This window comes from Cellulomonas sp. PhB143 (assembly GCF_003752595.1).
Classification (GTDB): domain Bacteria; phylum Actinomycetota; class Actinomycetes; order Actinomycetales; family Cellulomonadaceae; genus Paraoerskovia.
Map to the genome: position 1 here is coordinate 54,930 of NZ_RKIJ01000017.1, position 57,290 is coordinate 112,219.

At 74.0% G+C, this 57,290-nt stretch carries 50 protein-coding genes and 1 riboswitch (2 of these 51 cut by a window edge); of the genes, 31 read left to right on the forward strand and 19 right to left on the reverse strand.

Going from position 1 to position 57,290, the window contains the following annotated elements; all coding sequences use genetic code 11:
- On the forward strand, positions 1–108 hold the end of the coding sequence (locus tag EDF32_RS14140; protein WP_123309202.1) for a helix-turn-helix domain-containing protein. It extends 534 nt beyond the left edge of the window; the window shows 108 of its 642 coding nt (coding positions 535–642); the start codon falls outside the window, past its left edge; the stop codon is at positions 106–108.
- 25 nt (positions 109–133) lie between these two features.
- Here EDF32_RS14140 and EDF32_RS14145 read toward each other — a convergent pair whose 3' ends face one another.
- Entirely contained in the window at positions 134–817 is a 684-nt protein-coding gene (locus EDF32_RS14145) for a TetR/AcrR family transcriptional regulator (protein WP_199734950.1), read from the reverse strand.
- 85 nt (positions 818–902) lie between these two features.
- Between EDF32_RS14145 and EDF32_RS14150 the strand changes: the two genes are divergently transcribed.
- Entirely contained in the window at positions 903–2,051 is a 1,149-nt protein-coding gene (locus EDF32_RS14150; protein WP_123309204.1) for an NAD(P)/FAD-dependent oxidoreductase, read from the forward strand.
- A 55-nt stretch (positions 2,052–2,106) separates the two neighbouring features.
- On the opposite strand, the gene EDF32_RS14155 is transcribed toward EDF32_RS14150, so the two are convergent.
- Together EDF32_RS14155 and EDF32_RS14160 are read right to left on the reverse strand one after the other, a co-directional pair.
- Positions 2,107–3,036, reverse strand: coding sequence for a bile acid:sodium symporter family protein (locus EDF32_RS14155; RefSeq protein ID WP_123309260.1), 930 nt, complete (start codon positions 3,034–3,036; stop codon positions 2,107–2,109).
- A 126-nt stretch (positions 3,037–3,162) separates the two neighbouring features.
- The gene (locus EDF32_RS14160) at positions 3,163–3,753 is read right to left on the reverse strand and encodes a TetR/AcrR family transcriptional regulator (RefSeq protein WP_158614110.1); all 591 of its coding nucleotides are present in this window, start codon (positions 3,751–3,753) and stop codon (positions 3,163–3,165) included.
- 133 nt (positions 3,754–3,886) lie between these two features.
- Between EDF32_RS14160 and EDF32_RS14165 the strand changes: the two genes are divergently transcribed.
- The 3 genes from EDF32_RS14165 (at position 3,887) to EDF32_RS14175 (ending at position 6,583) form a co-directional block, all read left to right on the forward strand.
- Positions 3,887–5,242 (forward strand): YhgE/Pip domain-containing protein, encoded by a 1,356-nt coding sequence (locus EDF32_RS14165; RefSeq protein ID WP_158614111.1) that lies wholly within the window; start codon positions 3,887–3,889, stop codon positions 5,240–5,242.
- A 218-nt stretch (positions 5,243–5,460) separates the two neighbouring features.
- A complete protein-coding gene (locus EDF32_RS14170; protein ID WP_123309207.1) occupies positions 5,461–6,021 on the forward strand; it encodes an isochorismatase family protein in 561 nt (186 codons plus the stop codon).
- A 4-nt stretch (positions 6,022–6,025) separates the two neighbouring features.
- Positions 6,026–6,583, forward strand: a complete 558-nt coding sequence (locus EDF32_RS14175) for a dihydrofolate reductase family protein (RefSeq protein ID WP_123309208.1) — start codon at positions 6,026–6,028, stop codon at positions 6,581–6,583.
- Positions 6,584–6,608: 25 nt separating this feature from the next.
- Here EDF32_RS14175 and EDF32_RS14180 read toward each other — a convergent pair whose 3' ends face one another.
- Complete coding sequence (locus tag EDF32_RS14180; protein WP_123309209.1) at positions 6,609–8,333, reverse strand: ABC-F family ATP-binding cassette domain-containing protein; 1,725 nt, start codon at positions 8,331–8,333, stop codon at positions 6,609–6,611.
- A gap of 191 nt (positions 8,334–8,524) precedes the next feature.
- Here EDF32_RS14180 and EDF32_RS14185 point away from each other — a divergent pair, with 191 nt between their 5' ends.
- The 3 genes from EDF32_RS14185 (at position 8,525) to EDF32_RS14195 (ending at position 10,273) form a co-directional block, all read left to right on the forward strand.
- The gene (locus tag EDF32_RS14185) at positions 8,525–9,094 is read left to right on the forward strand and encodes a 1-acyl-sn-glycerol-3-phosphate acyltransferase (RefSeq protein WP_123309210.1); all 570 of its coding nucleotides are present in this window, start codon (positions 8,525–8,527) and stop codon (positions 9,092–9,094) included.
- Between the two features lie 13 nt (positions 9,095–9,107).
- Positions 9,108–9,641: a PaaI family thioesterase gene (locus EDF32_RS14190; protein WP_123309211.1), complete on the forward strand. Its 534-nt coding sequence runs from the start codon at positions 9,108–9,110 to the stop codon at positions 9,639–9,641.
- Positions 9,642–9,706: 65 nt separating this feature from the next.
- Entirely contained in the window at positions 9,707–10,273 is a 567-nt protein-coding gene (locus EDF32_RS14195) for a GNAT family N-acetyltransferase (protein ID WP_123309212.1), read from the forward strand.
- 21 nt (positions 10,274–10,294) lie between these two features.
- Here the strand turns inward: EDF32_RS14195 and EDF32_RS14200 are convergent, their stop codons facing one another.
- Both EDF32_RS14200 and EDF32_RS14205 read right to left on the reverse strand, forming a co-directional pair.
- Positions 10,295–10,882, reverse strand: coding sequence for a GNAT family N-acetyltransferase (locus EDF32_RS14200; RefSeq protein WP_233565939.1), 588 nt, complete (start codon positions 10,880–10,882; stop codon positions 10,295–10,297).
- A gap of 46 nt (positions 10,883–10,928) precedes the next feature.
- A complete protein-coding gene (locus EDF32_RS14205; protein WP_123309214.1) occupies positions 10,929–12,446 on the reverse strand; it encodes a SulP family inorganic anion transporter in 1,518 nt (505 codons plus the stop codon).
- Positions 12,447–12,678: 232 nt separating this feature from the next.
- Here EDF32_RS14205 and EDF32_RS14755 point away from each other — a divergent pair, with 232 nt between their 5' ends.
- Complete coding sequence (locus EDF32_RS14755; protein ID WP_199734952.1) at positions 12,679–13,167, forward strand: hypothetical protein; 489 nt, start codon at positions 12,679–12,681, stop codon at positions 13,165–13,167.
- Between the two features lie 10 nt (positions 13,168–13,177).
- Here EDF32_RS14755 and EDF32_RS14220 read toward each other — a convergent pair whose 3' ends face one another.
- Together EDF32_RS14220 and EDF32_RS14225 are read right to left on the reverse strand one after the other, a co-directional pair.
- The gene (locus EDF32_RS14220) at positions 13,178–13,852 is read right to left on the reverse strand and encodes a histidine phosphatase family protein (RefSeq protein WP_123309217.1); all 675 of its coding nucleotides are present in this window, start codon (positions 13,850–13,852) and stop codon (positions 13,178–13,180) included.
- 70 nt (positions 13,853–13,922) lie between these two features.
- Positions 13,923–14,279 carry an RNA-binding S4 domain-containing protein gene (locus tag EDF32_RS14225; protein ID WP_123309218.1) on the reverse strand — a complete coding sequence of 119 codons (357 nt, stop codon included), beginning with the start codon at positions 14,277–14,279 and terminating at the stop codon, positions 13,923–13,925.
- Between the two features lie 126 nt (positions 14,280–14,405).
- Here EDF32_RS14225 and pgi point away from each other — a divergent pair, with 126 nt between their 5' ends.
- Both pgi and EDF32_RS14235 read left to right on the forward strand, forming a co-directional pair.
- Complete coding sequence (pgi, locus tag EDF32_RS14230) at positions 14,406–16,094, forward strand: glucose-6-phosphate isomerase (protein ID WP_123309219.1); 1,689 nt, start codon at positions 14,406–14,408, stop codon at positions 16,092–16,094.
- Positions 16,095–16,176: 82 nt separating this feature from the next.
- Positions 16,177–17,328 carry a GNAT family N-acetyltransferase gene (locus tag EDF32_RS14235; RefSeq protein WP_123309220.1) on the forward strand — a complete coding sequence of 384 codons (1,152 nt, stop codon included), beginning with the start codon at positions 16,177–16,179 and terminating at the stop codon, positions 17,326–17,328.
- Here EDF32_RS14235 and EDF32_RS14240 read toward each other — a convergent pair.
- Genes EDF32_RS14240 through EDF32_RS14250 form a run of 3 tightly spaced genes read right to left on the reverse strand, consistent with a single transcriptional unit; the run spans position 17,318 to position 21,101 of the window.
- Positions 17,318–18,364, reverse strand: a complete 1,047-nt coding sequence (locus EDF32_RS14240) for an ABC transporter ATP-binding protein (RefSeq protein WP_123309221.1) — start codon at positions 18,362–18,364, stop codon at positions 17,318–17,320. The two genes, EDF32_RS14235 and EDF32_RS14240, sit on opposite strands and share 11 nt — an antisense overlap.
- A complete protein-coding gene (locus EDF32_RS14245) occupies positions 18,364–20,037 on the reverse strand; it encodes an iron ABC transporter permease (RefSeq protein ID WP_123309222.1) in 1,674 nt (557 codons plus the stop codon). Before EDF32_RS14245 ends, EDF32_RS14240 begins: the two co-directional genes overlap by 1 nt.
- Positions 20,034–21,101, reverse strand: coding sequence for a thiamine ABC transporter substrate binding subunit (locus tag EDF32_RS14250; RefSeq protein ID WP_123309223.1), 1,068 nt, complete (start codon positions 21,099–21,101; stop codon positions 20,034–20,036). Before EDF32_RS14250 ends, EDF32_RS14245 begins: the two co-directional genes overlap by 4 nt.
- 63 nt (positions 21,102–21,164) lie before the next feature.
- Positions 21,165–21,276: riboswitch (TPP riboswitch) on the reverse strand.
- 107 nt (positions 21,277–21,383) lie between these two features.
- Between EDF32_RS14250 and EDF32_RS14255 the strand changes: the two genes are divergently transcribed.
- The 11 genes from EDF32_RS14255 (at position 21,384) to EDF32_RS14305 (ending at position 34,371) form a co-directional block, all read left to right on the forward strand.
- A complete protein-coding gene (locus tag EDF32_RS14255; protein WP_123309224.1) occupies positions 21,384–21,686 on the forward strand; it encodes a DUF4235 domain-containing protein in 303 nt (100 codons plus the stop codon).
- 184 nt (positions 21,687–21,870) lie between these two features.
- Positions 21,871–23,040, forward strand: a complete 1,170-nt coding sequence (locus EDF32_RS14260) for a nitrate/nitrite transporter (RefSeq protein WP_233565940.1) — start codon at positions 21,871–21,873, stop codon at positions 23,038–23,040.
- A gap of 41 nt (positions 23,041–23,081) precedes the next feature.
- Positions 23,082–24,377, forward strand: a complete 1,296-nt coding sequence (gene glp / locus EDF32_RS14265) for a gephyrin-like molybdotransferase Glp (protein ID WP_123309226.1) — start codon at positions 23,082–23,084, stop codon at positions 24,375–24,377.
- Positions 24,378–24,395: 18 nt separating this feature from the next.
- On the forward strand, positions 24,396–24,899 hold the full coding sequence (gene moaC, locus EDF32_RS14270) for a cyclic pyranopterin monophosphate synthase MoaC (RefSeq protein ID WP_255414269.1): 504 nt from the start codon (positions 24,396–24,398) through the stop codon (positions 24,897–24,899).
- Between the two features lie 91 nt (positions 24,900–24,990).
- Positions 24,991–25,320 carry a DUF6457 domain-containing protein gene (locus EDF32_RS14275; RefSeq protein WP_123309228.1) on the forward strand — a complete coding sequence of 110 codons (330 nt, stop codon included), beginning with the start codon at positions 24,991–24,993 and terminating at the stop codon, positions 25,318–25,320.
- A 2-nt stretch (positions 25,321–25,322) separates the two neighbouring features.
- Positions 25,323–25,559 carry a MoaD/ThiS family protein gene (locus tag EDF32_RS14280; RefSeq protein ID WP_123309229.1) on the forward strand — a complete coding sequence of 79 codons (237 nt, stop codon included), beginning with the start codon at positions 25,323–25,325 and terminating at the stop codon, positions 25,557–25,559.
- 121 nt (positions 25,560–25,680) lie between these two features.
- On the forward strand, positions 25,681–29,481 hold the full coding sequence (locus EDF32_RS14285) for a nitrate reductase subunit alpha (RefSeq protein WP_123309230.1): 3,801 nt from the start codon (positions 25,681–25,683) through the stop codon (positions 29,479–29,481).
- Entirely contained in the window at positions 29,481–31,181 is a 1,701-nt protein-coding gene (gene narH, locus EDF32_RS14290) for a nitrate reductase subunit beta (protein ID WP_123309231.1), read from the forward strand. Before EDF32_RS14285 ends, narH begins: the two co-directional genes overlap by 1 nt.
- Positions 31,178–31,966, forward strand: coding sequence for a nitrate reductase molybdenum cofactor assembly chaperone (gene narJ, locus EDF32_RS14295; protein ID WP_233565941.1), 789 nt, complete (start codon positions 31,178–31,180; stop codon positions 31,964–31,966). Before narH ends, narJ begins: the two co-directional genes overlap by 4 nt.
- Positions 31,963–32,712, forward strand: coding sequence for a respiratory nitrate reductase subunit gamma (narI, locus tag EDF32_RS14300; protein WP_123309232.1), 750 nt, complete (start codon positions 31,963–31,965; stop codon positions 32,710–32,712). The genes narJ and narI overlap by 4 nt, the downstream gene beginning before the upstream one ends.
- Before the next feature lie 72 nt (positions 32,713–32,784).
- A complete protein-coding gene (locus EDF32_RS14305) occupies positions 32,785–34,371 on the forward strand; it encodes an HNH endonuclease signature motif containing protein (RefSeq protein WP_123309233.1) in 1,587 nt (528 codons plus the stop codon).
- Positions 34,372–34,569: 198 nt separating this feature from the next.
- Here the strand turns inward: EDF32_RS14305 and EDF32_RS14310 are convergent, their stop codons facing one another.
- Together EDF32_RS14310 and EDF32_RS14315 are read right to left on the reverse strand one after the other, a co-directional pair.
- Positions 34,570–36,717, reverse strand: coding sequence for a GDSL-type esterase/lipase family protein (locus EDF32_RS14310; RefSeq protein WP_158614112.1), 2,148 nt, complete (start codon positions 36,715–36,717; stop codon positions 34,570–34,572).
- 169 nt (positions 36,718–36,886) lie between these two features.
- Entirely contained in the window at positions 36,887–37,417 is a 531-nt protein-coding gene (locus tag EDF32_RS14315; protein ID WP_123309235.1) for a MogA/MoaB family molybdenum cofactor biosynthesis protein, read from the reverse strand.
- Between the two features lie 116 nt (positions 37,418–37,533).
- Here EDF32_RS14315 and EDF32_RS14320 point away from each other — a divergent pair, with 116 nt between their 5' ends.
- The 5 genes from EDF32_RS14320 (at position 37,534) to EDF32_RS15105 (ending at position 45,613) form a co-directional block, all read left to right on the forward strand.
- Complete coding sequence (locus tag EDF32_RS14320) at positions 37,534–38,439, forward strand: trans-aconitate 2-methyltransferase (RefSeq protein ID WP_123309236.1); 906 nt, start codon at positions 37,534–37,536, stop codon at positions 38,437–38,439.
- A gap of 131 nt (positions 38,440–38,570) precedes the next feature.
- Positions 38,571–42,170: a LamG-like jellyroll fold domain-containing protein gene (locus tag EDF32_RS14325; protein WP_199734953.1), complete on the forward strand. Its 3,600-nt coding sequence runs from the start codon at positions 38,571–38,573 to the stop codon at positions 42,168–42,170.
- 107 nt (positions 42,171–42,277) lie between these two features.
- Positions 42,278–42,706: a molybdopterin-binding protein gene (locus tag EDF32_RS14330; RefSeq protein ID WP_123309237.1), complete on the forward strand. Its 429-nt coding sequence runs from the start codon at positions 42,278–42,280 to the stop codon at positions 42,704–42,706.
- On the forward strand, positions 42,703–43,554 hold the full coding sequence (gene modA / locus EDF32_RS14335) for a molybdate ABC transporter substrate-binding protein (RefSeq protein WP_123309238.1): 852 nt from the start codon (positions 42,703–42,705) through the stop codon (positions 43,552–43,554). Before EDF32_RS14330 ends, modA begins: the two co-directional genes overlap by 4 nt.
- A gap of 13 nt (positions 43,555–43,567) precedes the next feature.
- Positions 43,568–45,613, forward strand: a complete 2,046-nt coding sequence (locus EDF32_RS15105) for an ABC transporter permease (RefSeq protein ID WP_123309239.1) — start codon at positions 43,568–43,570, stop codon at positions 45,611–45,613.
- Positions 45,614–45,622: 9 nt separating this feature from the next.
- On the opposite strand, the gene EDF32_RS14345 is transcribed toward EDF32_RS15105, so the two are convergent.
- From EDF32_RS14345 to EDF32_RS14370, 6 genes are all read right to left on the reverse strand, one after another.
- Positions 45,623–46,855 (reverse strand): AGE family epimerase/isomerase, encoded by a 1,233-nt coding sequence (locus tag EDF32_RS14345; RefSeq protein ID WP_123309240.1) that lies wholly within the window; start codon positions 46,853–46,855, stop codon positions 45,623–45,625.
- 196 nt (positions 46,856–47,051) lie between these two features.
- A complete protein-coding gene (locus EDF32_RS14350) occupies positions 47,052–48,056 on the reverse strand; it encodes a LacI family DNA-binding transcriptional regulator (protein ID WP_123309241.1) in 1,005 nt (334 codons plus the stop codon).
- A 146-nt stretch (positions 48,057–48,202) separates the two neighbouring features.
- The gene (locus EDF32_RS14355; RefSeq protein WP_123309242.1) at positions 48,203–49,384 is read right to left on the reverse strand and encodes a sugar ABC transporter permease; all 1,182 of its coding nucleotides are present in this window, start codon (positions 49,382–49,384) and stop codon (positions 48,203–48,205) included.
- Positions 49,381–50,163, reverse strand: a complete 783-nt coding sequence (locus tag EDF32_RS14360) for an ATP-binding cassette domain-containing protein (protein ID WP_123309243.1) — start codon at positions 50,161–50,163, stop codon at positions 49,381–49,383. The genes EDF32_RS14355 and EDF32_RS14360 overlap by 4 nt, the downstream gene beginning before the upstream one ends.
- Positions 50,160–51,266, reverse strand: coding sequence for a substrate-binding domain-containing protein (locus EDF32_RS14365; protein WP_199734954.1), 1,107 nt, complete (start codon positions 51,264–51,266; stop codon positions 50,160–50,162). The genes EDF32_RS14360 and EDF32_RS14365 overlap by 4 nt, the downstream gene beginning before the upstream one ends.
- Complete coding sequence (locus EDF32_RS14370) at positions 51,263–52,444, reverse strand: ROK family transcriptional regulator (RefSeq protein ID WP_123309264.1); 1,182 nt, start codon at positions 52,442–52,444, stop codon at positions 51,263–51,265. Before EDF32_RS14370 ends, EDF32_RS14365 begins: the two co-directional genes overlap by 4 nt.
- 264 nt (positions 52,445–52,708) lie before the next feature.
- Between EDF32_RS14370 and EDF32_RS14375 the strand changes: the two genes are divergently transcribed.
- The 4 genes from EDF32_RS14375 to EDF32_RS14390 all read left to right on the forward strand — a co-directional run.
- Positions 52,709–54,007: an ABC transporter substrate-binding protein gene (locus tag EDF32_RS14375; protein ID WP_123309244.1), complete on the forward strand. Its 1,299-nt coding sequence runs from the start codon at positions 52,709–52,711 to the stop codon at positions 54,005–54,007.
- Between the two features lie 131 nt (positions 54,008–54,138).
- Entirely contained in the window at positions 54,139–55,038 is a 900-nt protein-coding gene (locus EDF32_RS14380) for a carbohydrate ABC transporter permease (protein ID WP_123309245.1), read from the forward strand.
- On the forward strand, positions 55,038–55,937 hold the full coding sequence (locus tag EDF32_RS14385; RefSeq protein ID WP_123309246.1) for a carbohydrate ABC transporter permease: 900 nt from the start codon (positions 55,038–55,040) through the stop codon (positions 55,935–55,937). Before EDF32_RS14380 ends, EDF32_RS14385 begins: the two co-directional genes overlap by 1 nt.
- A gap of 221 nt (positions 55,938–56,158) precedes the next feature.
- Positions 56,159–57,290, forward strand: partial view of an MFS transporter gene (locus EDF32_RS14390; protein ID WP_233565942.1) — the 5' portion only. Its footprint extends 425 nt past the window's final position; only the first 1,132 of its 1,557 coding nucleotides appear in the window; it begins with the start codon at positions 56,159–56,161; its stop codon lies beyond the right edge, outside the window.

Consider the following 57,290-nt stretch of genomic DNA (forward strand, 5'->3'; position numbering starts at 1 on the left):
GGCGAGCTCGCCCCGGAGCAAGCGATCGCGACCGGCGTCGTGGAGCTGCTGCACGGACGCGGCGAGCTCCTCGACCGGTTCGCGAGCACGTTCCACCTGGCCGCCTGACCTGGACCGGCCGCACGACGCCGACTCAGGCCGCCGGGTCGGCCGCGCCCGCGACGCCCGCGAGGAAGAGGTCGATGCCGGCGAGGAACTGCGCGCGGTCATCGTGCCTGGGCAGCCGCGCGGCCATGCGGTGGACGAAGGGATGCTCCTCCGGGTCGAGCGACGCCCAGCGCTCGGCGACGTCGCGCAGGAAGTCCGACCGGTCGGCGTCGGGCGGGAGGAGGCGGGCCCCCGCCGCGTACTGCCCGGCGAGCCCCAGCAGGTGGCTCAGGAGGGCCGACGCCGCGTCGAACTGCCCGCTCGCGGGGACGCCGAGCTCCTCGAGCGGGGCACCGAGACGCTCGAAGATGTCCACCACGGCCGGCTGCCACGGCTCGGCGATGAGCTGGGTGCCCACCCAGGGATGCGCGTCGATCGCGTCGAACACCCCGAGTGCGGCGTTGCGGACCGCATCGCTCGGGCGGGTGCTGCGCCCTGCCGGCGCCATGGCGCGCGCGACGACGTCGTCGCAGGCAGCGGCGAGCAGCTCCCCCTTGTTGGCGACGTGCCAGTAGATCGCGCCGCTCCCCGTCGCGAGGCGCGCGGCGAGCGCGCGGAACGTCAGCGCGCTCTCGCCGTCGGCGTCGAGGATCTCGATCGCGGCGGCGACGATCCGCTCCTTCGACAGCGCGTCCGCGCGTCGGCCGGTCCGGGAGGTCCTGGTCGTCATGCGCACCATCTTGACATGTCTGGAACAAAGTTCCAGAATGGATTGTGGAACAAGGTTCCAGAGACGTACGGAGAGGAAGCACAGCATGACGACACCGGTGACGATCGTCGGCGCAGGACTCGGGGGCCTCACCCTCGCGCGGGTCCTGCACGTCCACGGGATCCCCGCGGAGGTCTACGAGGGCGAGCCCTCCGCGAGCTCGCGCACGCAGGGCGGCCAGCTCGACATGCACGAGCACAACGGACAGGTCGCCCTCGCCGCGGCCGGCCTCACCGAGGCGTTCCGCGCGATCATCCACGAGGGCGCGGAGGCGTCGCGCATGCTCGACCCGCACGGCGCCGTCCTGTTCGAGGAGCCCGACGACGGCGCCGGCAACCGCCCGGAGGCGCTGCGCGGCGACCTGCGACGGATGCTCCTCGAGTCGCTGTCGGAGGGCACGGTCCGCTGGGGCAAGAAGCTGCGTCACGTGACCGCCCTGGGCGACGGCCGGCACGAGCTGACCTTCGCGGACGGCTCGACCGTGACCAGCGAGGTCCTCGTGGGCGCCGACGGCGCATGGTCGAAGGTCCGTCCGCTGCTCTCGGACGCGACGCCCGAGTACTCCGGCACCACGTTCGTCGAGACCTACCTGCACGACGTGGACGCGCGCCACCCCGCGACCGCCGCCGCCGTGGGCGCCGGCGCGATGTTCGCACTCACACCGGGCCAGGGCATCACCGTGCACCGCGAGGCCGGTGACGTCCTGCACACCTACGTCCAGCTGAGCCGGTCCGCGGAGTGGGTCGAGGCCATCGACTTCGCCGACGGCCCCGCCGCGGCCGCCCGCGTCGCGGCCGAGTTCGAGGGCTGGGCGCCGGAGCTCCTCGCGCTGATCACCGACGGCGAGACCCCTCCGGTCCCGCGGATGATCTACTCGCTGCCCGACGGCCACCGCTGGGACCGCACCGCCGGCGTGACGCTCGTCGGCGACGCGGCGCACCTCATGCCGCCGGCCGGCGAGGGTGCCAACCTCGCGATGCTGGACGGCGCGGAGCTCGGGCAGGCGCTCGCCGCGCACGCCGGCGACGTCGAGGCGGCTCTCACCGCCTACGAGGAGGTCATGCTCCCGCGCAGCGCGGCGGAGTACGCCGACGCCCGCGAGCTGCTGGACCTCACCCTCGGCGAGCGCACGCCCGACGGCCTCATCGAGTTCTTCCAGAGCGCCGGGGCCGCCGACGGCGCGGCGCAGGCCTGACGAGCACGGCCCCCGTCCCGCCGACGGTGCCGCTCCCTCCGCCGAGCCCGAGGCGTCAGGCGGAGGGCGCCCCGACCCGGGAGACGCCCGCCGCATCGCCCCGGCCGAGCGGGGTACCGGCGACCAGGACCCCCCGCGCCCGGCCGCGCCGCAGGATCCGGCTCAGCACGACACCGAACACCAGCGCCATCGGCATCTGGATCACCGTGTAGACCCCGCCGGGCAGCGCCATCTCCTCGCTGCCGATGACGCTGCGCGCGATGACGATCGCCATGACGGCGTTGTGCAGGCCGATCTCGAAGGAGCACGCGATCGCCTCCCGGCTCGTCGTCCGCGCCAGGCGCGGGACGAGGTAGCCGAGCAGCAGGTTGACGAGCCCGAACACCGCGGTGATCCCGGCGAGGCGGCCGAAGTTCTCGCGGAGCAGCTCGAGGTTCTGCAGCACGGAACCCACGATCAGCACCGCGAGCACCACCATCGAGGCGATCCGCACGGGCCGCTCGAGGCGTGCCGCGACCCCGGGCCGGGCCCGGCGCACGAGCATCCCGACGAACACCGGGAGCAGGACGATCGCGAAGACCTCGAGCGCCTTGCCGAACTGCAGGCCCAGCGTCTCGTCGCCTGCGGCGAAGTGCGCGGCGGAGAGGTTGTAGATCAACGGCATCGTGACGATCGCCAGCACCGAGTTGATCGCGGTGAGGCTGACGTTGAGCGCCACGTCGCCGCCGAAGAGGTGGCTGTAGAGGTTGGCTCCGGGTCCGCCCGGCGCGGCGGACAGCAGCATCATCCCGACGGCGAGCACCGGCGGCAGGTCGAACAGGTAGACCAGGCCGAAGCAGATCGAGGGCAGCACGATCAGCTGGGTGAGCAGCGCCGCGAGCACTGCGCGCGGGTGGCGCGCGATCCGGCGAAAGTCGGTGACGGTCAGCCCGAGACCGAGGCCGAGCATGATGATGCCGAGCGCCGCGGGCAGCGCGAGGTCCATCAGGTCCACGAGCCACCTCCCACGGCAGGGATGGGTCGGCACGGGGCCGTGGGGCACACGAGACGTCTCGCCATCGAGACACGCTCCTTCGCTGGATCCTGCGGTGTCAGGAACCAAGGAGACCCGTCACCCCGCCGCGGTGGCCACCGTACTTTCGCCTGCCGCAAGCGCGGGCCGGAACCGGCCGATCATCGCCGTGATCCGCGCCGCCGCCACGGCAGGAGGAGCAGGCGAGCCCTCGGCGGACAGCCACGGGACGAGCAGCGCCATGGCCCCTCCCCCGACGAACTGTCGCTCGTCCTCGTCGAGCTCGCGCCCGCCGACGGCGCTCGTCCCGCTGACCCGCTCGGCGACGAACCGCTGGATCGCGAGGAAGGTCTGCTGCCCGCAGGTGCCACCCATGAGCCGGCGGTAGAAGTCACGGTGCTCGCTGATGTGCGCGAGGAGCTGCTCGACGACGCCCTCGAACGTCTGCGGCGCCCCCGTCGCGAGCTGCTCCACGGTCGCCCGGTATCGCGCGAGCCCCGCCTCCTGCAGCAGGTGGTCGCGGTCCGCGAAGTTCTGGTAGAGCGTCACGCGGGTCACGCCGGCGCGCTGGGCGAGGTCCGTGACGCTGATCTCCGCGGTGTCCCGCTCGTCGACGAGCGCGATCGCCGCCGCGACGAGGGCCGCGCGCGAGCGAGCGCGCCGCGGGTCCATCCGCCCGTCGTCGGTCATCCGTCCCACTCCTCTGCGCTCCTCGGCCTCGCCGTCACCGGTGCCCATGATCACACTTGGGGCGCCCGACGACGGTGGTGCACTTTTCTTTACAGGTGTACATTAGATGTACCACAGCCTCCGAGGAGAAGTCATGTCACACCCCCAGCACATCGCCGACGGCACGCAGCGCTCGGCCTGGCGGACGGCGTCGCGCCCCAAGGTCTGGGCCCTGCCGGTCGTCGTCGTCCTCGTCGTCATGGGCGTCCTGGCGTCCATGTACCTGGCCTCCTCGATCCACGCGTCCGACAACCTGAAGTCGTTCCCCGTCGCCGTCGTCGACCAGGACACGGGGACGACGCTGCCCGACGGCACCGAGCAGAACGTCGGCGAGCAGCTCGCCCACGGGATCGTCACCGGCGTCGACGACCAGAAGTTCGACATCCAGCAGCTGAGCCTCGACGAGGCCGAGACGCAGATGGACGACGGCGACCTCTACGGCGCGATCGTCATCCCGAAGACCTTCAGCTCGGACCTGCAGGACTTCGCATCGTCGGCCACGACGTCCGACGCCGTCGACACGCCCGAGGTCACCGTCCTGACCAACCCCCGCACGGGGACGGGGACGACCCCGATCGTCACGAGCATGGGCACCACCGCGCTCACCCAGGCGCGCACCACCGTGGGTGAACAGCTCGTCGACGCCACACAGCAGGCCCTGGGCTCGGCGGGTGCACCGGCGCTCTCCGGGGCCGCGCACGCGGCGCTCGCCCAGCCGTACACGATCGACGTGACCGCCTACCACCCGCTGCCCGACGGCACGGGCAACGGCCTCTCGCCGTTCTACTACGCCCTGCTCATCGTGCTCGCCGGGTTCACCGGGTCCCTGATCGTCAACACGTTCGTCGACTCCAGCCTCGGGTTCGTCCCGTCCGAGATGGGACCCCGCTACGAGCTCGGGAAGCACTCCGGGCTCAGCAGGTTCGCGACCCTCGTCCTCAAATGGACGATCATGGCGGGGGTGGCCGTCACGGTCTCGGGGCTCTACCTCGGGGTGTCCTACGCCCTGGACATGCCCATCGACCATCCCTGGATCCTGCTCGGCTACTCCGCGGCGATGGTCTGGGCGGTCGCGGTGGTCGCGCAGACCATCAGCGCGATCTTCGGCGGCATCGGCATGCTCATCAACCTGTTCATCTTCGTGATCTTCTCGCTGCCGTCGGCCGGCGGGACGTTCCCGCCCGAGGCCACGCCGGGACTCTTCCGCTGGCTCGGCTCGTTCGAGCCGATGCACCAGATCTATCTCGGCACCCGCTCCGTGCTCTACCTCGACGGGACGTGGGACTCCGGGCTCGGCCGGTCCCTGCTCTTCGGCGCCGCCGCCGTCGTGGTCGGCCTCGTCGTGGGCTGGCTCACGATGCGCCACTACGACCGCCAGGGCTACGGCCGTGGGCACCAGCTGCACGCCGCCGGGCACGCGACCGCGCCTGCGCCCGCCCTCGAGGGCTGAGCGCGGGCGGCGCCCTCCGCCGAGGGTGACGTAGCGCGCGCCGACGGTGACGAATTGCGGCGCCCCGACCCACCTGGGGGGACGAATACGTCACCGTCGGCGAGACGGGCGTCGCCGCCGGCGGGCGGAGCGTCGCCCTCGGCGAGGCGTAGGAAGGCACCTTTGTATCCGCCCGGCACGAGGCGTACGGTGCAGCGAGTCGTCCGAAGGAGATCCCCATGGCTGTGACCACGCTCGACCCGCGCACCGCGCTCGTCGTCATCGACCTGCAGAAGGGCATCGTCGCGCACGAGACCGCCCACCCCGCCGTGGGCGTGATCGCCAACGCCGCGTCCCTCGCCGCGGCGTTCCGCCGCCACGGGCTGCCGGTGGTGCTCGTCAACGTCGCCGGCGCCGCCCCCGGGCGCACCGACCAGGGCCGCTCGGCCCGTCAGTTCTCGGCCGACTGGGCCGAGCTCGTCCCCGAGCTCGACGCCCAGGCGTCCGACCACCTCGTCACGAAGCAGACCTTCGGGGCGTTCACCGGCACGGACCTGGAGGCCTACCTGGCCGAGCAGGGCGTCACCCAGGTCGTCGTCGTCGGCATCTCGACGAGCATCGGCGTGGAGTCGACGGCGCGCCACGCCCACGAGCTGGGCCTGAACGTCACGATCGCGACCGACGCCGTGACCGACACCCGCGCGGACTCCCACGAGCACTCCGTCGCGACGATCTTCCCGCGCCTGGCGGAGACCGGGACCACGGCCGACGTGCTCGCGCTGCTCGACGGCCCGCGCTGAGCCGATGTCCCTGGTCTACGCGGCGATCACCTCGCTCGACGGCTACGTCGCGGACGCCGGCGGCGGCTTCGACTGGGCCGCCCCCGACGAGGAGGTGCACGCCGCCGTCAACGACCTCGTGCGCCACGACGCCGCCGCGCTCTACGGCCGGCGCATGTACGAGGTGCTGCGTGTCTGGCAGGACGTCGAGGACGGCCCGCCCGTGATCCGCGACTACGCGCAGATCTGGCGCTCCATGGACAAGATCGTCGTCTCCACGACGCTCGACGCCGTGGCCACCCCGCGCACGCGCCTGGTCCGCTCGCTCGTGCCCGACGACGTCCGGCACCTCGTCGAGACGTCGGAGGGGGACGTCAGCATCGGCGGCCCGACGCTCGCGGGGCACGCGCTGCGCGCGGGGATCGTCGACGAGATCCACCTGTTCGTCCACCCGGTGGTGGTCGGCGGCGGCCTGCGGGCGCTGCCCGACGGCGTCCGGCTCGACCTCGAGCTGGCGGACGAGCACCGGTTCTCCAGCGGCGTCGTCCACCTGCACCACCGGGTCGCCCGCGCCGGACGGTAGCCGGCAACCATCGGCGCGACGCCCGTCAGGCCGGCGTCGCGCCGGCGGCCAGGTGGACCACGTCGCCCCGCCAGCCGCGGCGCAGCCACCGGTCGTGCGACGCGACGACGACGGCGCCCGGCCAGGTCTCGACCGCGGCCATCAGCTCCTCCGCGAGCGCCAGCGAGAGGTGGTTGGTCGGCTCGTCGAGCAGCAGCACGTCCGGCGACCGGGTGACGATCATCGCGAGCACGACCCGCCGGCGCTGCCCCACGCTGAGCAGCCGCAGCGACCGGTCCAGGTCGCGCGGCGCGACCAGCCCGTGGGAGTCGACGGCGGGCCGGTCCAGCGGGTCCAACCCGCCGGCGAGGGCGAGGAGGTCGCGGGGCGTCCGGGCGTCGTCGTCCAGGTGGACGTCCTGCTCGAGGAGCGCGACCTCCACGCCCCGCGCCCGCCCTGCCGTGCCCGTCCCGGGCGCGAGGTCGCCCGCGAGCACGTGCAGGAGCGTCGACTTGCCCGCGCCGTTCTCCCCCGTGACCAGCAGGCGTGCCCCCGCGGCGACGTCGATCGACGGGACGCCGGACGCCGGCATGTCCAGCCGCGGCCCCGCGCCCCCGGGGACGACGACGCCCCGCGCCCACAGCACGACGTCCCCGGTCGGCGACGTCCCCGGCGCACCGGCGCCGCGACCGCCGGTCCGCAGGTGCGGCGGCGCGAACCGCAGCGGCGCCGGCGGGCGCCGCACCTGGTCGCGCTCCAGGGTGTCGAGCCGGAGGCGGGCGTTGCGCACGCGCCGGGAGACCTGCTGCTGCACGTCGTTGCCCTTGACGCCGAACGCCATGGTGTCGTGGTCCCGCCGGCGCCCGTAGCCCAGCTCGCGGGACGTCGTCGCCACGGACTCGCGGAGCCCGCGCAGCTCCTCCTGCTCGGCGGCGAACCGCTGCTCCCAGCGCTCGCGCTCGACGCGCTTGGCCTCGAGGTAGTCGCTGTAGGTGCCCCCGTACAGCGTCGCGCCGGTGCGCCCGGCGGACGTGGACTCCCGAGAGGGGTCGAGGTCGAGGATCTCCGTGCAGACCTCGTCGAGGAAGACCCGGTCGTGGCTCCCGAGCAGCACCGCGCCCGGGAGCGCCCGCAGGGCGTCCGCGAGGAACTCGGCGGCGTCGTCGTCGAGGTGGTTCGTGGGCTCGTCCAGCAGCAGGGCCGCCGGGCGCCGGATCAGCAGCTCGGCGAGCCCGAGCCGGGTGCGCTGGCCGCCGGAGAGGCGGCCGACGGTGCGGTCGCGGTCGATCGACGCGAGCCCCAGGCCGGCGAGCGTGCGCGCCGCGCGGGCGTCGGCCCCCCAGGCGTCGGACGCCTCCGCACGGGAGAGCGCCGCGTCGTAGGCGGCGGTCGCGACGGGGCCCGTGTCGTCGGCGAGCGCCGCGCCGGCCCGCTCGAGCTCGTGCTCGATCGCGCGGACCTGCGCGAGGGCCGCCTCGACGACCTCGCCGACCGTCGTGCGCGGACCGTGGGGCAGCTCCTGGTGCAGGTACCCGAGGTCGGCGGGGCGGACGACGTCCCCCGCGTCGGGGTCCTCGACCCCGGCGAGGACACGGATCAGCGTGGACTTGCCGACGCCGTTCTCGCCGACGAGGCCGGTGCGGTGCCCAGGGTCGACGGCGAGGCTCAACCCGACGAGCACGGGCCGCCCGTCGTAGGACCGGGACAGGTCGCTCGCGGCGAGCACGGGGCCGCCGGAGGACGGGCGAGGGGGCGTGCGGGGGGAAGACATCAGAGGGTCACCTGCCGGTGGGCACCCGAGGGGTGCGAGGGGACGAGGGGCGTCGAGGGCAGGTCAGATCCACATGGCGGCCACGCTATCCGCGCGCCGCGGGCCGCGTCGAGGCAATTGCCAGGACCTGCACGGCACCTCCACCCGGCAGCACCCACCTGCACCCGGCGCGGCCCGCGTACCGTGACCGGATGATCCGTCACGCGCTCGCCCGCCTCTACTGGCGGCTCAGCCGCTGGACCCTCGTGCGCGAGGCGACGCCGCTCGACCGGCCGCGCCTGCTGATCGGCGCCCCGCACACGTCGAACTGGGACTTCGTGCTCATGCTCGCGATCGCCTGGGACGCGCGGATCGCCTTCCGCTGGCTCGGCAAGCACAGCCTGTTCGCGGGCTGGCGCGGGCCGCTGATGCGCGCCCTCGGGGGCATCCCCGTGGACCGCCGCGACCCGTCCCGGGTGGTGGACGACGTCGTCGCGCGCATCCGCTCCGGCGAGACGTTCGCCCTCGTGGTCACGCCGGAGGGGACGCGCGGCGCCGGCGAGCACTGGCGCTCGGGCTTCTACCGGATCGCCCAGGAGGCCGACCTGCCCGTGACGCTCGGGTTCGTGGACCGCACCACGATGACGACGGGCCTCGGCCCGACACTGGGCCTCACCGGCGATGTCCGGGCAGACATGGATGTCGTGCGCGCCTTCTACGCCGACAAGGCGGGCCTGCACCCGCAGAACCGCACCGAGCCGCGCCTGACCGACGAGACCTGAGAGACTGCGTCTCATGAGCCCGACGAGCAACGACGCCACGCCCGCCCCCGCCCCGAGCACCCGCAACCGCACCGTCGAGTGGCACGACCCCCTCGCGACCGCGGGCCGCGCCCAGGAGGTCGACGGCCTGACGTTCCTGCAGGAGATCGTCGACGGGACGATCCCCCCGCCGCCGATCGCGAACCTCATGAACATGCGCTTCACCGCCGTCGAGCACGGGTCCGTGACGTTCGAGCTCGACCCCGACGCGTCGCAGTACAACCCCATCGGCACCGTCCACGGCGGCGTGCTGTGCACGCTCCTCGACTCGGTGGCGGCCTGCGCCCTGCACACGACCCTGCCCCGGGGCACCGGGTACACGTCCGTGGAGATCAAGGTGAGCTTCCTGCGGGCCGTGACCACGTCGTCGGGCACCCTCACGGCGACCGGGACGGTGACCAAGCCGGGCCGGCGCGTCGCCTTCGCTGAGGGCCAGGTGCACGACGCCGCGGGCCGCCTCGTCGCCACGGCCAGCACCACGCTCCTGGTGTTCCCGCTCGAGGCGTGAGCGCCGCTTGCGTCGCCCCCGCGCACGCGCACCATGGGAAGGACGCCGCACGGGAGGACGGACCGATGCCCTGGAAGACGGGACCGCTGGACGACTCGACCTGGGACGCCTTCGCGGAGCTCGTGGAACGCAACAACGGCGTCTTCGGCGGCTGCTGGTGCATCGGCTACCACCCGGAGGCGGGCCACCGGGAGGTCGACTACCGGCAGGCCAAGGAGGAGCGCGTGCGCACGGACCGCGCGCACGCCGCCCTCGTGCTGGACGACGACGGCGTCGCCCAGGGCTGGTGCCAGTACGGCAGCCCCGCGGAGCTGCCCGGGATCAAGCACCGGCGCGAGTACGACAAGGACGCCCCGCCGCTGCCCGACTGGCGGATCACCTGCTTCTACGTGGACCGGCGCCACCGCGGCCAGGGCGTCGCCCGCGCCGCGCTCGAGGGCGCGCTCGCCCAGATCGCCGACGCCGGGGGCGGCCTCGTGGAGGCGATCCCCGAGGTCACCGCGGGACGCGACGCGCCCGGCCGGTTCCTGTTCAGCACGACCGTCGAGCTCTTCGAGCAGTACGGGTTCGTGCGCGGCCGCCAGGTCGGCAAGCACGCCTGGGTGGTGAGCCGGGTGCTCGACGCCGCCTGAGGGGCTCCGTCTCGCGGCCCGCTACGCCTCGTCGGCGTCCGCGCGCAGGTGCTTCTGCAGGATCGCGGTGTCGAGCCACTGCCCGTGCTTGTAGCCGACGTCGGTCAGCCGGCCGATCTCCCGGAACCCGAGGCGCTCGTGCAGCCGGCGCGACGCGGGAGACGCGCCGCTGCTGATCACGGCGACGGCCTCGCGGGCGCCCGCCGCGGCGGCGCCCTCGACCACCCGCCCGAGGAGCTCGCCGCCGATGCCCTGCCCGGCGGTCTCGGGCAGCAGGTAGATGCTCGTCTCGACCGTGAACCGGTACGCGGGGCGGGGTCTCCACCACCCGACGTAGGCCCACCCGACGACGCGTCCGGCGTCGTCCACCGCGACCACGAAGGGCCAGCCCTCCGCGTACGTGGAGGCCATCCGCTCGCGCCAGAACTCGACGCCGGGCGGGACCTCCTCCAGCGTCGCCGTGCTCTCGCGCACGTAGTACGCGTAGACGTCCGCTATACCGTCGAGGTCGTCCTCGGTCGCTGCCCGGACGGTGTACGGGAGCGTCCCGGCTGCTGCCGCAGCCGGGCCGGGGGACGCGTGATGGGACGTGATATCGCCGTCAGTCACGCCACCCATGATGCCAAAGATGGCGACCGGTGCCCGGGACGTCCGCTCAGTGACCCCCGCCGAGCGTCCCCGCGAGCCTGCCGTGCCGCGCCGCCGAGTCCTCGTCGAGCCCGCGGATCGTGACGTGCTTGCCCTTCGCGGCGTACCGCGTCTCGATCGCGTCGAGCGTCGCGACCGTGGAGGCGTCCCACACGTGCGCGGCGCTCAGGTCGATGACGACGCGGTCCGGGTCGCCCGCGTAGTCGAACTGGTGCACGAGGTCGTTCGACGACGCGAAGAACAGCTCGCCGGTCACCGCGTACACGCGCGCGCCGTCGTCGTCCGACCCGTCGAGCCGGGTCACCGCCGTCAGGTGCGCGACCCGCCGCACGAAGAGGACCGACGCGACCACCACCCCGGTCACGACCCCGATGGCGAGGTTGCTCGTCGCGACCGTCACGACCACGGTGACGACCATGACGGCGGTCTCGCTGCGGGGCATGCGCCGCAGCGTCGACGGGCGCACCGAGTGCCAGTCGAACGTGCCGACCGAGACCATGACCATGACCGCGACCAGCGCCGCCATCGGGATCGCGGCGACGAGGTCCCCCAGCCCGACGACGAGGACCAGCAGGAAGACGCCCGCGAGGAAGGTCGAGATCCGGGTCCGGGCGCCGGAGACCTTCGTGTTGATCATCGTCTGGCCGATCATCGCGCAGCCGCCCATGCCACCGAAGAGCCCCGTGACGACGTTCGCGACGCCCTGCCCCCACGCCTCGCGGGTCTTGTCCGAGTGCGTGTCGGTGACGTCGTCGACCAGCTTCGCGGTCATCAGCGACTCCATGAGCCCCACGAGCGCCATCGCGACGGCGTAGGGGCCCACGATCTTCAGCGTGCCCAGGGTCAGCGGGACGTCGGGCAGGAGCAGCGACGGCAGCGAGTCGGGCAGCGCGCCCGCGTCGCCCACGGTCGGCACCTGGACCGACGCCGCCACGGTGACGAGGGTCAGCAGGACGATCGCGACCAGCGGCGCCGGGACGACCTTCTGCAGACGGGGCAGGTAGACCATGACCCCGATGCCGACGGCGACCATCGGGTAGACGAGCCACGGCACGCCGAGCAGGTTCGGCAGCTGCGCGGAGAAGATGAGGATGGCGAGGGCGTTGACGAAGCCCACCATCACGGAGCGCGGGACGAACCGCATCAGCCGGGCGACGCCGAGCAGCCCGAGGACCACCTGGACCACCCCGCCGAGCAGCACGGTCGCGATCAGGTAGTCGTACCCGTGCTGCTGCATCACGGGCGCGACGACGAGGGCGATCGCCCCCGTCGCGGCCGAGATCATGGCGGGACGGCCGCCCAGGAACGCGATCGAGACCGCCATGGTGAACGACGCGAACAGCCCGATCCGCGGGTCCACGCCCGCGATGATCGAGAAGCTGATCGCCTCGGGGATCAGCGCCAGGGCAACGACGAGGCCGGCGAGCACCTCGGTGCGCAGGCGTCGGGGCGACCGCAGGGCCGCGCGGACGGAGTCGACGGCGTCGGCCTCGGGGACGGTCGGCGTTCTGGTCTCGGTCGCCATGGCGGCGGCTCCGTTCGTCTCGGGACCCGCCCGCGCACGGGGAAGGATGCTGGGGGGAGCGGGGGTCGCGACGGCGGCGCCGCGGACGCGCGGCGGCCGGGACGGACGGCGCGGGGTTCCGGGCGATCCTATCGATCAGGTCACGATCGACCGAATCACCCGCGCCCCGACGTGCGCTCCCGGCGCTGCGGCCGTCTCCTGGAGGGAGATGTCAGCCATCCCAGGGGGAGTCATGACCCGCGTCCTCGTCGCAGGAAGCACCGTCACGATCGCCGGAGGTGCCGGCGCGGGCCTGCTCGCCGCGCTCTGGCACCCGACCGCGGCGCTCGTCGTGCTGCTGGTCACCGCCGGCCTCGCGATCGCCCTCGTGGCGGGGCTGTGGCCGTCGCGCGGCGCCGCGGCGGCCGCCGGCGCGGCGCCGGCGGCCGCCGGCGCGGCGCCGGCGGCCGCCGGCGCGGCGCCGGCGCCGGCGCCGGTCCGCGCCCTGCGGGCGGCGGACCTGGTGCTGCCGCCGGCGGCGCTCGTGCCGCAGGCGGCGGACCCCGTCCCGTCGATCACGCTGCTGCCCGAGCGGCGCGCCCCGCTGCCCGGCGGCGCAGACGACTACGCCACCGAGGCCCTGGTGGCCCCGGCGCGCGAGGCCCAGGTGCACGAAGCCCAGGTGCACGAGCTCCCGCGGGCGCTCCCCGTGCACCCGCGCGCGGCGCGCCGCGGGGCCTGAGGCCCGGCCCTCAGTCCCGGTGGTGCACGTTCCACCCGGCGAGGACGTGCCGGTCCCGCTCGAACGCGAGCGTGCTCACGGCCGCGGTCTCGAGGGCGAAGTGCGCGCCGTCGGCCGGGTCCAGCCCCAGCCAGACCGCGGTGAGGACGCGCAGGAGATGACCGTGCGCGACGAGCAGCACGTCCTGCCCGTCGTGCAGCGCGGGCAGGATCCGACGCACCACCGCCCCGGCGCGACGCCCGACCTCGACCACGGTCTCGCCGTGCGGGCGCCCCGGGGCCGGGGACGGTCCGGCACCGGCGGCCTCGCGCCGCGCGTCGGCCCGCCCGGGGTCGACGGCGACGTCGACGCCGTCGATCCAGATGTCCCACAGGCTCCCGAGCTCCTCCCGGACCTCCGGCGTGGACAGGCCCTCGACGGGCCCGTAGTCCCACTCGACGAGGTGGGGGTCGACGACGGGGCCCGGGAACCCGGCGAGCTCCGCGGTGCGCAGCGCGCGCCCGAGCGGGCTCGAGACGACCTCCGCGAACCGCATCCCCGCGAGCGCCTCCCGCGCGTCGCGCGCCTGGTCCTCGCCGCGCACCGTCAGCGGGAGGTCGGAGCGACCGGTGTGCCGGCCCTCGCGGCTCCACTCGGTCTCCCCGTGGCGGAGCAGGAACGCGCGGCCGAACGTCGGTTCGCTCATGGCGCCACTGTGGCATCGCACCCTGGCCGGCGCACCCGCACCGCACCGGAGCGCCGCTGGCGCCCCTCGGTCAGTCCCGCCCGCGGAGCCGGTCGATCTCCCGGCGCTCGCGCTTGGTGGGCCGCCCGGCGCCGCGGTCGCGCAGCCCGACGGCGGCCCGCTCGACCCGGGTCGGCACCGGCGGGCTGTGGTCGAGGTAGCACCTCACCGCGATCGGCGCACCGACGCGGGTGGCGACGAGCTCGACGACCTCGATGTCGCGGTCGCGCTCGGGGTCGCGGTAGGTGACGCGGTCGCCGACCTTGACGCCGGTCGCCGGCTTGGCGCGGACCCCGTTGACCTTGACGTGCCCGGCCCGGCACCGAGCGGTCGCCACCGAGCGGCTCTTCGCGAGCCGCACCGCCCACAGCCAGCTGTCCACGCGCATCCGTCCACTCTGCCACGCGGCCACGGTCGGCAGCGTCCCCTCGGGGGTCCTACCGTTGACCCTGGCGGCCGCGGCCGGCCGCCGGCGAGCCGCCACTCCCCCGAGCACGAAGGCACGGTACCCAGCGTGAGCACTGCACCGATCGACGCGACGACGACCCAGGCGTGGGCGGACCTGACCGCCCACCACGGCGGGTTCCACGGCGACCTGCGCGGCTGGTTCGCGACCGACGCCACGCGCGCGGAGCGCATGACCTTCGACGCGGGCGACCTGCACGTCGACCTGTCGAAGAACCTCGTCACCGACGAGACGCTGGAGATCCTGCGCCGCCTGGGCGAGGAGGTGGACCTCGCCGGGCGCCTGCAGGCGATGTTTGCGGGCGAGCACATCAACGTCACCGAGGACCGCGCCGTCCTGCACACCGCGCTGCGCCGGCCCACCCCGGCCGCGGGGGCCGAGCACCTGGTCGTGGACGGCCAGGACGTCGACGCGGACGTGGCCGCGGAGCGCGACAAGATGTACGCGTTCGCGAAGGACGTGCGCAAGGGCCGCTGGACGGGCGTGACGGGCAAGCCGGTCGAGACGGTCGTGAACATCGGCATCGGCGGCTCCGACCTCGGCCCCGTGATGGTCTACGAGGCACTGAAGCCCTACGTCAAGGAGGGCCTGGAGGTCCGGTTCGTCTCCAACATCGACCCGACGGACATCGCCGAGACCGTCAAGGACCTCGACGCGACGACGACGCTGTTCATCGTCGCGTCCAAGACGTTCGGCACGCTCGAGACGCTGACCAACGCCCGCCTCGCCCGCGAGTGGCTGTGGGAGTCGCTGCTGGCCGACGGCGCGATCCGGGACACGGACGCCGCCCGCACGGACGCCGTCTCGAAGCACTTCGTCGCGGTCTCCACCGCCCTGGACAAGGTCGAGGCATTCGGTATCGACCCGGCCAACGCGTTCGGCTTCTGGGACTGGGTCGGCGGGCGCTACTCCGTGGACTCGGCGATCGGCACCTCGGTCGCGATCGCCATCGGTCCCAAGCGCTTCGCCCAGCTCCTCGACGGGTTCCACGCGATCGACGAGCACGTGCGCACCACGCCGTTCGAGCGCAACGTGCCGGTCCTCATGGGCCTGCTCAACGTCTGGTACGTGAACTTCCTCGACGCGCACTCGCACGCCGTGCTGCCCTACGCCCAGTACCTGCACCGCTTCCCGGCGTACCTGCAGCAGCTGACGATGGAGTCCAACGGCAAGTCGGTGCGCTGGGACGGGTCGCCGGTGACCACCCAGACGGGCGAGATCTTCTGGGGCGAGCCGGGGACCAACGGCCAGCACGCGTTCTACCAGCTCATCCACCAGGGCACGCGCGTGATCCCGGCGGACTTCATCGCGGTAGCGAACCCCGCCAACCCGCTCTCGGACGGCGACACGGACGTGCACGGGCTGTTCCTCGCGAACTTCTTCGCGCAGACCAAGGCGCTCGCGTTCGGCAAGACGGCCGACGAGGTCCGCGCCGAGGGCACCGACGAGTCGGTCGTGCCTGCCCGGGTGTTCTCGGGCAACCGGCCGACCACGTCGATCCTCGCGCCCGCGCTGACGCCGTCCGTCGTCGGGCAGCTCGTCGCGCTGTACGAGCACATCACGTTCGTCCAGGGCACGGTCTGGGGCATCGACAGCTTCGACCAGTGGGGGGTGGAGCTCGGCAAGAAGCTCGCCGTCGAGATCGCCCCTGCCGTGGCCGGGGACGACGCCGTGCTCGCCGAGCAGGACTCTTCGACCCGCGGCCTCATCGAGCACTACCGGGCGCTGCGCCGCTGACCCGGTGCGGTCCGGGTGCCCGACGACGTCGGGGGACGATTTTCCCTGGCACCCGGACCGCGCCGTCCCCGACGATGGGCGGATGACCACCGCACCCGCCTGGCGCATCGTCCTGGCCCCGCACCCGCACGACCCGGGCGACCCGCTCGCCTGGGCGTACGCGGGCCGCTGCGCCGTGGAGCTCGAGGCGCAGCGGGCGACGTGGGGCTGGGGCGACCTGGCGTACCGGGTCCAGGACGTCATCGAGAAGCTCTCCCACCAGGAGTACGTGCGCCGCGTGCTGCTCGTGGCGCTCGCTCCCGCAGCCGACGAGGCCCCGGTGGCCGAGGACCCCGTGGCCGACATCCCCGTGGCCGACGACGTCCTGGGCTACGCCTCGCTCGAGCTGCCGCTGACCGCCAACACCCACCTCGCCGAGCTGGACCTCGCGGTCCGGCCGGGGCACGAGGGCCGCGGGATCGGCGGCGCGCTCCTGGACGCGGCGGAGCGGGTCGCCCGCGACGCCGGGCGCGGCACCGTCGTCGCGAGCGCCGAGCACGCCCCCGAGCCCCCCGCCGGCCCGGCGGCGCTGGCCGCCACGACGGGCAGCGGTCGGGTCCCTCGCGACGCCCGCGCCACCCGTCTCGCGACCTCGCGCGGCTACGCGCTCGAGCAGGTCGAGCGGTACTCGGTGCTCCGGCTGCCGGTGGACGTCGACGCGGTGGCGCGGCTCGCGGCCGACGCCCGCGCGCGGGCCGGCACCGCCTACCGCATCCTGACCTGGACCGACGCGGTACCGGCCGGACGGCTGCCCGCGCTCGCCGGGCTGCAGACCCGGATGAGCACGGACGCGCCGTCGGGCGACCTCGACGTCGGCGAGGACCCGTGGGACGCGGACCGCTACGCCGAGCGCCTCGCGGCGTGGCGCCGGCGCGGGCTGGGGTTCACGATCGCCGCCGCGGAGCACGTCGCCTCGCGCGAGCTGGTGGCCTTCACGGTGCTGACCTACCCGCTCGCCGACCCGGGTTTCGCGTTCCAGGAGGACACCCTCGTGCTCACCGAGCACCGCGGCCGGCGCCTGGGGACGCTCGTCAAGACGGCGAACCTCACGGCACTCGGCGCGGTGCGCCCCGCCACCGAGCGCGTGCACACGTGGAACGCCGAGGAGAACGGGCCGATGCTCGACATCAACGTCGCGCTCGGGTTCCGGCCGGTCGGCGTCGAGGCGCTCTGGCAGCGGTCGCTCAGCGGCTGACCGCCGGGGCGGCGTCCCCGAGCCGGGCGCACCCGCGCGGGTCGAGCGCGAGGGCGACCCGGACGCCGTCGGCCCCGCTGTCCGGCAGCGCCCCGTCCGGCGCCGTCGCGACGAGCCGGCGCAGGCCGCCCTCGCCGAGATCCGCCTGCACCGTCACCTCGTGGCGCCCCCGGCGCACGACGGACCGCACGACCTCGCCCGACCAGGGACCGTCCTCGGCCACCACGAGACCCGTGGGCCCGACGGCGAGGGTGCTGCCGTCGTCGCCGGGGACGAACGCCTGGTACCCGAGGAACTCCGCGACGCGGCGCGAGGCCGGTGCCCGCCACAGCTCCTCGGGCGCCGCGACCTGCAGCAGGCGGCCCGCGTCCATCACCGCGACCCGGTCGGCGACCGCGAAGGCCTCGTCCTGGTCGTGGGTGACGAAGACCGCCGTCGTCCCGGTCGTCACGAGAACGTCGCGCAGGTCGGTCGCGAGGCGCTCGCGCAGCGATCGGTCGAGGGCGGAGAGCGGCTCGTCGAGCAGCAGCAGGCGCGGGCGCGGCGCGAGGGACCGGGCGAGCGCCACGCGCTGCTTCTCCCCGCCGGAGAGCGTGGCGACCTCGCGGCGCGCGTACCCGGGCAGGCCGACGAGCTCGAGCAGCTCCTCGACCCGGCGGGCGCGCTCCTGCGCTCCCGGCCGGCCGCCGCCCGCAAGCCCGTAGGCGACGTTGCGGCCGACGTCGCGGTGGGCGAAGAGCTGACCGTCCTGGAACATCAGGCCGAACCCGCGCCGGTGCACGGGCACGCCGCCCACGTCGTCGCCCGCCCAGGCGACGGTCCCGGCCGCGAGCGGCTCGATCCCGGCCACGGCGCGCAGCAGGCTCGACTTGCCGCACCCGCTGGGCCCGAGCAGGGCGAGGACCTGCCCCGCGGGGACGTCCAGCGACACGCGGTCGACGGCGGTCACCGCGCCCTCGCCGGTGCCCCCGGTCACGTAGCGCACGACGGCGTCGCGCACCGTCAGCCCGTCGGTCGCCGCCTGGACCGTCCCCATCAGATCTCCCCCGTCCGCTCGCCGCGCAGCTGCTCGGCGACCAGCATGACGGCCGCGGTCACGACGGCGAGCACGACGCTCGCGGCGAGCGCCATCCCGTAGTCCCCGGCGCCGGGTCGGCCGATCAGCCGGTAGATCACCACCGGCAGGGTGGCGCTGTCGGGCCGGGCGAGGAACGAGGTCGCCCCGAACTCCCCGAGCGAGGTGGCGAAGGCGAAGCCGATGGCGAGCCCGAGGGGCCGCGCGCCCACGGGCGCGTCGATCGTGGCGAGCACGCGCCCCGGCCCCGCGCCCAGCGTCGCGGCGGCCTCGCGCAGACGGGGGTCGATGGCGCGCAGCACGGGCAGGAGCACGCGCACGACGAGCGGCACGGCCACGACCGCCTGGGCGATCGGGACGAGCAGGCCCGAGGTGCGCAGGTCGACGTCGAGCCCGAGCGGCCTGTCGAGGGTGACGAGGAACCCGAACCCGACGGTGACCGCCGAGACCCCGAGCGGCAGCATGAACACGGAGTCCAGGACGCGCAGCGCGCGGCGCCCACCGGCGGCGCGCGGGCGGCGCGAGACCACCAGGGCGACGAGCCCGCCCACCACGACCGCGATCAGCGCGGCGAGGGCGGCGGTGCGCAGCGACGTGGCCGTCGCCTGCCAGACGGTCACCGACAGGGCGTTCGCGTCCCCGGTCGTGGACAGGTTCCGGTAGTTCGCCAGGCCCCAGCCGCCGTCGGGCTCGCGGAACGAGCGGGCCAGCAGCGTCCCGAGCGGCATCGCGAGCAGGCCGAGGACGACGACGGCGGTCGCCGCGAGCGGGAGGGCGTCGCGCCGCGCGCGCAGCGGCCGGGCGACGGCGCGGTCCGACGTGAGCGCGAGGGCCCGCTCGCGGCGGGTGCGCGCGCGGTTCGCGACGGCCAGGGCGGCCCCGACCACCACGAGCTGGACCACGGAGAGCACGGCGGCGGCACGGAGGTCCAGGAACTGTGTGGTCTGCACGTAGATCTCGGTCTCGATCGTGCCGTAGCCGGTGGGCCCGAGGACGAGGACGATCCCGTACGCCGTCGCGCAGAAGAGGAACACGATGGACGCGGCCGAGGCGATCGCCGGCGTCAGCGCGGGCAGGGTCACCGTGCGGAACGCGCGGGCGGGCGACGCGCCGAGCGCCCGCGCCGCCTGCTCCGCGCGCGGGTCGAGCCGCTCCCACATCCCGCCGACGGTGCGGACCACGACGCTGTAGTTGAAGAACACGAGCGCGAGGACGATCGCCGCGAACGTCTGGTCGAGGCCGAGCGCGCCGAGCGGGCCGTCCGGGGCGAGCACGGCGCGGAAGGCGACGCCGACGACGACGGTCGGCAGCACGAACGGCACGGCGACGAGGCCGCGCAGGAGCGTACGACCGGGAAAGCTGCACCTGTACAGCACGTACGCGCCGGGCACGCCGAGCAGCACGGAGAGCGCGGTCCCGGCGACGGCCTGGCCCAGCGTGATGCCGATGATCCGCCAGGTCCGGGTCGCGGAGAACACCTCGGCGAACCCGCCGAGGTCGAGCGCGCCGTCGGTCCAGAACCCCCGGCCCACGAGCGCCGCCACGGGCCAGGCGAAGAAGATCGCCAGGAACGCGAGCGGGACCGCCGCCGCGAGCACCCAGGCCGCGCGGCCGAGCCTCAGCCGATCGCTCAACCGATCACTGTGGCGGTCCACTGCTTGATCCACTCGTCGCGGTGCTCGGTGATCTGGTCCGGCGGCACGGTGAACGGCTTCGGCGACAGCGGGGCGAACTCCTCCCAGCCGTCGGGCAGGGCGGCGCCGTCGTCGACCGGGTAGACGTACATCTGCCCCGGCACGTCCTCCTGGAACTGGCGCCCCACCAGGAAGTCGACGAGCTGCTTCGCGCCGTCGGGGTTCTTCGCGCCCGCGAGCACTCCCGCGTACTCGACCTGGCGGAAGCAGGTGTCCAGCAGCGCGGCCGTGCTCGACGACGTGCCGTCCTTCGAGATCGTCTCCGCCGGCGAGGTGCTGTACGAGAGCACGAGGGGCCTCGGGCCCTTGCCCTCGGAGCCCGAGAAGTCCGTGTAGTAGGCGTCCGACCAGCCGTCGTCGACCTTCAGCCCGTTGTCCTTCAGGCGCGTCCAGTAGTCCTGCCAGCCGTCCTCGCCGAAGGCCGCGACCGTCGCGAGCAGGAACGCGAGCCCGGGCGACGACGTCGCCGGGTTCGTGACCACGAGCAGGTCGCGGTAGGCCGGCTTCGCGAGGTCCTGCAGCGTCGTCGGTGCCGGGACGCCCTTCTTCTCGAACCAGGCCTTGTCCACGTCGATGCAGACGTCCGACCTGTCGACCGGCGTCAACGAGTCGCCGACCACGTCGTCCTCCGCGGACGCGGGCAGGTCCGGGGAGACGTACGGGTCCAGGACGCCGGCGTCCGTCGCGCGCGTGGCGTAGGAGTTGTCGATGCCGTAGACGGCGTCCCCGAGGGGGGCGTCCTTGGTCAGCACGAGCTGGTTCACCAGGGCGCCGCCGTCGCCCGGGGCCACCTGCTTCACCGTCAGGCCGCTCTGCTTCTCGAACGCGGCCAGCACGTCGGGCGAGACCGCGAACGAGTCGTGCGTGACGAGAGTGACGGTGTCGCTCGAGCCGGACGAGCCGCCCGAGGCGGACGAGCCGGCGTCGTCGGACGAGCAGGCGGCAAGCCCCAGGGCGAGCGCGGCGCCCGCCGCGACGAGGCCGACGGTCTGTCGGTGCTGCATGGTTCCTCCCAGGTCGCTCAGGAGGGGACCCGCGGACATCGCCCGGACGGACGGGGTCCACGGGGTACGAGATTCCCGACTTCCTCCACCGGTACGAGCCGGATCAGGTTCGAGGGTCTGCGGCGGTCCGCACTCTCAGCGCTCACCCGCGGGCCGCGCTCCCCTGTCGTTCAGGTGCGACAGTACACCGCCGCGCACCGCTCGCAGCCCGCCCCTGGGCGACGGGCAGCGCTGCCGACTACGGTGGTCAGGACCAGTTTCCGCGTGTCACCTGGAGGTCCGATGAGCAAGAAGAAGAAGCACGACGACGACGTCGACCTGCCCACCAAGGTCGTCACCCTCGCGCTGACCGTCGCCGCCGGCTGGGTCGCGCAGAAGGCGGTGGGCCAGGTCTGGAAGAAGGCGACCGGCAACGACGCCCCGACCGACACGGACGACCCGGAGGTCGGCATCGTCCAGGCCGTGACCTTCGCGGCCGTCGCCGGCGCCGCGGCCGTGCTCGCGCGCCGCCTCGCCGCCTCGCAGGCAGGCCGCCTGACCGGCCGGTTCTTCGGCTCCGAGCCGCCGGCCGACATCGTGGACTGACCCCCCGTCGCGCGCGCGCCGTGGGGGTCGGGGCTAGCGTCTGTGCTGTAGCCGCTGCAGCCAGACCATCGACGACGACGGATCGGGGCCCGCCATGAGCCAGGGTGACGTGACAGACCGACCGGCCGACGCGTTACCTCCCGGCGACGCGCGCCCGGTGTCGGGGGCGGGCGGGTCCCGGGGGGTGCAGCTCGGGCTGTCGACGGCGGTCTTCGCCGTCAACTTCTGGGCGTGGGCGCTGCTGGGACCGCTCGGGGGGGCGTTCGCCGAGGGGCTCGGCCTCGACTCCTTCCAGCAGTCCGCGGTCGTCGCGGTGCCCGTGATCGTCGGCTCGCTCGGCCGGATCCCGGTCGGCGCCCTCACCGACCGGTACGGCGCGCGGCTGATGTTCCCGCTGATCACGTTCCTGACGATCCTGCCGGTCCTGTTCGTCGGGTACGTCGCGGACAGCTACGCCACGCTGCTGCTCGGCGGCTTCTTCCTCGGCCTCGGCGGCACCACCTTCGCCATCGGCGTCCCGTTCAACAACGCGTGGTTCCCGCCCGCGCGGCGTGGCACTGCCATCGGCATCTTCGGCGCGGGCATGGGCGGGACCGCGATCGCGTCCTTCACCACCGTGCCCATCGCGGACGCGTGGGGCCGCGAGGCGCCCTTCCTCATCGTCGCGATCGTCCTGGCGGTCTTCGGTGTCCTCTCGATCCTCGTGATCAAGGACTCGCCGGACCGTCCCGCCCCGCCCGACGAGGGCATGCTGTCCCGCTTCTGGGCCACCTTCAAGCTCCCCGTGACCCTGCAGCTCTCGTGGCTGTACGCGATCGGGTTCGGGGGGTTCGTGGCGTTCTCCGTCTATCTCCCGACGCTGCTCGTCAACCAGTACGACCTGAGCGCGAGCGACGCCGCGTCCCGCACCGCGGGGTTCGTCGTCGTCGCGGTCATCATGCGCCCGGTCGGCGGCGTCCTCTCCGACCGGATCGGCGGCGTGAACGTGTCGATCGTCTGCTTCGGGGCCGCCACGCTGCTCGCGGCGTGGCTGATCCTCGAGCCGGACCTGGTGCCGGGCGCGACGATCGCGTACCTCGGGCTCGCGTTCTTCCTCGGCGCGTCGACCGGCTCCACGTTCGCGCTCGTCGCCGAGCTCGCGCCGCCGTCCAAGGTCGGCGGCGTCACCGGCGTCGTCGGCGCGATCGGTGGTCTCGGCGGCTTCATCCCGCCGCTCGTCATGGGTGCCGTGTACGGGAACAACGGCAGCTACGGGATCGGCTTCCTGCTCCTCACGGCGGCCGTCCTCGCGACGTTCCTGTTCACCCTCGGTCCGGTACGCCGCCGCCAGCGGCTGGGGCGCGCCGCCGACTGATCCACGCCGTCCCTGCCGTGGGACCTGGCTACGGTGAGCCCATGCATCCCGCGCCGGACGGCTCTCGAACCCCCAGCCCCACCGGCACCCGCTCCGTCGAGGAGCACCTGGCCCGGGTCCTGGCCCGCGTCGCCCCGCTGCCCCTCGTGCGGGTCTCGCTCGACGACGCCGTCGGCGCCGTCCTGGGCGAACCCCTGGTCGCGGCCGCGGACGTCCCGCCCTTCGACGCCTCCGCGATGGACGGGTACGCGGTGCGCGCGCCCGACGTCGCGGGGGCACGGCCCGAGGCCCCGGTGCGGTTGCGCGTCGTGGGCGACGTCGTGGCCGGCCCGAGCGCGGCGGTCGCCCCCCTCGTCCGGGGCGCGGCGCTGCGGATCATGACAGGCGCCCCGGTGCCCGCGGGCGCCGACGCCGTCGTACCGGTCGAGCTGACCTCGACCGGGCGGTTCGACCACGGGCCGCTCGCCGCCCCGGGCGCCACGATCGAGGTCCGCGGGCCGGGCCGCGGGCACGTCCGGCACCGCGCGGAGGACGTCACCTCGGGCGACCTGCTGGCCGACGCCGGAGCACCGGTCACGTCCCGCCTCGCCTCGGTCGCGGCCTGCGTGGGCCGCACGGACCTGCTCGTCCACCGCCGCCCGCGCGTCGTCGTCGTCTCCACGGGGAACGAGCTCGCGGCGACGGGCGTCGTGCCCGTCGCCGGCGAGATCCCCGACTCCAACTCCTTCCTGCTCGCCGCGAGCGCGCGCGACGCGGGGGCGGACGTGGTGCGCCGCGGGGCGGTCCCCGACACGACCGACGCCCTGCGCGCCGTCCTCGACGAGGCCGCCGAGCGTGCCGACCTGATCGTCACCTCGGGCGGCGTCAGCGCAGGGGCGATGGACGTCGTCCGCCACCTGCTGACCACCGCACCGGAGGCGGACGACGCGGACGTCGCCGCGGTCGCGATGCAGCCGGGCAGGCCGCAGCTGCTCGCCCGCTGGCGCGGTGTGCCGGTCCTCGCCCTGCCGGGCAACCCCGTCGCGGCGTTCGTCTCGTTCGAGCTGTTCGTGCGGCCGGCGATCTCGCGCCTGCGCGGCGCCGTCGCGCCCGCCCCCGCCCGGGTCACGCGGCGGGCGGCCTCGGCGTGGGCCTCGCCCGCAGGGCGCCTGCAGGTCGTGCCCGTGGTGCACGACGACGACGGCCGGGTCCGGCTCGCCGGGGCCCCGGACGGGCGCGGGTCGGGCTCGCACCGGGTGTCGGTGCTCGTGCGGGCGGACGCCCTCGCGCTGGTCCCCGCCCCCGTGGGCACGGTCGCGGTCGGCGACCCGGTCGACGTCGTCCTGCTCGGCGGTTGACGGTGCGAGAGTAGGAGCGTGACGAGCACACCGAACCCCCCTGACGCCCGCTTCACCCATCTCGACGACGCCGGGCACGCGCGCATGGTGGACGTGACCGAGAAGCGCCCGACCGTGCGCTCGGCGACGGCGACCGGCACCGTCCTGTGCGCGCCGCCCGTCGTGGCCGCGCTCCGGTCGGGGACGGTGCCCAAGGGCGACGTGCTCGCGGTCGCCCGGATCGCGGGCATCGCAGCCGCCAAGCGCACCCCCGAGCTCCTGCCGCTCGCCCACGTCATCGGAGTGCACGGCGCGGTGGTCGACGTCGAGGTCGCCGACCACGGCGTCGAGGTCCGGGCGACCGTGCGGACGGCGGACCGCACCGGGGTGGAGATGGAGGCGCTGACCGCGGTCGCCGTCGCCGGCCTCGCCGTGGTGGACATGGTCAAGGGGCTCGACAAGTCGGTCGAGCTGACCGCCGTCCGGCTCCAGGCGAAGACCGGCGGGAAGTCCGGCGACTGGGCGCGGCCGGACGGTCCGTGAGGTCCGGTGGGCGCCGGCGGGGCGTGCGACGATCGGCGGGGACAGGAGCACGCACGACTGCCGAGAGGCGAGAGAACGAAGGAGCGAGACCGTGACGAACGACCTGGAGCGGTGGGCGGAGGCCGTCGCCGACGAGCTCGGCGTGGACATCGACGTCGTCGACGTGGCGGGGGTGCTCGACCTGGCGCGCGACGCCGCCCACCAGGTGGAGCGCCCGGCGGCCCCGCTCACGGCGTTCGTCGCCGGGTACGCCGCGGCCACCGCGGCAGCCGAGGGGGCGGACCCGCAGGACGCGGTCGACGACGCGCTCTCCCGCGCCTCCGAGCTCGCGCTGGGCTGGAGCTCGGAGCCCGTCGTCGCGCTCGGTGAGGCGGGGACCACGGGCGGCGACCCCACGGGCGGCGACGAGGACGAGGCCTGAGCGTGCCGCGGGTGCGCTACTTCGCCGGCGCGCGGGACGCTGCCGGCGCCGACGCCGAGGACGTCGCCGCAGCGACGCTCGGCGAGCTGCTCGGCGGCCTCGCCGCGCGGGACGCCGGCCTCGCCGACGTGCTCGCGCGGTGCTCGGTGCTCGTCGACGGCGTCCGCACCGCGGAGCCGTCGACACCGCTGGGCGGCGACGTCACCGTCGACGTTCTGCCCCCGTTCGCGGGCGGCTGACGGCGCGTCGGCCGGGTGCCCGGTCGACGCCGGACCGCCCGCTCGGGAGGCACTCGCACGGGGTGCGGGACATACTCGCGAGAGATCGTCCGCACCGCGCGCCACGTCCGATGGAGGCCGTATGTCGCAGTCCACCGTCCCTGCCGGCACGGGAAAGGCCTCTGCGGACGGACCGGGAGGGCTCGAGGGGGCGCTGCTCGGCCTCGGCAAGCACCTTCGCCCCGGCACGGTCTCCCCGGACATGCGGCAGCTCTTCCTCCAGGGCGGACGCCAGGGCGACGTCTTCTACCGGGACCGCTGGTCGCACGACAAGGTGGTGCGCTCCACCCACGGCGTGAACTGCACGGGCTCGTGCTCCTGGAAGGTCTACGTCAAGGACGGGATCATCACGTGGGAGACGCAGCAGACCGACTACCCGTCCGTCGGTGCGGGCTCCCCGGAGTACGAGCCGCGGGGCTGCCCGCGCGGTGCGGCGTTCAGCTGGTACACCTACTCGCCCACACGCGTGCGCTACCCGTACGTCCGCGGCGCCCTGCTCGAGGTGTACCGGGCGGCCAAGGCGCGGGTCGGCGGCGACCCGGTGCGCGCCTGGGCCGCGGTGACGGGCGACCCGGAGACCGCCCGCCGCTACAAGAGCGCCCGCGGCAAGGGCGGGCTGGTCCGCGCGTCGTGGGACGAGGCGGCGGAGATCGTCGCGGCCGCGCACGTGCACACGATCAAGGAGTACGGGCCGGACCGCATCGCAGGCTTCTCGCCGATCCCTGCGATGTCGATGGTCTCGCACGGCGTCGGGTCGAGGTTCGTCACGCTCCTCGGCGGCACGATGCTCTCCTTCTACGACTGGTACGCGGACCTGCCGGTGGCCTCGCCCCAGGTGTTCGGCGACCAGACGGACGTGCCCGAGTCCGCCGACTGGTGGAACTCGACGTACTGCATCATGTGGGGGTCGAACGTCCCGGTGACCCGCACCCCGGACGCGCACTTCATGGCGGAGGCGCGGTACCGGGGCCAGAAGGTCGTCACGGTCTCGCCCGACTACGCGGACAACACGAAGTTCGCCGACGAGTGGCTCGCCGTGCACCCCGGGACGGACGGGGCACTGGCGCTCGCGATGGGGCACGTCATCCTCTCGGAGTTCCTCGTGGCCCGGCGCACCCCGAGGTTCGTGGACTACCTGAAGCGGTTCACGGACTCGCCGTTCCTCGTGACGCTCGTCCCGCGTGGCACGGACGGCACGTTCACACCGGGAAAGTTCCTCACCGCGGCGGACCTGCCGGCGCACGCCGGCACCGCCAACGCGGCGTTCAAGACGGTCCTGCTCGACGCGGACGGGGCCCCTGTCGTCCCGAACGGCTCGCTCGGCCACCGGTTCGGCGACGCGGACGCGGGCGCGTGGAACCTCGAGCTGGGTGACGTGGACCCCCAGCTCTCCCTCGCCGACCTCCCGAGCACGACGCGCAGCGCGGCGGTCGAGCTGCCGCGCTTCGACCTGACCCCCGCGCCGGACGACGAGACGGGCCGGCACGTGGGCGGGGCGGGGTCGCTCGTGCGGGGGGTCCCGGTCCGCGAGGTCGACGGGCACCTGGTCACCACGGTCTTCGACCTCCTGCTCGCCCAGTACGGCGTCACCCGCCCCGACCTCGAGCTGCCGGGCGAGTGGCCCACCGGGTACGACGACGCCGACGCGCCCGGCACCCCGGCCTGGCAGGAGGCGTTCACGGGGGTCGACGCGGGGCAGGCCGCGCGCATCGGCCGGGAGTTCGCGCAGAACGCGGAGGACTCGGGCGGGCGCTCGATGATCATCATGGGTGCGGGGACCAACCACTGGTTCCACTCCGACACGATCTATCGGGCGTTCCTCGCGCTGACCACGATGACCGGCTGCCAGGGGGTCAACGGTGGCGGCTGGGCGCACTACGTCGGCCAGGAGAAGTGCCGGCCGGTCACCGGCTGGGCCCAGTATGCGAACGGCCTCGACTGGAGCCGCCCGCCGCGGCACATGATCGGCACCGCGTTCTGGTACACGTCCTCCGACCAGTGGCGCTACGACGGGCTGCCGGCGTCGTCCCTCGCCGCCACGACCGGGACGGGCATGTTCGAGGGGCGTACCACGGCGGACTGCCTCGTCGAGTCGGCGCAGCGCGGCTGGATGCCGAGCTACCCGCAGTTCGACCGCAACCCCCTCGACCTCGTCGACGAGGCCCGCGCTGCGGGCAAGGACCCTGCCGAGCACGTCGTCGACGAGCTCCGGGCCGGGCGCCTGCGGTTCGCGGTCGAGGACCCGGACGACCCGGTGAACTTCCCGCGCTGCATCACGATGTGGCGCGCCAACGTCCTCGGCTCGTCGGGCAAGGGCAACGAGTACTTCCTCAAGCACCTGCTCGGTGCGGACTCGGCGGTGCTCGCCGAGGAGTCCGGCCCGGGGCGGCGCCCGTCGACCATGGTCTGGCGCGAGGACGCCCCCGAGGGCAAGCTCGACCTGCTCACGACCATGGACTTCCGGATGACGAGCACCACGCTCTTCTCCGACGTCGTGCTCCCGGCCGCCACCTGGTACGAGAAGCACGACCTCTCGACCACCGACATGCACCCGTTCGTGCACTCGTTCAACCCGGCGATCAACCCGCCGTGGCAGACCAAGACCGACTTCGCGACGTTCCACCTGCTCGCGCAGAAGGTCTCCGAGCTCTCGGTCGAGCACCTCGGGGTGCGCGAGGACCTCGTCGCCGTGCCGCTGCAGCACGACACCCCGGACGCGATGGCCGTGCCGCACGGCACCGTCGAGGACTCGGGCGTCGGCGTCACCGGCCGCCCGCTGGTCCCCGGCGTGACCATGCCGAGGCTCGTCGTCGTCGAGCGCGACTACCCGGCGCTCGCGGCCCGCATGGCGGCGCTCGGGCCGCTCGCCGTGCGCGCCGGCATGGCCACCAAGGGCGTCACGTACCACCCGGACGTCGAGGAGCGCACGCTCGGCGAGGTCAACGGGCTCGTCCCCTCGGGTCCCGCGGCGGGCCGCCCGCGCCTCGACAAGGACATCCACGCGTGCGAGATGATCCTGGCGCTCTCCGGCACCACGAACGGCCGGCTGGCGACCCAGGGATTCGAGGAGCTCGAGAAGCGCACCGGCGTCGAGCTCGCCGATCTGAGCCGCGACGAGCAGGGCAAGCGCGTCACGTTCCCCGACGTCCAGTCCCGCCCGACGACGGTCATCACCTCCCCGGAGTGGTCCGGTTCGGAGCACGGCGGGCGCCGGTACACGGCGTTCGCGGTCAACGTGGAGCGCCTCAAGCCGTGGCACACCCTCACGGGCCGCCAGCACTTCTTCCTCGACCACGACTGGATGACCGAGCTCGGTGAGCAGCTGCCCGTGTTCCGCCCGCCGCTCGATCTGCACCGCCTGTTCGAGGGCGATCGCGCCCCGGGTGACACCACGCCGTCGGGCGCCCCGGGGAGCGAGGGCCAGGCCGAGGTGGCCGTGCGCTACCTGACGCCGCACTCGAAGTGGTCGATCCACTCGGAGTACCAGGACAACCTGTTCATGCTCTCGCTCTCGCGCGGCGGGCCGAACATCTGGATGTCCCCGCAGGACGCCGCGAAGATCGGGGTCCGGGACAACGAGTGGATCGAGGCCTACAACCGCAACGGGGTCGTGGTGGCGCGGGCGGTCGTCAGCCACCGGATGCCCGAGGGCACGGTGTACATGTACCACGCGACCGACCGTACGGTCGACGTCCCGCTCGCCGAGACGTCGGGACAGCGCGGCGGGATCCACAACTCGCTGACCCGGATCCTGCTCAAGCCGAGCCACCTCGTCGGTGGGTACGCGCAGCTCTCCTTCGCCTTCAACTACCTCGGCCCCACGGGCAACCAGCGCGACGAGGTCACCACGATCCGCCGCCGCAGCCAGGAGGTCACGTACTGATGAAGGTCATGGCTCAGATGTCGATGGTGATGAACCTCGACAAGTGCATCGGGTGCCACACCTGCTCGGTCACGTGCAAGCAGGCGTGGACCAACCGGGCCGGCACCGAGTACGTCTGGTTCAACAACGTCGAGACGCGGCCCGGGCTCGGCTATCCGCGGACCTACCAGGACCAGGAGCGGTGGCAGGGCGGCTGGGAGCTCTCGAAGCGCGGCAGGCTCAAGCTCCGCGCCGGTGGCCGCTGGTCCAAGCTCGCGCGCATCTTCTCCAACCCGAAGATGCCGTCGATCGACGACTACTACGAGCCCTGGACGTACGAGTACGACATGCTGCTGTCCGCCCCGCAGGGCGAGCACACGCCCGTCGCGCGGCCGAAGTCGCTCATCTCGGGCGAGGACATGAAGATCGAGTGGTCGGCCAACTGGGACGACGACCTCGGCGGGTCCACGGCGACGATGCAGGACGACCCGGTGCTCAAGCACATGTCGGAGCACGTCGCCGAGGAGCTCGAGCAGACGTTCATGTTCTACCTGCCGCGCATCTGCGAGCACTGCCTGAACCCCGCCTGCGTCGCCTCGTGCCCGTCGGGCGCGATGTACAAGCGGGTGGAGGACGGCATCGTCCTCGTCGACCAGGACCAGTGCCGCGGCTGGCGCATGTGCGTCACCGGCTGCCCGTACAAGAAGGTCTACTTCAACCACAAGACCGGCAAGGCCGAGAAGTGCACGCTCTGCTACCCCCGCATCGAGGTGGGCCTGCCGACGGTCTGCTCCGAGACGTGCGTCGGGCGCCTGCGCTACCTCGGTCTCGTCCTGTACGACGCCGACCGGGTCACCGAGGCCGCGGCGGTGCAGGACGAGCACGACCTGCTCGAGGCGCAGCGCTCGGTGTTTCTCGACCCGAACGACCCCGAGGTGATCGCCGGTGCGCGCGCCGAGGGCATCCCCGACGACTGGATCGACGCCGCCCAGGCGTCGCCGATCTGGGCGCTGATCCAGCGCTACCGGGTGGCGCTGCCGCTGCACCCCGAGTACCGCACGCTCCCGATGGTCTGGTACATCCCGCCGCTCTCGCCGGTGGTCGACGTCGTCGGCAGCTCGGGGAACGACGGCGAGGACCCGCGGACGCTGTTCGCCGCGATCTCCCAGCTGCGGATCCCGCTCGAGTACCTCGCGGGCCTTTTCACCGCGGGCGACACGGCGCCGGTCGAGCGCGTGCTGCGCCGGCTCGCGGCGATGCGCTCGTACATGCGGGACATCAACCTCGGCAACGAGCCGGACGAGCGGACGGCGGCCGCCGTCGGCATGACGGGTGGCGAGGTCCAGGAGATGTACCGCCTGCTGGCGATCGCGAAGTACCAGGACCGCTACGTCATCCCCACCGCCCACCAGGAGATCGCCCGCGAGCTGGAGGAGATGAGCTGCTCGCTGGACTTCGAGGGCGGTCCCGGGATGGGCGGGGCGGGGCCGTTCGGCTCTTCGAGCGGCACTCCGGTGCCGGTGGCGGTCGAGAACTTCCACGCGCTGAAGTCCCGGCAGACGGCGGACCGGCCGAGCAGCCCGGGACGGGTCAACCTCCTCAACTGGGACGGCAAGGGCGACCCTGACGGCCTGTTCCCGCCGCGGGAGGGCCCGTCGTCCGCCCCCGGTCCCGAGCGGGGAACGGGCTCGGGCGACACGTCCTCGGACGGCCCGCGATGACGCCGCTGGGCGACGCGGGGCGGCACCAGGGCCTCAGGAGCCTGCAGATGCTGCCCCGGCCGACGCGCCGTACGCCGCAGCTGGACGCGCTCGAGCCGGTGCGGGTGACGGCCGAGCAGCGCCGGGCCACCCACATGGCCGCCTCGATCCTGCTGGGGTACCCCGACGCAAGTGTCCGGGGCGCGTCGGGCGCCGTGCGGGAGGTCACGGCGCAGCTGCCCGTGCCGGTGCGGACGCGGCTCGTGGCGTTCCTCGACGCGCTCGACGCGGCGGACGCCGCGGCGCTCGAGGCGCTCTACGTCCAGACGTTCGACCTCAAGCGGCGGTGCGCGATGTACCTGTCGTACTACGCGGCCGGCGACACCCGGCGGCGGGGGATGGCGCTCGTCCGGTTCGTCCAGGCGTACCGGGCCGCGGGGTGGGAGCTCTCGGGCGACGAGCTGCCGGACTACCTGCCGACGGTCCTCGAGCTGTCGGCGCGGTGCGGCGACCCGCGCAGCGACGAGGGACGGGTCGCTGCGGCGCTGCTCGACGCGCACCGCGAGGGCATCGAGGTGCTCCGCTCGGCGCTCGCGGCGCTCGCGAGCCCGTGGACCGGCGTGGTCGAGGCGGTGTGCCTCACGCTCGGGCCCGTCGACGCGGCCACCCGGGAGCGGGTCCTCGACCTGGTCACCTCGGGACCCCCGACCGAGATGGTCGGGCTGAGCGCGCTCGGTCCCCAGGAGCCCGGCCCGCTCCGGCCGTTCACGCCCGGTGGCACCGCTGCGGAGGAGGTCCGTCGATGACGAGCACCTGGAACGTCCTGCTCTGGGTCGCGTTCCCCTATGCGACGGCGGCGATCTTCGCCGTCGGCACCTGGTGGCGCTACCGCTACGACAAGTTCGGGTGGACCACGCGCAGCAGCCAGCTCTACGAGCGCCGGCTCCTGCGGCTCGGCTCACCTCTCTTCCACCTCGGTCTCCTGCTGGTCGTCCTGGGGCACGTCGTCGGGCTCGTGATCCCAGAGTCCTGGACGGAGGCGGTAGGCGTCTCGGAGGCGCAGTACCACTTCGTGGCGACGTGGATGGGCTCGGTCGGGGCGCTCGCCGTCGTCGCGGGTCTGCTGATCCTCGTCTATCGGCGCCGCACGACGGGGCCCGTCCTTCTCGCGACCACGCGGATGGACAAGACGATGTACGTCTTCCTCGGGGCGTCGATCGCGCTCGGCGCCTGGTCGACGATCCAGACGCAGATGCTCGCCGACGACGGCGGGTACGACTACCGCCAGACGATCTCGCCCTGGTTCCGCAGCCTCTGGTACTTCCAGCCGCAGCCCGAGCTCATGGCCGGCGTGCCGCTGCCGTTCCAGCTCCACATCGTCGCCGCGAGCCTGCTGTTCGCGCTCTGGCCGTTCACCCGCCTGGTGCACGCCTTCTCCGCGCCGGTGCCCTACCTGTTCCGGCCGTACCTCGTGTACCGCTCGCGGGATGCGGCGATCAGCTCGCGTCAGAACGCGCGCGGCTGGGACCCGACGGGGCGGCCCGACGTCTGAGATCAGGGCGGCGTCGCCCGGGCCTGTGGAGGGTGCCGGACGGGTGTCGGTGGCGGGTTCTAGTCTGTACATATGTTCGAACAGGGCGGGGTGGTGGTCGACGGCGTGGCGGAGTCCGCGGTCGAGGTCGCCTTCGCGCGGATCGTGGCGGGGTGGTGGCTGTCGGGTGGCGGGGACGCGGTGGGAACCTTTCCCGTGGAAGCGCCCGCGCCCGCGCCGGTGCACGAGCTGCTCCCCGGGCCCGTGCTCGCCGCGCGTCTCGCGGGTGGTGAGGTGTCGGGGGGCACGGACGAGGAGGTCGTGGACCGGATCGTGGCGTGGCAGCGGCTGGTGTCCTGGGCCACGGCCGCCCAGGCCGGGGACGTCGCCGAGCTCCTCGCACGCCGGCGGGGGTCGCGGGAGGCAGAGTTCGCGGTCGACGAGATCGCCGCGGCCCTGACCACCACCCGGGCGGTCGCGGCCCGCACCGTCGAGCTCGCCGTGGGCCTGCAGACCCACCCGACCGTGGGCGATGCGCTGGCCGCGGGGCGCATCTGTGAACGCCGCGCCCGGGTCCTGGTCGACGCCGCCCCGACCGTGCCGCTCGACGAGCGGGTGGCCCTGGTCGCGGCCCTGGTGAGCGAGGCCCAGTCCCTGACCGCGCCGCGGTTGCGGGACCGGGCCCGCCGGGCGGAGATCGAGCACGACCCGGCCGCGGCCCAGGCCCGCCGCGAGGGCGAGAAGCGCCGCCGCGGGGTGTTCTACGAACCGTTGCCCGACGCGATGGCCCGGATCAGCGCCTACCTGCCCGCCGAGGACGCCCAAGCCCTCTACCGCACCGTCGACGACCTCGCCCGCACCCTGCCCGCCGATGCCCGCAGCACCGACCAGCGCCGCGCGGACGCCCTGGTCGACCAGGTCTGCGGCACCCCCACCTACGACGCCGATCACCGCCCCGACAGTCCCGGGACCGCGGTGGAGACCTGCACCACCGACAGCTGCACCGCTGATGTCTGCGCCGGTCACACCGGCGCCCCCGCCACCAGCACCGGGCACCGACCGGGCAGCGGTGGCCGTCGGGGTGCGGGGTCCCGTGGGCGGGCGCGGGTGCTGGTGACGGTGCCGTTCACCACGCTCGCGGGGCTGGAGGACCTACCGGGCGAGATCGCGGGGTACGGGCCCGTCCCCGCGGACGTCGCACGGCAGATCGCGGCGAACGCGACCTGGACACGGCTGCTCACCGATCCCGCCGACGGGCGCCTCCTGGACGCCGGGACCAGGACCTACCGGCTCGCCCGGCCCCTGCGGGCCGCGGTCGAGGCCCGCGACATCACGTGCTGCTTCCCCGGGTGCCGGGTCCCGGCCGACCGGTGCGACCTCGACCACATCGACCCCTACGAACCCGACACCGCCACCGGCACCGAGCCCCAGACGCGGGCGTCCAACCTCCAGGCCCTGTGCCGCCACCACCACCGCCTCAAGACCCACGGCGAGTGGACCGTGACCACCCGACCCGACGGAACCACGACCTGGACCGCGCCCACCGGCCACACCTACGACCGACCCCCCGAACGCTACGACCACCCACCACACCCGGACGGTCCGCCACCCGACCAGCCCGGGCAACCCCCCGAACGAGCCGCCGAGCCCCCCGACCCCGAACCACCACCACCCTTCTGACGGCGGTTCCCGAGGAAGCGTCGAGGCGACGCCCGGCCTGAGCCGTTGTGCGCTGCCGCGGCGCGTCCTGATGCTAAGTGCTGGCCTCGAGTACCGGCGTCGACATCGGAGATGCGCTGATGCCCGGGGTCACCACCAGCCCTTGTGACAGCTTCGGACGCCGGACGCCGATGCCGATGCCGATGCCGATGCCGATGTTCAGCCGCAGCTGACCGCCGCGTACGGCTCCGCCACGGTCGCGGACGCCCCACCGGGCTGCGTCCCCGTGACGTAGACCGTCCCGGCCGACGTGGCCCCGCCCGGCGTCGCGTCGCGCACCTTGAACGACTGCGCCGCGCTGCGGCCCGAGGCCACCTGGGCGACCTCCTTCTCGCCGTAGGGGGTCGTGAGCCGCACGCCCACGGCGTCGGCCCCGGCGTTCTGCGCCCGGACCGCCACATAGGGCTGCGACCCCACGCACCGCGCCTGCGCGGTCACCTCGAGCCGGAGCCCGAGCGGCACCGCGTCGGCCATCGCCTCGTACCCGGCATCGTCGGGATGGAGGTGGTCCCCGGAGTCGTAGGCGGGAAGCATGCGGTCGGGGTCCGCGGGATCGCTCATCACCGAGTCGAGGTCGACGACCGAGTCGAACGCTCCGCTGGTGCGGATCCAGTCGTTCACCGCGTCCCGCACCCGCTCCTTCGCTGCGGAGTAGTAGCCGGCACCCTCGAACGGGAGGATCGTCGCCCCGACCACGGTGGCCCCCGCGGTGTGGGCGCGCGCGATGATCTGGCGATAGGCGTCGATCATCTGCTGCGGGTCGGTAACAACGGCGTTGCCGATGTCGTTGATCCCCTCGAGCACCACCACGCTGCTCACGCCGGGCTGGGTCAGCACGTCGCGGTCGAGCCGCGTCAGCGCGCTGACCCCCGCGCCGTCGGCGACCACCATGTTCCCGGAGATCCCGGCGTCGACCACCGAGAAGGCGGGCCTCTCGCCGAGGCGGTCGGCGAGGTAGTTCGGCCACCGATGGTTCGCGTCGACCGTCGAGAGGTATCCATCGGTGATCGAGTCCCCGAGCGCGACGACCGTGCTCGCCGGCGCGTCGGGAAGCACCGTCACGGCGTCCAGCCAGAACCACGAGGTGATCGTGTCGACGTACCGGGCCCCGGAGTCCAGCGCCGCGAGGTCGCCGTCGCCGTAGTAGGTGGTGGCCCGGGCGTCGGAGTGCCCCGTGACCTCCCCGGTGGCGCCCGCGACGTGCACGCTCACCGCGAGGTCGTCGCCCTTCCCGACGCTCATCGGCACGGCGTCGCTCGTCACCGATCCCCCGACGGGGACGGTGACCGCCCCGCGCCCGCCGAACATGGCGCGCCGGTTGGTCCCCGGGACGACATCGGCCCGCGACGCCCGCGCGCCCACGTACACGGCGTCGAAGGTCACGGGCACGGTCCCGTGCGCGTTCGAGAGCCGCAGCTGCACGCCCGAGCCGCCGACGGAGGTGTGCACGACGTCGCGCACCGTCTTGTCCGTGTACGGGCCGCCGAGGTGCTGGGCCGACCCGGTCCACGCGGCGACGCGCCCGTCGTCGGCCGGCGCGCCCGCGAGCGAGGCGACCTGCGCGGCGGACAGGGCACGGTCGTCGACCCGGACGTCGTCGACCGCACCGTCCAGGAAGTCGACCGCCCGTCCGTCCCACTGCGCCCGCCCGACGCTCAGGGTGCCCGTGGTCTCGACCCCGGTGCCGCCCGCCGCGGTCGCCTCGAGCCGACCGTCGACGTAGAGGGCGAGGGTCCCGCGCGCCGCGTCGCGGACGCCGGTGAGCTGGTACCAGCGCCCCGGCGCCACGGTCACGCCCGTGGCGATCGCGCGCGGCCCGCCCGGGAAGCTCATCGCGAACCCGGTCTGCCCGTTCGCGCTCCCGCTGTACTGGAGGAAGAAGGGGCTGCGCCCGTCGCGGCCGTCGGCCGCGACGGCGGTCACGTAGCCGCTCGGGAGCGCGTCCATCCGGACCCGCGCCGAGACGGTGTACGACGACGTCGTGTCGAGCGCGGGCACCGGCGCCGTCGCCTGCGCGGTCGCACCGTCGAGGCCGAGGGCCGTGCCGTGGGCCGTGCTGCCGGAGTCGACGAGGATCGCACCGCCGCCGAGCGTCGCCGGGCCGGCGAGCCCGGACGAGTCCGGGCTCGCGCTCCCGTCGACGGAGTCGAACGCCCACGCGCCGATCGGATCGACACCTATCGGACCGGCGCCGCCGGGCACGTCCGGTTCGGCGCCCGCCGGCCCGACGGGCCCGAGGGCCACGGCCGCCGCGAGCGCGACGCCCGCGGCGAGGGCGCGCGCTCCGGCGCGGCGGGTTGTGCGCAAGGGGTCACGGGACATCGTCGGTACCTTCTCCTCGTCGAGACGCTCGCCGTCGAGCGGGGTACTGCAGCGGGTGCGGCACGTGCCGCGCCCTGACCACGTGACGTGAGGATGACACCGTTGTCAGCGCGCGGCAACCGTCAGTGCGGCACCCGTCGCTGCTGGGCGTCGATCAGTGGTCGGCACCCTCGAGCTGGGCCAGCAGGTGCCCGAGCAGCGGCAGCAGCACCTCGAGACCGTCGCGGACGCCGCCCGTCGACCCGGGCAGGTTGACGACGACGGCGCGGCCGCCGCCCGGGACGTCCGCGACCCCGGCGAGGCCGCGGGACAGCGCCGCGGTGGGCACCTGATCGGCCCCCCGGCGCCGGATCGCCTCGGCGACGCCCGGGAGCTCGGCGACCAGGAGGCCGGCCGTCCCCTCGGGGGTCAGGTCGCGCGGCGAGACGCCGGTCCCGCCCGTGGTGAGGACGACGCGCGCTCCCGCGGCGAGCGCGGAACCGAGGGCCTCGCGGACGGACGCCACGCCGTCGGGCACGAGCGCGCGGCGCACGGCGAACCCGGCGGACGTCAGACCGTCGGCGAGGATCGGTCCCGACCGGTCCTCGGCCTCGCCGCGCGAGCAGCGGTCCGAGACCGTCACCACGGCGGCCGGCACGCCGGCGTGCTGGGTGCCGGCGTGCTGGCCGGGAGCGTCCGTCGTCACGGGTCCACCCTAGGCTGCGGGCCGTCGCCCGGACCGGCCGCGCGCACCCCAGGAACTTCTTGCGCAAGGCGCAAACTCTGATGCGCTCTCAGCACGTCGCGGGCTACGGTCGAACCATGGAACAGCACGCCCACAGCCACGCCCACGCCCACAGCCTCGCCCATCCCCACCGCCACGCCCACGCGCACGCGCACGCGCACGACCACGACGAGGGCGCGCTCGCCGACCTCCTCGACCTCGACGCCCGGGTCCTGCACGCCTACCTCACCGACGTGACCGGCTGGGTCCGCGAGCACACCGGAGCTCGCACGCCCCGGCGGATCGCCGACCTCGGAGCCGGGACCGGCACCGGCACCATGGCCCTCGCGCGGCGCTTCCCGCGCGCCGAGCTCGTGGCGGTCGACACGTCGCCCGCCATGCTCGAGCGGGTGCGCGCCAAGGCCTTCGCCGAGGGCCTGGCGCACCGGGTACGCACGGTGCAGGCCGACCTCGACACGGTGACCGACGCCGGCACCTGGCCCCTCGACGGACCCTTCGACCTCGTGTGGGCCGCGTCGTCCCTGCACCACCTCTCCGACCCGCCTGCCGGGCTCGCCCGCGCGAGGCAGCTCCTGGCCCCCGACGGCCTGCTGGTCGCGGTCGAGATGGACGCCTTCCCTCGCTACCTCCCGGACGACGTCGGCGTGGGCGAGCCCGGGCTCGAGGAGCGGCTGCAGTCGGCCGTCGACGCGACCCGCGGCGACATGGACCCCTTCCCCGACTGGGAACCGAGCCTCGCCGGCGCCGGCCTCGAGCTCGTCGCGCGGCGCACCTTCGCGACCACGGCGAGCGACTCACCCGCCCTGCGGCGCTGCGCCGCCGCCCACCTCGGCCGCGCCGCCGGTGCGCCCGGGCTCGACCTCGGCGACGACGACCGCGTCGCCCTCTCCGTGCTGCTCGGTGACGGCCCGCTCGGCCTCGCGCGGCGCGGCGACCTCACGGTGCACGGCACGAGGACGGCGTGGATCGCGCGTCGCGCCTGACAAATCCGCACACCGGCTGGTCGCCGCGGGCACACGAAGTTACAGTGGTGAACACAAACACCCGTGGCGACGGCAGCGTTGCACGCCTCCCGGGTGGGACGTAGTACTCCCGACGCCGTGAGGAACCACCCGTGAAACCTGCCCGTCCCCGACTCATCCCCCTGCTCCTGGCCCCGCTCACCGCGCTGGCGCTCGTGGCCGGCGGCGGGCTGCCTGCCACGGCGGCCCAGCCGGCCGCCGCGGCCCAGCCGGCCTCGGCCCATCCCACCGCGGCCCAGCCCGCGGCAGCCCCCGCGGACGACGACGACCCGAACGCCGAGCCCCACGGGCTCAAGGGCGAGTACTTCCGCATGTCCGCCCCGGGCGCCCGCGACTTCGCGGACCTCGGCGGCACCACGCTGGACCCCGAGATCAACGGTTCGGGCCTCGTGTCGAACTTCGAGCGCCTGACCGGGCAGACGGACGACGTCACGGTGCGCTGGACCGGGCAGATTACCGCGCCCGAGACCGGCGACTACACCTTCTACGCCATCGGCGACAACGGCTTCCGCCTGTTCGTCGACGGGAAGGCGGTCATCGACCACTGGGAGCCCGACTGGGACAAGGAGCAGACCAGCAAGCCCGTGCACCTCGAGGCCGGCGAGCGCCACGACCTGCGCCTCGAGTACTTCCAGGACGGCGGCGGCGCGAGCATGACCCTGCGCTGGTCCAGCGCCACGGTGGCCCGCCAGGTCGTCCCCGAGTCGGCCTACACGCCGCCCGCGGACTATCCCGTGTACCCCGTCGCCGCATCGCTCCCGGCCGACGGTCAGAGCGTGCGCCTCACCTTCACCGACGAGGTCGCCGGCCTCGAGGACCTCGCGAAGCACCTGTCCGTCGAGGCGGACACGATCGCGATGCCCGTCGGCGCCGTGACTCCCGCACCGGGCGCGCCGGACGCCGTCGTCGTCGCTCTGGACGAGCCCGTCCAGAAGTCGGCGAAGGTCCAGGTCGCGTACGACGGCGAGGGCTCGCTGACCGTGGGCGGTGAGCCGACGCCGCAGCTCATCCGGACCGCGACCAACCGGTCCACGCACCGCCTGCTCACCAGCTGGGGCGAGAAGCTCGACAAGGACCACCCGCTGCCGGAGTACCCGCGCCCGCAGAAGGTCCGCGACCGCTGGCAGAACCTCAACGGGCAGTGGCAGTTCGCTGCGGCCGCCGCGGGCGAGCAGCCCACGTTCGGCAAGTCGCTGGACGAGCGCATCACCGTGCCGTTCCCGGTCGAGTCCCAGCTCTCGGGCATCGAGCGCCACGAGGACCACATGTTCTACCGCACCCTCGTCGACGTGCCGAAGGACTGGAAGGTCGGGGACGACGCCGACGGCGAGCGCCTCGTCCTCAACTTCGGCGCCGTGGACAACGAGGCGACCGTGTGGGTGAACGGCGAGCTCGTCGCGAAGCACACCGGCGGCTACGACGCGTTCAGCGCCGACATCACCGATGCCCTGGTCGACGACGCCCAGCAGGAGATCGTCGTCGCCGTCACCGACACCACCGGCGTCGACCAGACCCGGGGCAAGCAGTCGCCGAACCCGAGCGGGATCTTCTACACGGCGTCGTCGGGCATCTGGCAGACCGTGTGGATGGAGCCCGTCGCGAAGGCCTCGATCGACGACCTCGTCACGACGCCCGACGTCGCCGACGGCTCGCTCACGCTCAAGGCCACCTCCGCGGGCGCGAGCCCCGCGGCCACGGTCACCGCGGTCGCGACGGACGCCGACGGCGCCGAGGTCGGCCGGGTCACCGGCCCCGTGGGCGAGGATCTGCGCCTCCCCGTCCCCGACCCGCGCCTGTGGTCGCCGGACGACCCGTACCTGTACGACCTCGCGGTCACCCTCGACGACGGCACCGGCGCCGGGGCGACCACCGACGACGTGACGAGCTACTTCGGCATGCGCACGGTGGGGATCCAGAAGGTCGGCGGCGTGCAGAAGCTCGTCCTCAACGGGAAGCCGATCTTCTCGCTGGCCATGCTCGACCAGGGCTTCTGGCCGGACGGGCTGTACACGGCCCCGAGCGACGACGCGATGGCGTTCGACATCAAGGCCCAGAAGGACCTCGGGTTCAACGCGATCCGCAAGCACATCAAGGTCGAGCCGGCTCGCTGGTACTACCACGCCGACCAGATGGGGATGCTCGTCTGGCAGGACTTCGTGCCGGGCGACTACACCGGTGACGCCGGGCGCCAGGAGTTCATGGACGAGGGGCTCGAGACCGTCCGCGAGCTGCACGACTCGCCGTCCGTCATCGGCTGGATCCTGTTCAACGAGGGCTTCGGGGAGTGGGACCGCGCAGCGACCGGACGCTTCGCGGACCAGGTGAAGGCCGCCGACCCGAGCCGCGTCGTCAACGCGCACAGCGGCGTGAACTGCTGCAGCTCGAAGGGCGACTCCGGCAAGGGCGACATCCTCGACCACCACGACTACATGAACACCGAGCCGTCGTTCCCCGACGCCACGCGCGCCGCGATGGACGGCGAGCACGGCGGGTTCACGCTGCCCACCCCGGGGCACCTGTGGCCCGGGGCCCCGGCCGCCGTCTACAGCGGCGTGCCCGACAAGGCGGCGTTCACCGCGAAGTACGTGCAGAACACCGAGCAGTTCTACCTCGACCGGGCGCGCGGCGACCTGTCGGGCTCGGTCTACACCCAGGTCACCGACCTCGAGAACGAGATCAACGGCTTCTACACGTACGACCGCAAGGTGCTCAAGGTCGACGCCGCCCAGGTGCGCGACGTCAACGAGCGCGTGATCGCCGCCGGTGCCGCCGCGGGCGCCGCGCCGGCCGGCAGCGGGCGCTGGTCCCTCGACGAGGGCACCGGCACCACCGCCGCAGACGCGTCGGGCACGAGCCCGCTCGCGCTGCGCGACGGCGCCGGCTGGGGCGAGGGCGTGCACGGGACGGGGCTCACGTTCGACGGCGACGGCGGATCGGCGGACTCCGCGGGGCCGGTCGTCGACACCACCGGCGACTACACGGTCTCCGCGTGGGTGACCCTCGGGTCGCTCCCGAGCAACTACGCGACCGCCGTGAGCCAGGACGGATCCCAGACCGAGAACCCGTTCTACCTCCAGTACGGGCAGGGCGCCTTCGCGTTCAGCACGCCCGGCGGCAAGCGCGCCACCCTGCGCACGACGCCGAAGCTCGACACCTGGTACCACCTCGTCGGGGTGCACGACGCCGCCGCCGGCAAGGTCCGCCTGTTCGTCGACGGTGTGCAGGCCGGGGAGGCCGCCGCGGCGCAGCCGGTCGCCAGCTTCGGCGCCTTCTCCGTGGGTCGCGGCGCGTTCAACCACCAGCGCGGCGACTTCTGGGACGGCTCGATCGACGAGGTGCAGGTCTTCGACCGCGCGCTCAGCGCGGCCGAGATCGCCCAGCTCCACGACGGCGACCAGCCGGGCGCGCTCGACGTGACGGCGACCGCCGTCGGCCGCTGCGTCGGTACCTCGCCCTACGTCGCGGTCCGCGCGGTCAACGGTGAGGACGTCCCGCTGGACGTCACCATCGCGACGGTGGCCGGCACCCGGACGTACGACGACGTGGCGCCGGGCAAGGCCGCGTCGCTCAGCGTCAAGGTGCGCGGGGCCATGGCCGACGGCGTGGCGACCGTGACCGCCCGTCCCTCGGACGCGTCGGACGCGCGGGACGCGACCGTCGAGGCGGAGTACGAGGCGGTGAGCTGCGGCTAGCCAGCCGTACGGACCGCGACCCGCAGGCCGCCCCCCCGCGCCCTCCCGCGCGGGGCGGCGGCCTGCCGCACTTCCCTGACCGCACGTGCGGCGCTAAGGTCCCTCTCATGCCGCAGAATCGGAACGATCAGCCGCCTGTGTACCGCATCAGCGAGGCGGCTGGGCTCCTCGGCGTCAGCGACGACACCGTGCGCCGCTGGGTCGCCGCGGGCGAGCTCACCACGTCCAAGGACGACGCCGGGCGCCAGGTCGTCGACGGCGCCGAGCTGGCGCGCCACGCCGTCGGGCACGCGGACGCCGGCCCCGACCCGCTCGACGGCGCGACGTCTGCCCGCAACCGCTTCGCCGGGATCGTCACCGCGATCGAGTCCGACCGCGTGATGTCCCAGGTCGAGATCCTCAGCCGCGGGCAGCGCGTCGTGTCCCTGATGAGCACCGAGGCCGTCCGCGACCTCGGGCTCGCGCCGGGCAGCCCCGCCGTCGCCGTCGTCAAGGCGACCACCGTCATCGTCGAGACCCCGGGAGCACGCGCATGAGCCCCCGCCCCCGCACGACGGCGGCCCTCGCCTCCGGGGCCCTGCTCACCGCCGCGCTGCTCACCACGACGCTGCTCACCACCGCGCTGCTCGCGGGCTGCGGGACGTCGTCGGACGGCGCCGGCGACACGAGCGCGACGGACGGGGCATCGTCCGGCACGTCGTCCGCCACCGAGAGCGGGACCCTCACGGTCCTGGCCGCCGCGTCCCTGCGGGACGTGTTCGCGGACCTGGCCGACGACTTCGAGGCCGCGCACCCGGGGGTCGAGGTCAAGCTGTCGTTCGCGGGATCGTCCGACCTCGCGGACCAGGTGATCGCCGGCTCCCCCGCGGACGTCCTGGCCACGGCCGACGACGCGACGATGCAGCGCGTCGTCGACGCGGGCGACGCCGCAGACCCGACGGAGTTCGCGACGAACTCGCTGACGATCGTCGTGCCGCCGGACGACCCCGCGGGGATCGACTCGTTCGACGACCTCGCGGACCCCGACGCCCGCGTGGTCGTGTGCGCCCCGGAGGTCCCCTGCGGTGCCGCGACCGACGCCGTCGAGAAGAAGGCCGGCGTCACGGTCCACCGGGTCAGCGAGGAGTCGAGCGTGACGGACGTGCTCGCGAAGGTGACCTCGGGCGAGGCGGACGCGGGGCTCGTCTACACGACGGACGCGACCCTCGCGGGGGACGCCGTGGCGGTCGTCGACGTCCCGGAGACCCACGACGTCGTCAACCACTACCCGATCGCGGTGCTCGGCTCGTCCGAGCACGCGGACCTGGCGGCACAGTTCCGCGACGAGGTGACGGGCGACGCCGGGCAGAAGGCGCTCGCCGAGGCGGGCTTCGGCGCGCCGTGACGCCGGGTCTCTGATGCGGGGGCTGCCCCGGTGGGTGCTCGCGCCCGCGCTGCTCGGTGCGCTGTTCATCGTCGTGCCCGTCGCGATCATGGTCTCGCGCGTCGACCTCGGCGGGTCGGGCGGCAGCTTCTGGGAGCTCGTCACCTCGAGCTCGTCCCGCGACGCCCTGTGGCTCTCGCTGCGCACCTCCCTCGCCGCGACCGTCCTGTGCGTCCTGGTCGGGGGGCCGATGGCGCTCGTGCTCGCCCGCACGCGCTTCCCGGGCCAGCGCCTCGTGCGCTCGCTGGTGCTCCTGCCCCTCGTCCTGCCGCCCGTCGTCGGCGGCCTGGCCCTGCTCTACGCGTTCGGTCGCCGCGGCCCGCTCGGCGAGGGCCTCGGGCTGCTCGGGATCGACGTCGGGTTCACGACCGCGGCCGTGGTCATGGCGCAGACCTTCGTCGCTCTGCCCTTCCTCGTGCTCTCGCTCGAGGGAGCGCTGCGCACCCACGACACGCGGTACGAGGACGTCGCGGCCACCCTCGGCGCCCGCCCGACCACCGTCCTGCGCCGCGTCACCCTCCCCCGGGTCCTGCCCGGCCTGGCGAGCGGCGCCGTGCTCGCGTTCGCCCGGGCGCTGGGCGAGTTCGGCGCGACCATCACCTTCGCCGGCGCGCTGCAGGGCATCACCCAGACGCTGCCGCTCGAGATCTACCTGCAGCGCAGCGTGGACCCCGACGCCGCCGTCGCGCTCTCGCTCGTGCTCGTGGTGGTCGCCGTCGTCATCACGGCCGGGGTGCACGGAGCGGGGCACCTGGACCGCGACGGCGACGCGACCCTCGCCGACGGCGACGCGCTCCTTGCCGACGGTGACGTTTCGCGGCCGTCAGCGCCCGAGACCGGCGTGCTTCGTCACCGTCGGCGGAGCGCGCGTCGCCCTCGGCGGACTCCTGCGCAGCCCGCACCGCCCGCACCGCCCGAGACCCCCGAGACCTCCGAGCCCGCCGCGCTGCACGTGCGCGCCCGCGTGGCCCGCCGCGGGCTCGACGTCGACCTGCGGGTCGCGCCCGGCGAGGTCGTCGCCGTCCTCGGCCCCAACGGCGCGGGGAAGTCCACGCTGCTCCAGGTCGTCGCGGGGCTCCTGCCCCCGGCGCGGGGCGACGAGGTCGCCGTCGAGGTCGGCGCCGACACCCTCGCCGGCCCCGGCGCCCGCACCGTCCCGCCCCACCGCCGGCGCGTCGCCTGGCTGAGCCAGCGCCCGCTGCTGCTGGAGCACCTGACGGTGCGCGCCAACGTCGCCCTCGGACCGCGGGCCCGGGGCGCCTCCCGGGCGCGCTCGGCAGCCGTCGCCGACGCCGCGCTCGCCGCCCTGGGCGCGTCCGCGACCGGCAGCAGGCGTGCCCGGGCACTCTCGGGCGGGCAGGCGCAGCGCGCGTCGATCGCACGCGCGCTCGCGAGCGGACCCCGGGTCCTGCTGCTCGACGAGCCCCTCGCCTCGCTCGACGTCGCGGTCGCCCAGCAGGTGCGCGCGGCGCTGCACGACGCCCAGCGGGCGGCGCCCCGTACCACGCTCCTCGTCACCCACGACCTGCTGGACGTCCTGCTGCTGGCCGACCGCGCCGTCGTCGTCGAGGACGGCCGCGTCGTCGAGGACGCCCTCGCCCGCGAGATCCTCACGCGTCCCCGATCACCTTTCGCGGCGCGGCTCGCCGGCGTGAACCTCGTCGTCGGCACAGCGGGCGAGAGCGGGACGGCAGGCACGGCCCGGGTCGGCGCGGTGGTCGGCACGGTGGACGACGCCGCCCCGCTCGTCCCGGGCGCCCCCGCGGTCGCGGTGTTCGAGCCCCGGGCGGTCGCCGTCCACCTCGCGCGCCCCGGCGGGAGCCCCCGCACCGTGCTCCGCGTCCGGGTCGCGGCACTCGAGCCGCACGCCTCCCTCGTCCGGGTGCGCGGGGTGTCCGACGACGGGACGCACCTGGCGGCGGACCTCACCGCGGCCGCGGTCGCCGAGATGGGACTCGCTCCCGGCGCGCACGCCTGGTTCGCGGTGAAGGCCGCCGAGGTCAGGCTCTACCCGCGCTGATCGCCGCCCTCAGAGCGCGCGCCACCCCTCCGCGCCCGCCCTCGCGGACGCCGCGAAGCTGCCCGTGAGCGGGAGGTCGGCGACGAGCAGCGACTGCACGGCGTGGTAGATGTCGGGCTTGCCGTCCCAGACGGTGCCGGCCGGGCGGTTCTCGGCGTCGAGCTCGTGGTGCCACGACCCGCGCTCGGTGTCGACGAGCTCCCGGCGCACGAGGTCCCACCACTGCTCGGCGAGCTCCGCGTACCGCGCCTCGCCCGTGACCTCCGCGAGCACCTGTGCCGTGGCGACCGCCTCGGCGGCGACCCAGTGGAACCGGCGCGGCTCGACCGGTGTGCCGGACCAGTCCACGGTGTAGACGAACCCGCTGCCGTCCCAGCCGTCGGCCAGCGCCCGGTCGAAGAGCGCGACCGCGGCCTCGGTGCGCCGCCCGGGGGTGCCGCCCGCCACGTCGATCTGCACGAGGAGCCGGGCCCACTCGAACCCGTGGCCCGGCGTCGACCCGTACGGCTTGAACGGGTCGTTCGGCCGGTCGGCGTTGAACTCGAGCTGCGGGCGCCATCCGGCGTCGAAGTGCTCGGGGATGCGCCAGCCGTTGCCCTCGGCCCACCGGACGACCTGGTCGCCCACGCCCGCGGCCCGCTCGAGCCAGACGGCGTCGCCGGTCGCGTCGTGCGCCGCGAGCATCGACTCGACGCCGTGCATGTTGGCGTTCACGCCGCGGTAGGCCGACGGCTGCGTCCACGCGCGGTCCCACTCGTCGAGCAGGAGGCCGGGCCCCTCCTCGAAGAAGCGGTTCTCGAGGGTCGCGAGCGCCGTCGAGAGCAGGCGCCCGGCGCCCTCGATGCCGGCCATCACGCCCGACGACGCGGCGAGCACGACGAACGCGTGCGCGTACGCCTGCTTGGTGCCGTCCACCGCGCCGTGCGGGCCGCGGGACGCGACCCAGCCGCCGTCGGGGTCGGCGAGGACGCTCGTCAGCCCGCGCAGCGCGAGCTCGGCGCGCTCCGCGCTCCCCTCGACGCCGAGCAGGTGCGCGACGGCGTAGGTGTGCGCCATCCGGCTCGTGATCCAGGTGTGCACGGGCTTCTCGAGGTCGGGGACGCCGTCGTCGTCCAACCAGGCGGCCCCGCCGCCCGGCAGGAGGGAGGCGGCGCCGAAGTCGAGCAGGCGCCGGACCTCGGCGGCCCGCCAGGTCGCGCCCTGCGACGCGTCGACCACCGCTGCTCGCTGTCCGTCCGTCATCGTGCCGTCCTCTCGTGGCCGGTCCGGTCCGGAGCCCGGGTTCCGCCTGTCGTTCCATCATGACGAGAGGCGCGCCGCCTCGCGGAACGCCTCTCCCTGTGCACCCGCACGGCGGCGCCGTGCTTGACAGCGCTGTCAAAAGTACGCCTCATGCTAGGGACACGGCCCGATGCTGTCAACGGCCCGGCCACCCCGATCACGCCGGCGGGCGTTCCCCGGACCCGCGCGCGACGAGGCGCGTGGGGATGACGCGGTGGGTGGTCCCGCCGTCGCCGTCGTCCATCCGGGCCATGGCGAGCCTCGCGGCCTCGCAGCCCAGGGCGTCGGCGTCGTAGGAGACGACGGTGACGCCGAGCAGGTCCGCCAGCTCGAAGTCGTCGAAGCCGACGAGCGCGGGAAGGTCGCTCTCCACCCCCCGCAGCGCGTGCAGCGCGCCGACCGTGATCTTGTTGTTCGCGGCCACGATCGCCGTCGGCGGCTCCGGCAGCGCAAGCAGCTCTGCCACGAGCCGGCGGGCCGTCGCGGAGTCGTGCGCGCCGTCCCGCACGAGCCGCTCGGCGTCCGCCACACCGGCCGCACGCATGCTCTCGAGGAACTGGTCGCGCCGCTCCTGGAACGTCCACAGGTGCGGCAGGTCGCCGACCATGGCGATCCGCCGGTGCCCCCCGGCGAGCAGGTGCTCCACGGCCGACGCCGTCCCGCCGCGGTTGTCGATGACCACGGTGTCGGCGTCCACGCCCCGGGCCGGCCGGTCGATGAGGACGAGCGGGAGCCCCGCCGCGACCTCGGGCGCGAGGTAGGAGTGGTCCGACGACGACGGCGCCACCACCAGCGCGGCGACCCGGCGCTCGACGAACGCCTCCGCGAGCTGCTGCTCCTGCTCCGGGTCCTCGGCCGAGCTGGCCGAGACGAGCTGCAGCCCGGACTCCCGCAGCTCGCGCTCCAGGCCCGCGGCCACCGCAGAGTAGAAGGTGTTCGCGAGGTCGGCCGTGACGAACCCGACGAGGGTCGAGGTGCCGCCCCGCGCGAGGTCGGCCGCCGCACGGTTGCGCCGGAAACCGAGCGCCTCCGCCGCCGCCCGCACGCGCTCGCGCGTCTCGGCGGCCACGTTCGGCTCGTCGTTCAGCACCCGCGAAGCAGTCTTCAGGCTCACCCCGGCGGCGTCGGCGACCGCCGACAGGGTCGGGCGTCGCGCACTCACCGAGAACCCCCTCGTGGCGCACGACGACGGTCGACGCGGCCGGGCGTCAGCATAGCCGGAACGGGGCCGGATCCGCTGCAACGGCGCGGTTTCGTCCGCCCCGGGCACACGCCTCGGCAGACCGGCGCCGCCCACCAGGGCGCCCGTCAGGTCTCGCGGCGACCGCGCACGAGGGTGTCGATCGAGACGGCGAGCGCCAGCACGACGCCGGTGACGATCGAGCGCGCCGCCGAGTCCAGGTCGAGCAGCGTGAGCCCGTTCGCGATCGACTGGATGACGAGCACCCCCAGCACCGCCGACCACGCGCTGCCGCGCCCCCCGAAGAGGCTCGTCCCACCGATGACGGCGGCCGCGATCGCGGTGAGGAACACGTCGCCGCCGCCGGTGCCCTGGTTCGCGGCGGCGAGCCGGCCGGCCGCCAGCACCCCGCCGACGGCGGCGAGCGCCGAGCACGCGACGAACGCCGAGACCAGCGTGCGCCGCACCGGCACGCCCGCGAGCAGCGCGGCCCGGCGGCTGCCGCCCACGGCGCGCATCGAGCGCCCCCAGCGGGTGCGGCGCAGCAGCACGTCCGCCACCACGACGAGGGCCAGGAAGAACACGACGCTGACCCCGACGCCGCGCGCCCTCCCCAGGTAGCCGACGACGAGGGCGAGCACCACCGCGAGGAGCGCGCACCGCGCCGCGATGCGCCCCAGGCTCTCGGCCGGCAGGTCGACGAGCACGCGCCGGCGCCGCTCGAGCAGCGCCACCCCGGCGACGACCAGGACGACGACGACGACGGCGACCCACGCGACGGCCGCCGGCACGAACCACGACTGGCTGAAGCGCACCAGCCACGACCCGAAGGGCAGGTTCACCGACCCGTCGGTGCCGAGCACCCGCCACTGGACGCCGGCCAGGACGAGCAGGCCGGCGAGCGTGAGCACGAAGCTGGGCAGCCCGAGGCGGGTGCAGGCGATGCCGTAGACGAGGCCGACCGCCATCCCGACCACGACCGCCACGACGACGCCGAGCGCCAGGGGCCAGCCCCACTGGACGGAGCCGACGGCGACGATCGCCGCGGCGAGCCCGCTCACCGAACCCACCGACAGGTCGATCTGCCCGACGAGCAGCACCAGCACGACGCCGAGCGCGATGACCCCGGTCGAGACGCTCTGCAGGGAGAGGTTGACGAGGTTCTCCGCCGTCCAGAAGGTCGGGTTCGCGATCCCGAACACCACCCAGATGACGAGCAGGGCGACGACGATCGGCAGCATCCGCAGCTCGCCCGCACGCATGCGGCGCCACAGCGAGCGCAGCGCACCGGCGTCCTCGCCGGCGCTCATCGGGGGCCTCCCTCGACGGGCGCGGCGCCGGGTCGCCGGGTGCGCGGGGCGGCGGGCGCCGCGCCGGTGATCGCGGCGAGGAGGTCCTCCGAGGTCGCGGCGTCGGCGTCGAACACGCCGTTGACCCGCCCGAGCCGCAGGACGACGATCCGGTCGGCCACCGCCTGCACGTCGGCGGTCGAGTGGCTGATCAGCACCACGGAGTGCCCGCGGGAGCGCAGCCGCTCCACGAGCGTCAGCACCTGGGCGGTCTGCCGGATGCCGAGCGCGGCCGTCGGCTCGTCGAGCACGACGACGCGCGGGTCGCCGAGCAGGGCGCGCGCGATGGCCACGGTGCGCCGCTGGCCGCCGGAGAGCGCCGAGACGGGCATGCGCACGCTCGGGACCCGGGCGGCGAGCTGGTCGAGCAGCTCCCACGCCTGCCGCTCCATCGCGACCTCGTCGAGGAACGGGCCCGCCTCCAGCTCGTGGCCGAGGAACAGGTTCTCGACGACGTCGAGGTTGTCGCAGAGCGCGAGCTCCTGGAACACCGCGGCGATGCCCCGCTGGCGGGCCGTGGCCGGCGAGGCGAGCCGGACCGGCTCCCCGTCGACGAGCACCGCACCGGAGTCGGGCTGGTGAACTCCCGCGAGCATCGCGGCGAGCGTGGACTTGCCCGCGCCGTTGTCGCCGACGACGGCGACCACCTCGTGCGGGTGGACCTCGAGGTCGACGTCCACCAGCGCGCGCGCCGCGCCGAAGCTCTTGGAGACCCCCGCAAGGGTCAGGACCGACGTCACGGTGCTCCTGGGGATGTCAGGCCGAGCGCCTCGCAGGCGTCGGCGTACGGGGGCGTGCAGATCTCGTCGACCGGATAGATCCGGCCCTGGACCACGACGCGCTCGACGTCCGCGGCCTCGATCGTCGTCGGTGCCAGCAGGAAGCTCTTGATCCCGCCGATCGTCGCGGGGGCGACCGGGTCCTCGCCGCGCAGCACCCGCACGGAGAGCTCCGCGGCGGTGCGTGCCTGCTGGTCCGTGGCCTTCGCGACCGTCATGAGCTGGTCGCCCGCGACGATACGCTGCACGGCCGAGAGCTCGGCGTCCTGCCCGGTCACCGGGGGCACGGGGTCCATCCCGGCCGCCTTCATCGCGGCGATGGCCCCGCCCGCGGTGCCGTCGTTGGCGGCGTAGACGCCGTCGACCCGGCCCGCGAACTGGGTGAGCTGCCCGGTGACCCAGTCCTGGGCCTTGTCCGGGCTCCAGTCGGGGGTGTCGTACTCCGCGAGGATCTGCACGTCGGCGTCGTCCAGCGCCCGGTGCACCCCGCGCTTGAGCGCGTCCGCGTTCGGGTCGGTGGGCGAGCCGTGGACGAGCAGGACGCCGGGCGGCCGCCCGTCCGTCCGGCGCGGGGAGCCCGCGAGCGCGGCGAGCAGCGCCTCGCCCTGCTGGTACCCGATGAGCGCGCTGTCGAACGAGACGTAGTAGTCGACGGCGGGGTCGTCGATGTACCGGTCGTAGGCGATCACCGGGACGTGGTGGCGCTCGGCGTCGGCGACGATGCTGGTCGCGGCCACGGTGTCGACGGCGTCGAGCACGAGGACGTCCGCGCCGCGCGCGATCATCGCCTCCGCCTGCTCCTGCTGGGTGGCGGCGTCCTGGTCGGCGTTGGCGTACAGGAGCTGGCAGGTCGGGCAGCGCAGCGCGGCGACCTCCTCGAACGTCGGGCGGTCGCTGGACTCGTAGCGGGCGGTCTTGGCCTCCGGCAGGAGCAGCGCGATCGTCCCCTCGCCGGTGGTGCCGTCGCCGCTCGCGCACCCGACGAGCCCCCCGCCCGCCAGCGTCGCCGCGAGCACCACCGCGAGCTCCGTCCGGCGCCGCGACCCGAGCCCGGAGCGCCTCACACGCCCACCCCCAGCGTCCCTCGGTCCCGAGCCAGGTCGAGCGCGACCACGAGCGCCCCTCGGGCCTCGGCCCAGGCCCCGAGCGAGGTGGCGAGCACCTGGGGCGGGCCGGCCGCGCTGGGCAGCGTGCGCTGCTCGAGCGCCGTGCGCATCGGGTCCAGGAGCAGCTCCCCGGCCTCGGCGAGCTGACCGCCGACGACGACGACCTCCGGATCGACGATGTTGCACAGGTTCGCGGCCGCGACCCCCAGGTGCTGGCCGGCGTCGTAGACGACGCGCCGGCAGCCGGCGTCGCCCGCGAGCGCGCCCGCGATGACGTCGGCGAGGGTGAGGTGGCCGCGGCCCGCGAGCATGCCCACCAGGACGTGGGAGCCGACGAACGTCTCGAGGCAGCCGCGGTTGCCGCACCGGCAGACCGGTCCGTTCTCGTCGATGGTGACGTGGCCGATCTCGCCGGCCGCGCCGCGCCGCCCGCGCAGCAGCTGGCCGCCGAGGACGATCCCTCCCCCGACGCCGTGCGAGACCCGCAGGTACACCACCGGGTCGTAGCCGGCGCCCGCCCCGAGCCGCGCCTCGGCGAGCGCGCCGAGGTTCGCGTCGTTGTCGACGCCCACGGGGACGCCGAAGGTCGCGCCGAGCTCCGTGCCGACCTCGGCGCCGTCCCAGCCGCGCAGGAGCCCGGCGCTCGAGACGGTGCCGGTGCGGACGTCGACGGGCGCCGGCACCCCGATCCCGACGGCGAGCAGCTCGCCCGCCCCGGCCTCGACGGAGGCCGCCATCTCCTCGACGAGCATCGCGGCACGGCGCAGGCCAACGTCCGCCCGGTGGTCCGGGGCGAGCGGCATGCGCTCCTCGGAGATCACGCGCAGGGACGCGTCGGCGAGCGCCACGCGCATCGAGCGGGCGCCGAAGTGCACCCCGGCCACGAGCCCGAGGCTGCGGGCGAGGGTGACGAGCTGCGCCCGGCGCCCCGACCGGGTCGACGGCGCGGTGTGCAGGACGCCCGCGGCGCTGAGCTCCTTGACGATGTTGGACACGGTCGCCGGCGAGAGCCCCGTGGTCCCGGCGAGCTCGACCTGCGTGAGCGAGCCCCGCTGCTGCACGGCGCTCACGATCCTGGCCCGGTTCGCCTCCCGGAGGGAGGTCTGCGAGCCGGGCGTCACCCGGTCGGTACGCACCTCGGTCACGATACACACGCGGCCGCGGCGACCGCCGGGCGCGAGAACGGCGGAACGTGGGCGCTGCGCGGCCTTGGGTACGGGCCATGACCCGAACGTCACGATCGCGCGTCGCTTGGCTTCAATTCTTGACACCAAGGTGCGCCGACCAGTTGTATGGCCCGTGGGTGTTCGGGACGCGCAGGTGCGTCCGGCCGCTCGCGGCAGCCAGGGTCGGTGGCCGCGAGGGTCCCCACCAACGGCAACGAAGGCGTAGGGATATCGATGCGCGTCAACAGACGAGTGGCGGCAACCGTGGCGAGCGCCGCGGTCCTGGGGCTCAGCCTCACCGCATGCAGCAGCGACGACTCGGACGGGTCCGACGGCGGGTCGGCGTCGGCCGGCGCCGGCGACGCCAGCGAGGTGGAGGTCTTCACCTGGTGGGCCGCCGGCTCGGAGAAGGCCGGGCTCGACGCGCTGGTCAACGTGTTCAACGACCAGCACGCCGACACGAAGTTCGTCAACGGTGCGGTCGCCGGCGGCGCCGGCTCCGCCGCCAAGGACCTCCTGCAGTCGCGGCTGCAGACGAACGACCCGCCGGACACGTTCCAGGCGCACGCCGGCGCGGAGCTCCAGGACTACATCGACGCCGGCCAGATCCAGGACGTCAGCAACCTCTACGACGAGTTCGGCCTGAAGGAGGCCTTCCCGAAGGACCTCCTCGACCGCCTCACCGTGGACGGCAAGATCTACTCGATCCCGTCGAACATCCACCGCGCCAACGTGGTCTGGGCCAACCCGACCGTGCTCAAGGACGCCGGCCTCGACCCGAGCGCGACGTACGACTCGATGGACGACTGGTTCACCGCGCTCGACGCCGTGAAGAAGTCCGGCAAGACAGCGCTGTCAGTGGCCACCACCTGGACCCAGGTCAACCTCCTCGAGACCGTGCTGATCTCGGACCTCGGGGCGGACGGCTACAGCGGGCTGTGGGACGGCTCCACCGACTGGGCCGGCTCGGACGTGACGGACGCGCTGACGGACTTCCAGAAGCTCATGTCCTACACGAACACGGACCGCGACGGGCTCGACTGGCCGGACGCGACCCAGCAGATCATCGACGGCACCGCCGGCTTCAACGTCATGGGCGACTGGGCCGAGGCGGCGTTCGAGGAGGCCGACAAGAAGGCCCCCGCGGACTACGTCTACTTCCCCGTCCCCGGGACCGACGGCGTCTTCGACTTCCTCGCGGACTCGTTCACGCTCCCGGTCGGCGCCCCCCACCCGGGCGGCGCGAAGAACTGGCTCGAGACCGTCGGCTCCGCCGAGGGCCAGGAGGCCTTCAACAAGGCGAAGGGGTCCATCCCGGCCCGCACCGACGCCGACACCTCGGACTTCAGCGACTACCAGCAGACCGCCATCGAGTCGTTCGGCAAGGACACCATCGTGTCCTCGCTCGCGCACGGTGCGGCCGCCCCGGTCGCCACGCTGAACGCGATCACCGACGCGACCAGCAAGTTCACCACCGGTGCGTCCGACCTCGCGACGTACCAGTCCGACCTCGCGGCCGCCGTCAAGGGCTGACCCGACCCGTGGGGCCCGTCCGGCGCGTCCGGGCGGGCCCCACCGTCGGTGCCCACACGTGCCCACACGTGCCCGCACGTGCCCGCACGTGCCCGCCCTCCCCACCCCGGCCCCCCGGGAGGAATGACTCGATGACGCAACGAATCCGGCGGCTCGGTCCGCCACTGCTCCTGCTCGCCCCGTCCCTGGTCCTCGTCGGCGTCTTCGTCTACGGGCTCATCGGGGCGAACTTCGCCAAGTCCGTCACCGACGACCACAGCGCGGCGACCGCCAACGGGGTCGAGCCCACGTCGGTCGTCTGGTTCCAGAACTACACGACGCTGCTCAAGAGCGAGGAGTTCCAGCACTCGCTGATCAACCTCGTGCTCTTCACCGTGGTCTTCCTGCTCGGCACGCTGGTCATCGGCTTCGTCTGGGCCTGGCTGCTCGACAAGCCCATCCGGGGCGAGGGCTTCTTCCGGTCCGTGTACCTGTTCCCGATGGCGGTCTCGTTCATCGCCTCGGGAGTGGTGTGGCGCTGGTTGCTGAACTCGACGCAGGGCGAGGGCGCGAGCGGGCTGAACCGGCTCTTCCAGATGGTCGGGCTCGACTTCCTGCAGAACAACTGGTGGAACAACGTCACCTTCGGCATCCTCGCGATCACCATCCCCGCGATCTGGCAGCTCTCCGGCTACGTGATGGCGCTGTTCCTCGCCGGCTTCCGGGGCATCCCCGACGAGCTGCGCGAGGCCGGCCGGATGGACGGCGCGAGCGAGTGGCAGGTCTACCGCCACGTGCTCTTCCCGCAGCTCACGCCGATCATGCTCTCGGCGCTCATCATCATCGGGCACATGTCGCTGAAGTCCTTCGACCTGATCATGTCGATCTCGAAGCCGGCGAACTACCAGACCAAGGTGCCCGCGGTCGACATGTACCTGGCGAAGTCCAGCTTCGACTACGCGAACGCCGCCGCGATCGGCACGATCCTGCTCGTGATCGTCGCCCTGGTGATCGTGCCGTACCTCGTCAAGACGAACCGTCAGGAGAAGTGATGGCCACCGTCGCCACCCCGGTCCCCGCGCCCGACGTCGCGGGCCGCCCCACGGACCTGCGCCCCGACCGGGGACGGTCCCGGTACTCCACGGCCCGCACCCTGCGGTACGTCGCGCTCCTGGCCGGCATCGTCGTCGTCCTCGTGCCCGTCTACGTCCTGTTCGTCACCAGCTTCAAGGGCACCGGGGACGCGTCGCCGACCCGCGCGTGGAACCTGCCGCAGGTCTGGACCATGCAGAACTGGCAGGACGCGTGGACCGCCCTCTCGCCGGCGCTGTGGCGCACCTTCGAGGTCGTCATCCCGGCGTCGATCATCTCGGCCGTGCTCGGGTCGATGAACGGGTTCGTGCTCTCACGCTGGGGGTTCCGCGGGGCCAACACGGTCTTCGCGATCATCCTCTTCGGGATGTTCATCCCGTACCAGGCCGTGATGATCCCGCTGCTGCAGATCTTCCTCGACGCGGGCATCCCGAACGGCGTGCCGTCCCTGATCCTGCTGCACATCATCTACGGCATCCCGATCACGACGCTGATCTTCCGCAACTACTACCAGACCATCCCCCACGAGCTCGTCGAGGCCGCCCGGGTCGACGGCGCGGGCATGCTGCGCACCTACGCGTGGGTGATCCTGCCGATCTCGGTGCCCAGCTTCGTCGTCGTGCTCATCTGGCAGTTCACCAACGCCTGGAACGACTTCCTGTTCGCCGTGTTCTTCTCGAACAACCAGAACGGCCCGATCACCCTGGCGCTGAACAACCTGGCCAACGGGGCGATGCTGCAGAACTACGGCGTCTCGATGGCGGGCGCGCTCTTCGCGTCCCTGCCGACGCTGCTCGTCTACATCCTGCTCGGCAAGTACTTCGTCGGCGGGCTCATGTCCGGCTCGGTCAAGGGCTGAGACCCGCCCGGCCCCCGGTCGCCCGGCGACGGCCCCCACCCGCGCGAGAACCTCGCGCAGGCGGGGGCCTCGTCGGATAAGATCGCATGCTCGCGTCTCGGCGCCCCTGAGGGGGCCGTCCGGGACTGCCCCACCCCGCCAGGCCCGACGACGCTGCCTCGCGACCGCGGTGACGACGCCGCTCCCCGCCCCGCTCCACCCTTCTTCGCCTGGAGTCCACCGTGTCCGAATCCGCCCCGCCCCCCACCGCCGAGCCGGCAACCGCCGACGCCGGCGTCGAGCCCCTGCCGCCGCCGGACCCGCGCCGCTGGAAGGCGCTCGCCGTCATCGCGGTCGCCCAGCTGATGATCATCCTCGACGGCTCGATCATGAACATCGCCCTGCCCTCGGCGGCGGTGGACCTCAACATCGGCCCGGAGAACCTGCAGTGGGCCATCACGGCCTACACGCTGGCCTTCGGCGGGCTCCTGCTGCTCGGCGGGCGCGTCGCCGACTACCTCGGCCGCAAGACCGCGTTCATCGTCGGGCTCGTCGGCTTCGCCGCCGCCTCGGCCCTCGGTGGCGCCGCGATGAACGAGGGCTGGCTCTTCGGCTCGCGTGCGCTCCAGGGCGTCTTCGGCGCCCTGCTGGCTCCCGCGGCCCTCGCCCTGATCACCGTGATGTTCCAGGACCCGAAGGAGCGCGCCAAGGCGTTCGGCGTGTTCGGCGCGATCTCGGGCGGCGGCGCCGCGATCGGCCTGCTGCTCGGCGGCGTGCTCACCGAGTACCTCGACTGGCGCTGGTGCCTGCTGGTCAACGTGCCGATCGCGGTCGTCGCGGTGCTCTTCGCGATCCGCGAGGTCCCGCAGTCCAAGGCGCACGGGGACACCCGGCTCGACGTCCCGGGAGCCGCGCTGTCGACACTCGGGCTGCTCTCGCTCGTCTACGCCTTCACGGAGGCCGCCAAGCAGGAGGTCGCCGCGGACGGCTCCGTGAGCGTCGTCGGCTGGACCGACCCGTTCGTCCTCGCGCTGTTCGCGGTCGCCGCCGTCCTCCTGGTCGCGTTCGTGGTCCTCGAGACGAAGGTCAAGAACCCCCTGCTGCCGATGCGCATCGTGCTCGAGCGCAACCGCGGCGCGTCGTACCTGACGTTCTTCCTGCTCGGCGGCGGCATGTTCGCCATGTTCCTGTTCATGACCCTGTACTTCCAGGACGTGCTCGGGTACAGCCCGCTGCGCGCGGGCTTCGCGTTCCTGCCGTTCAGCATCGGCATCATCGCGATGGCGGGCTTCGTCGCCCGGCTGCTGCCCCGCGTGGGGCCCAAGCCGCTGCTCCTGACCGGGCTGGCCCTCGCGACCGCCGGGATGCTGCTGC

Excerpts from the sequence above, each read along its gene's own strand:
- EDF32_RS14145 (WP_199734950.1), bottom strand. The coding sequence starts at position 817 with ATGACGACCAGGACCTCCCGGACCGGCCGACGCGCGGACGCGCTGTCG.
- EDF32_RS14150 (WP_123309204.1), top strand. The coding sequence starts at position 903 with ATGACGACACCGGTGACGATCGTCGGCGCAGGACTCGGGGGCCTCACC.
- EDF32_RS14155 (WP_123309260.1), bottom strand. The coding sequence starts at position 3,036 with ATGGACCTCGCGCTGCCCGCGGCGCTCGGCATCATCATGCTCGGCCTC.
- EDF32_RS14160 (WP_158614110.1), bottom strand. The coding sequence starts at position 3,753 with ATGACCGACGACGGGCGGATGGACCCGCGGCGCGCTCGCTCGCGCGCG.
- EDF32_RS14165 (WP_158614111.1), top strand. The coding sequence starts at position 3,887 with ATGTCACACCCCCAGCACATCGCCGACGGCACGCAGCGCTCGGCCTGG.
- EDF32_RS14170 (WP_123309207.1), top strand. The coding sequence starts at position 5,461 with ATGGCTGTGACCACGCTCGACCCGCGCACCGCGCTCGTCGTCATCGAC.
- EDF32_RS14175 (WP_123309208.1), top strand. The coding sequence starts at position 6,026 with ATGTCCCTGGTCTACGCGGCGATCACCTCGCTCGACGGCTACGTCGCG.
- EDF32_RS14180 (WP_123309209.1), bottom strand. The coding sequence starts at position 8,333 with ATGTCTTCCCCCCGCACGCCCCCTCGCCCGTCCTCCGGCGGCCCCGTG.
- EDF32_RS14185 (WP_123309210.1), top strand. The coding sequence starts at position 8,525 with ATGATCCGTCACGCGCTCGCCCGCCTCTACTGGCGGCTCAGCCGCTGG.
- EDF32_RS14190 (WP_123309211.1), top strand. The coding sequence starts at position 9,108 with ATGAGCCCGACGAGCAACGACGCCACGCCCGCCCCCGCCCCGAGCACC.
- EDF32_RS14195 (WP_123309212.1), top strand. The coding sequence starts at position 9,707 with ATGCCCTGGAAGACGGGACCGCTGGACGACTCGACCTGGGACGCCTTC.
- EDF32_RS14205 (WP_123309214.1), bottom strand. The coding sequence starts at position 12,446 with ATGGCGACCGAGACCAGAACGCCGACCGTCCCCGAGGCCGACGCCGTC.
- EDF32_RS14755 (WP_199734952.1), top strand. The coding sequence starts at position 12,679 with ATGACCCGCGTCCTCGTCGCAGGAAGCACCGTCACGATCGCCGGAGGT.
- EDF32_RS14220 (WP_123309217.1), bottom strand. The coding sequence starts at position 13,852 with ATGAGCGAACCGACGTTCGGCCGCGCGTTCCTGCTCCGCCACGGGGAG.
- EDF32_RS14225 (WP_123309218.1), bottom strand. The coding sequence starts at position 14,279 with ATGCGCGTGGACAGCTGGCTGTGGGCGGTGCGGCTCGCGAAGAGCCGC.
- EDF32_RS14235 (WP_123309220.1), top strand. The coding sequence starts at position 16,177 with ATGACCACCGCACCCGCCTGGCGCATCGTCCTGGCCCCGCACCCGCAC.
- EDF32_RS14240 (WP_123309221.1), bottom strand. The coding sequence starts at position 18,364 with ATGGGGACGGTCCAGGCGGCGACCGACGGGCTGACGGTGCGCGACGCC.
- EDF32_RS14250 (WP_123309223.1), bottom strand. The coding sequence starts at position 21,101 with ATGCAGCACCGACAGACCGTCGGCCTCGTCGCGGCGGGCGCCGCGCTC.
- EDF32_RS14255 (WP_123309224.1), top strand. The coding sequence starts at position 21,384 with ATGAGCAAGAAGAAGAAGCACGACGACGACGTCGACCTGCCCACCAAG.
- glp (WP_123309226.1), top strand. The coding sequence starts at position 23,082 with ATGCATCCCGCGCCGGACGGCTCTCGAACCCCCAGCCCCACCGGCACC.
- EDF32_RS14285 (WP_123309230.1), top strand. The coding sequence starts at position 25,681 with ATGTCGCAGTCCACCGTCCCTGCCGGCACGGGAAAGGCCTCTGCGGAC.
- narH (WP_123309231.1), top strand. The coding sequence starts at position 29,481 with ATGAAGGTCATGGCTCAGATGTCGATGGTGATGAACCTCGACAAGTGC.
- narJ (WP_233565941.1), top strand. The coding sequence starts at position 31,178 with ATGACGCCGCTGGGCGACGCGGGGCGGCACCAGGGCCTCAGGAGCCTG.
- narI (WP_123309232.1), top strand. The coding sequence starts at position 31,963 with ATGACGAGCACCTGGAACGTCCTGCTCTGGGTCGCGTTCCCCTATGCG.
- EDF32_RS14305 (WP_123309233.1), top strand. The coding sequence starts at position 32,785 with ATGTTCGAACAGGGCGGGGTGGTGGTCGACGGCGTGGCGGAGTCCGCG.
- EDF32_RS14320 (WP_123309236.1), top strand. The coding sequence starts at position 37,534 with ATGGAACAGCACGCCCACAGCCACGCCCACGCCCACAGCCTCGCCCAT.
- EDF32_RS14330 (WP_123309237.1), top strand. The coding sequence starts at position 42,278 with ATGCCGCAGAATCGGAACGATCAGCCGCCTGTGTACCGCATCAGCGAG.
- modA (WP_123309238.1), top strand. The coding sequence starts at position 42,703 with ATGAGCCCCCGCCCCCGCACGACGGCGGCCCTCGCCTCCGGGGCCCTG.
- EDF32_RS15105 (WP_123309239.1), top strand. The coding sequence starts at position 43,568 with ATGCGGGGGCTGCCCCGGTGGGTGCTCGCGCCCGCGCTGCTCGGTGCG.
- EDF32_RS14345 (WP_123309240.1), bottom strand. The coding sequence starts at position 46,855 with ATGACGGACGGACAGCGAGCAGCGGTGGTCGACGCGTCGCAGGGCGCG.
- EDF32_RS14355 (WP_123309242.1), bottom strand. The coding sequence starts at position 49,384 with ATGAGCGCCGGCGAGGACGCCGGTGCGCTGCGCTCGCTGTGGCGCCGC.
- EDF32_RS14375 (WP_123309244.1), top strand. The coding sequence starts at position 52,709 with ATGCGCGTCAACAGACGAGTGGCGGCAACCGTGGCGAGCGCCGCGGTC.
- EDF32_RS14380 (WP_123309245.1), top strand. The coding sequence starts at position 54,139 with ATGACGCAACGAATCCGGCGGCTCGGTCCGCCACTGCTCCTGCTCGCC.
- EDF32_RS14385 (WP_123309246.1), top strand. The coding sequence starts at position 55,038 with ATGGCCACCGTCGCCACCCCGGTCCCCGCGCCCGACGTCGCGGGCCGC.